Below are 54,033 nucleotides of genomic sequence, written 5' to 3' on the forward strand. Positions count from 1 at the left end.
ATCACCGAGCTGGCCGAGCGGCTGCAGCTCAGCCTCTCCCCCTGCCACCGCCGGGTCCGCGCCCTGGAGAAATCCGGCACCATCGCCGGCTACCGCGCGCACGTGAACGCCCAGGCCCTGGGGCTCGGCTTCGACTGCCTGGTGTTCGTGACGATGCGCGAGTCCGACGGCGCCACCGTGGCCGCGTTCGAAGAGGCCGTCGCCGAGGTCGAGAACGTCGTTCAGGCGCAACGGCTTTTCGGTGACCCGGACTACCTGCTGCGCGTGGTCGCCCGCGACCTGCCCGCGTTCCAGCAGCTCTACGACAAGCGGCTCGCGACGCTGCCCGGCGTTCAGCGCATCAGCTCGACGCTGGTGATGAAGAACGTCGTGGAGGACCGGCCGCTGCCGATGTGAACGGGCCACGACGGCGGACGAACGGGCACAATGGACACCCGCGCCCCGTCGGCTCCGGTATTCTGGCACTGTGCACAGTGGACAAATCAGCAGCTTGGGTCTGCTTCTCTCGGGCGTCGCGAGCGTCGTCGCTCCGGGCAACGTCGCCGACACCCTTCGGATCACCGCCGCGGACCCGCGCGGCACCACGGAAATCCGCGCCGGGCTCGGCGGCACCTACGCGGCCCTCGGCGGCTGGGCGCTCGCCAGCAAGCAGCCGGCCGCGGACGTCGCCGTCGGCGCCACCTGGCTGGGCGCCGCCGCCGTCCGGCTCGGCTCGCTCGCCCTCGACCGGCCGAAGACCGACGCGAGTTACTGGGCGTTCCTCGGTCTGGAGGTCGGGCTCGGTTCCCTCGCGCTGCTGTCCGCTCGCTCGCGCCGGCGGGCCCGGCGCCCGAACCCGGGTCAGCCGAGCCAGGCGTAGTCGATGATCGCCTCGAAGTCGAGCCCGCGCAGGGTTCCGTAGCCCGGTCCCCAGCCGGGACCCAGGCGCGAGGTGAGGAACGCGTCGGCGACGACCGTCGGCGCGTGCCGCACCAGTAGCGCGGCCTACACGGCGAGCGCGAGGCGTGTGACGAGTGCTCACCTGGCCCTCGACGACGATCTGGGACCTCGTCCCCGCGATGCTCGTCATCGGCGTCGGCAACGGCCTCTCCCGACGACGCAGCAGACGTCGGCGACCCCGGGTGTCGCCGTGTTCGGCAGCGTGTTCTCCGCGCTGAGCACCGGGCCGCTCGGTTTCGGCAGCGCGTTCGCGGTGGTGTTCGGAATCTTCGCGGTGTTGCGCCTGTCCGTCGCCGTGGTTGCGCGGAAACTGCCTGACCCCCGCTGAAAGGCGCCGACCAGAACTACGCCGTAACCCCCACCAGCCGGAGCGCGAACCGGCTGTACTGCCACACCAGCGCGTCCTCGGATTGTTCGCCGTCGGCGCGGTACCAGACGGCGACGCCCATGCCCAGGTCGAGGACCGCGTACGAGGCCAGCCGAACGGAGTCCACCTGGAACACACCCGCGTCCACACCGGACTGGACGACCGCGCGGAAGCAGGCCTCGTACTCGGCGCGCAGGGCGAGCACGCGGGTGAGGTGCGGCTCGGCAAGGCTGCGGATCTCGCGGGTGCCGACGAAGGCCTCCAGCCGGTGCCGGGCGTGGTAGCGGACGTGGGCCTCGGTGGCGCGGCGGAGGCGCTCGACAGGGTCGGCGACACCGCCCACTGCGGCGCGGTGCGCGGTGAGCAGGTCCTCCATGGTCGTGACCATGATCGCCACCAGCAGGTCCTGCTTGGCGGCGACGTGTTTGTACAGGCTGGGGCCGCGGATCCCCACGGCCGCCCCGATGTCACCCATGGTGGTGCTCTCGAACCCCTTGCGGGTGAACAGCTCGAGCGCGGCCTCACGGATGTGGCCGGATCGGTCCACGCGACCTCCCTTCGGCTAACACAGGATAGCCGACGCGCCGCCACCAGGGTGACTGGCGCCACCGGACTGTGACACAGCACAAGAACCCGCCTATAGTCAGCGGCTAATAGTCATTAGCCGATGGGAGAGCGCCGTGGCCGTCGACCTCGCGCCCGGGCCGGAGGTCGCCGACCTCGCCGAGCGCACCGCGAAGTTCATCCGCGACGTGGTGATCCCCGTCGAAGAAGAGCACAAGGGCGTGGTGCATTCCGACGACGTCCGCCGGCAGCTGCAGCAGGCCGCCAAAGACGCGGGGGTCTTCGCCCCGCACGTGAGCGACGAGTACGGCGGTCACGGTCTCGACATGCGCGGCCGTGCCGCCGTGTTCGAGGAGGCCGGTTACTCGCTGCTCGGCCCGCTCGCGCTGAACATCGCCGCGCCCGACGAGGGCAACATGCACATGCTCGAGGCGATCGCGAGCGACGAACAGAAAGAGCGCTACCTGCGGCCGCTCGCGACCGGCGAGATCCGCTCCTGCTTCGCGATGACGGAGCCCGCGCCGGGCGCCGGGTCCGACCCGGGCGCCCTGGCGACGCTGGCGGAACGCGTCGAGGACGGCTGGCGCATCACCGGCCGCAAGTGGTTCATCACCGGGGCCGAGGGCGCCGGGTTCACGATCTGCATGGCCCGCACGTCCGGCGAACCCGGCCACACCGGCGGCGCGACGATGTTCCTCGTCGACGCGGACACCCCGGGCATGAAGGTGGTCCGGCACATCGACACCCTCGACGAGAGCCTCTTCGGCGGCCACATCGAGCTCGACTTCGACGGCTGCGTCGTGCCCGAAGACGCGGTCCTCGGCGAGGTCGACGAAGGCTTCCGCTACGCGCAGGTCCGCCTCGGCCCGGCGCGGATGACCCACTGCATGCGCTGGCTCGGCATCGCCCGCCGCGCGCAGGACATCGCCGTCGCCCGCGCGGCCGAGCGCGAGCTGTTCGGCTCCCGGCTCGGCGACCTGGGCATGGTGCAGCAGATGATCGCCGACAACGAGATCGACATCGCGGCCTCGCGCGGCCTCATCCTGCAAGCGTGCTGGGAGCTCGATCGCGGCGGGCACGCGTCGCAGGAGACGGCGATCGCGAAGACGTTCTGCGCCGAGGCGATCTGGCGCGTGGTCGACCGCGCGGTGCAGATCTGCGGCTCGCTCGGCATCTCCGGCGACGTGCTGCTCGGCCGGTTCCTGCGGGAGGTCCGCCCGTTCCGCATCTACGACGGCCCGTCGGAAACCCACCGCTGGGCGATCGCACGCCGCGTGCTGCGCCGCCAGTCGAAGGCCGCGCGATGACGTCCACAGTGGACGGTCTGGACCTGAAGGCGCTCGAGGCGTTCTTCGCCGCCGAGGTCCCCGGCTTCGGCGGGCACCTCAGTGCGGAAATGTTGCAGGGCGGCCGATCCAACCTCACCTACGTGCTCACCGACGGCCGCGGCCGCTGGGTGCTGCGCCGGCCGCCGCTGGGCGGGCTCACGCCCTCGGCCCACGACATGGGCCGCGAATACCGCGTCGTGGCGGCGCTGCGCGACAGCGACGTGCCCGTCGCCCGCGCGGTGGTGCTGGGCGGCGAAGACGTGCTCGGCGTGCCGTTCTCGGTGGTGGAGCACGTCGACGGCGTCGTCATCCGGACCACGGAACAGCTGAACGCGCTGGCCGACGACGACATCCGGCGCTGTGCGGAAGGCCTCGTCGATGTGCTGGCCCGCCTGCACGCCGTCGACCCGCACGCCGTCGGGCTCGGCGACTTCGGCCGGCCCGAGGGCTACCTGGGTCGCCAGGTCCGCCGCTGGCACGACCAGTGGGCACGAGTCCGGACCCGCCCGTTGCCCGACATCGAGGCGCTGCACGCGCGCCTTGAAGAGACCTGCCCGGCCAAGAGCGGCGCGTCGATCGTGCACGGCGACTACCGCATCGACAACATCATCCTCGCCCCGGACGACCCGGCAATGGCCCGCGCGGTCGTGGACTGGGAGATGGCGACGCTGGGCGATCCGCTCGCGGACCTCGGCCTGCACCTGGTCTACTCGGACCCCGCGTTCGCGCCCGTGCTCGCCGGCGCCGCCGCGTCGACGAGCGATCGGCTGCCCGCGGTCGGTGACCTCGCACAGCGCTACGCCGAGATCAGCGGCCGCGACCTGGGCCGGCTCGACTTCTACCTCGCGCTGGGCTACTTCAAGATCGCCGTGATCGCCGAAGGCATCCACGCGCGCTACCGGCAGGGGCTCACGCGCGGCTCCGGCTTCGAGTCCGTCGGCGGCGCCGTCGCCCCGCTTGCCGCCGCCGGGCTGCGCGCCGCCGCGCGGATCGGGCAGGTGTGACCGTGACCGGAGTGCTCGACCTGTTCCGCCTCGACGGCAAGGTCGCCGTCGTCACCGGCGCCAGCTCGGGGCTGGGTGCGGGGTTCACCCGCGCGCTGGCCGAAGCCGGCGCCGACGTCGTCCTCGCCGCCCGCCGGACCGACCGCCTGGCCGAGGTCGCCGAAAGCGTCCGCGACCTGGGCCGCCGCGCCGCCGTGGTGGCCGCCGACGTCGCCGACCCCGCTGCCTGCGACGCCCTGGTGCAGGCCGCGCTCGCCGAGTTCGGGCGCATCGACGTGCTCGTGAACAACGCCGGCGTCGGCACCGCCGTCCCGGCTCTGCGCGAGACGCCCGAGGAGTTCCGCCGGGTCGTCGACGTGAACCTCAACGGCGTCTACTGGGCCTCGCAGGCGTGCGGGCGCGTGATGGCGGCCGGGTCGAGCATCGTGAACATCAGCAGCGTGCTCGCGCTCATCAAGTCCTACGCGCCGCAGGCGGCCTACTCGGCGAGCAAGGCCGGCGTCCTCGGGCTGACCCGCGACCTCGCGCAGCAGTGGTCGGGCCGCCGCGGCATCCGCGTCAACGCCATCGCGCCGGGCTACTTCGCCAGCGAGATGACCGAGGACATCCCCGAAGACGTGCTCCTGCCGTTCGTGAAGCAGCACAGCCCGCTCGGGCGGCTGGGCAAGCAGCACGAGCTGGACGCCGCCGTCGTGTTCCTGGCCGGCGACGCGTCGTCCTACATCACCGGCACGACCCTCGCGGTGGACGGGGGCATGTCCGGCCACTGAGCTCAGTTCGCGGCCCGCCGCCGGGCGAGGACGTCACGGGTGGCGGCGACGAAGGCGTGGCAGACGGGATCGGTTTCGTCGGCGTGCCAGGCCAGGGCGAGGCGGCTGGGCGGCAACCCGGTCAGGGGCACGTAGGCGACGCCCGCGCGCGGAAAGTAAGTCTCGGCCACCGCCGCGGTCAACGTGATCGCGCGACCGGCGGCGACCGCTTGCAGCTCTTCGTCGACGTCGCCGACCTCGACCAGCCGTGGCTTGAGCGCGGCCGGCCGCACGCTTCCCCCGGACCAGAACTCGGCCCACACCGGGTCGGCCGTGCGCCGGACCGCGACGGGGTCGCCGAGCAGCTCGGTCACGTCCACTCTGTCGCGCCCGGCGAGCCGGTGCCGCGACGGCAGCCCGGCGACGCGGGGCTCGGTTCCCAGGACCAGCAGGCGCAGCCCGTGGGAACGGAACGGCGGGCGGACGAACGCGAGCGACGTCGTGCGGTCGCGCAGCCCGGCCGAGGGGTCTTCCCAGCCGTGGCGCTTGAGCTCGACCTCGACGCCGGGGCTGCGCTCCCGGAAGCGGTCGATGATCTCGGCGGTCAGGTCGCCGGCCGCGACGCCGTAGAAGCCGACCGGCAGCACCCGCCCGTACGCCGACTGCCGGGCCTCGCGTTCCGCTTCGCCCAGGAGCCCCAGGATCTCGCGGGCGTGTTCGACGAACCGCGCCCCGGCGTCCGTGCACGCGACCGAGCGGGTGGTCCGGCGGAACAACGCGACGCCGAGGTGCCGCTCGATGGCCTTGACCCGCGCGGACAACGCCGGTTGCGACACGTGCAGGTGCTCCGCGGCGCGGGAGAAGTTGAGCGTGTCCGCCACCGCGACCACGTAGCGCAGGTGCCGGGCTTCAAGATCCATAACTCGAAAGTACTCAATCCGCCGCGGCGGGTCTTTCCCCTCACGGCGTTCGGGGACCTAACCTCGAGGGTGTTCGCGATGGGAGGACGGACCCGGACGGTCGGCCCTCGCCGGAGGAGGAGGCCTGATGTCGGTGTCGGACGAGGTGGAGACCACCGCCGTGCCGTTGCGCGCGTGGCCGGTCGCGACCGTGTTCGCGCGCCTGGCGCTGGCCGCCGGCTTCCTCTCCGCGGTGGCCGACCGCTTCGGTCTCTGGGGCTCGTTGCACACCGGCAACGTGGCGTGGGGTGGCTTCGCGGCCTTCACGGCGTACACACACAGGCTCGTGCCCTATCTGCCCGACGGCCTGGCCGGTGTCGCCGCGTGGGCGGCGACCGTCGCGGAGCTCACTTTGGGTCTCACGCTGCTCGCCGGGGTCGCCGTGCGGTGGTCGGCCTGGGCGGCGACAGCCCTGCAGCTCGTGTTCGCGTTGTCCATGATGGTGTTCCTCGGCTGGGAAGCGCCGCTGAGCGCCTCGGTCTTCAGCGCTTGCGCCGCGGCTTTGCTCCTGGCCCTCGCGCCCGTCCGCACGTTCGCGTTCAGCTTCGACCGGCTCTTCGCGACCGCATCCGAAAAGAGGTAACCCGTGACTCTCCTCGACGACGACATGCGCCGCGTGGTGGCCGACGCGAAGCTGTCCTTTGTGGCCACCGTCCGCCCCGACGGCGCGCCGAACCTCTCGCCCAAGGGTTCCGTGAGTGTGTACGACGACGAGCACCTGGCGTTCATGGACATGGCCTCTCCGGGCACCGTCGAGAACCTGCGGAACGATCCGCGAGTCGAGGTGAATTCGATCGACTTCTTCCGCCGCCGCGGCTACCGCTTCCGGGGCACCGCCGAGATCCTCCCGCCGGGCGACCCCGTGCACACGTGGCTCGCCGACTGGCTGCTGGCGGCCAACGGCCCGGGCTACCCGTTCCACCACGCCGTGCTCATCCACGTCGACGAGGTCCACCCGGTCCTCTCTCCCGCCTACACCTTCGGCGGTGCGACCGAGGAGGCGCTCGTCCCGGAGTGGAAAGCCCGCTACAACGCCGAGTACCCCGAATGATGCGGGCAGCCGGGATCGACCGCTTCGGCGGCGACGTCCGCCCCCTCGACCTCGACGCGCCGGCGAGCCCGGGGCCGGACGAGGTCGTGGTCTGCCGTCGCAGGTGTCGCGCTCGGTGGTGGCGGTGATGCCGTCGAGGTAGGCGGCCACGAGCAGGTCCTTGCCTGGGAATAGCTGGTAGAGCGTCCGCTTGGACACTCCGGCGCGGTCGGCCACCTCGGCGATGCCGGTGGTGTTGATGCCCTGGCGGTAGAACAGGTCGGTCGCCGCCGCCAGGATCCGCGATCGCGGACTGGTCGCCTCCGGTGTGCATGTCACCGCCTCTCGCCCAGGTACCGATCGGTACCTCCACCGGCACGCCGGTCCTTTTGCTGCAGCACTTCCGCGGCGGTCTCGACAACTGGGACCCGCTGCTGATCGACGGCCTGGCCACCGACCGCCCCGTGATCCTGCTGGACAGCGTCGGCGTCTCCGGCTCGGCCGGCGAAGTCCCGGTGACCTTCGAGGCCATGGCCGACTTCGCCGCCGACGTCGTGCGCGTCCTCGGCCTGGCGCTGGTCGACGTGGTCGGCTTCTCCATCGGCGGCGCCGTGGCCCAGGCCTTGACGTTCCGGCACCCCGAACTCGTGCGCCGCCTGGTGCTGCTCGGCACCATCCCGCCGGCCGGCGACATGAGCGAGGCCGAGGCGAAGGTGCTCGATGTCGTCATGCACCCCGACCTGACCCTGGACGACTACCTCTACCTTTTCTTCGGCCGCAGCGCCGCAGCCAAGCAGGCCGGCCGCGAGTTCTGGCAGCGTCGCCACCAGCGCACGACCGACTACGACCCCGAGGCCACCCCCGCCGTGGGCGAGCGCCAGCAGCAGGCCGTGGTGAGCTGGGCCCAGTGGCCCGAAGCCGACCGTGACGCCGCCCTGCAGGCCGTCACCCAGCCCACCCTGGTCGTCAACGGCGACCACGACATCATGCTGCCGACGGTCAACTCGCACCTCCTGGCGAAGCACATCCTGAACTCCCAGCTGATCATCTACCCGGACTCGGGCCACGCGTCGCAGTTCCAGTGCCCGAAGGCGTTCCTGGCTCACCTGCGCCAGTTCCTCGACGCGGAGGTCGTGTTCAGCTGACCCACTGTCCGGACCGGACGGACCGTCACCGTCGGGCCGGACGGCCCGGCCGGTCAGGATCCGCGACCGTCCCCGGCGTGCCGTGGCGGTCGCGCTCCGCTGGGCTGTGACGGCGGGCACCGGAATACCGTGAACGGGCGGCCGCCCAGCCCCTACACTGTGCGCGTGTCTGCGCAGGTGATCGCCGGGCGTTATCGGCTGGAGGAGCGCCTCGGCGCCGGCGGGATGGGTGTCGTCTGGCGGGCGACGGATCTCGAATTGCGGCGGACGGTCGCGCTCAAGCGGTCGCTCGACGGCGACGGCGGGCAGATCCGGCGTGAGGCACGATTGGGCGCCTCGCTGCACCACCAGTACGTCGTGGCGGTGTTCGACTCTGTTGTCGACGGCGACGACCGGTGGCTCGTGATGGAGTACCTGCCGGCCCGAAGCCTGGAAGAGGTCGTCCGCAGCGACGGCGTCCTGAAACCGGAGCGGGCCGCGGCCGTCGGGGCGCAGATCGCGTCCGCGCTCGTCGCGATGCACGCGCGCGACATGGTGCACCGCGACATCACGCCCGGCAACGTCCTGGTCACCGACGACGGCACGGCCAAGCTCGCCGACCTCGGCATCTCCCGCTGGGACGAGGTCACGCTCACCGGCAGCGCCAGCGTCGGCGGCACCGCGGGTTACCTCGCGCCGGAGGTGGCGAACGGGTACGCCGCCGGCCCCGCCGCGGACGTTTTCTCGCTCGGCGCGACGCTGTTCGCCGCCGTCGAGGGCGTTTCCCCGTGGGGCAGCGGGGAAAACGGGCCGTTCGGGCAGCTGCGGCGCGCGGCGGAAGGCAAGGTGCAGTCCGCGCGCAACGCCGGCTCGCTCGCCCTCACGCTGGCGGTGATGCTCGACCGGCAGCCCGCGAACCGGCCCACCGCCGCAGAGGTCGAGGCCCTCCTCAGCGGCGCCCCGACCGCACAGCTGCCCCGCCGACGCCGCCCGCGACGGCTGAAGCTCGTCGCCGCCGGCGTGCTCGGCGCCGTCGTCCTTCTGGTGGCCGGTTTCCTCGTCTTCACGCGCAGCGAGGCGCCGCCCGCGAACGCGACGTCCGACCTCGTCGGCGACCCCCGCACCGCCGACCCGTGCTCGCTGCTGACGGTGAACTCGCTGGCCCCGTACGGCAAGGTGTTCCTCGAACCCAACCTCGGCACGTTCGCCCGCTGCGACCTCGACACCACCCTGGCCGACGGCAGCACGATCGTCACCAGCCTGGAGCTGACCGCGCCGGAGGAGTACCCGCAGGTGCCGCCGGTCCGCGGCCGCCTCGGCGACATCCAGCGCCCGAACGCCGACCCCGGCCGGTGCCGCCGCTACTTCGTCCTGCCCGACCTGCGGCTCATCACCGTCAGCACCGTCCGCGCCGACGGCGGCGACTCCCCTCAGCTGTGCGCCATGTCCGACGCCGTGGTCGGCGACGCCTACGCACGCGTGGTCCGCGGCCCCATCGCCCGCCGCGCCCAGCCGTTCCCGCCGGCATCCCTGGCGCGCGTCGACGCCTGCACCCTCGTCGACGACGCGACTCTCCGCCGCGTCGCCGGCCCCGATTACCCGACCGACCGGTACTTCGCGAACTGGGCGTGTTCCTGGGGCGAGGACGCGGAGTCCGTGGACCTGTACTACGACCGTCAATGGCCCCTGGCCACCGACCCGCCCGACGGCCAGACTCCTACCACCGTCGGCGGACGCCGCGCGTACGTCGATCCGCACGACGACGACGACGACGGCGACGTTTGCGACGTCACCGTCGTCTACCGCACCTACACGCCGGCCCTGCCGACGGTGAAGGGCACGCCGGCCCAACGCGACGAGGTCGTCCTCGTGGAGCTCACGGACGAGGCCGACAAGGGGAAGCTCGACGTCATCTGCGCCACCGCGAAGTCGATCGCCGCGGTGGTCGCCGCGCGGCTGCCGTCAGCGTGAGGCCGCGCGCTCAAGAAATGCGTCGCGAGGTGCTGCGGGAGCCGCGGATACTCCGGCGGTGACCGATTCCGCGCTGCTACGACCCCGCGCCCTGAGGCCCGGAGATCTCGTCGTCATCGCCGCGCTGTCCGGGCCGCTGCAAGCCGGCTACGAGCCCGACCTCGACCAGGCGGTGGTCGTGCTCGAGCGGATGGGATTCCGCGTGCGCAGGGCACCGTTGCTCGAAGCGGGACGGCACCGGTGGTGGAGCGCGGCCGCGCCGGCGGAGATCGCCGCGGAGTTCAACGCTCTCCTGCGTGATCCCGAGGTGCGCGCGATCATCGCACACGACGGCGGCCAGACGGTGCTCGGTTACCTCGACCTGATCGACTTCGCCGCGATCACCGCCGACCCCAAGCCCATCCTCGGCTACAGCGACATCTCGCTGCTGCATCTCGTGCTCTACGCACGCACGGGCCTGGTCGGGTTCCACGCCGACCTGGCCACCCCCGGGCTCGGCGGGCACTGGCAAGCCGCCCCCGAACAGCGGAGGGCCGAGCTGGAGAAGCTCCATTCGAAGGTGCTGACCAGCACGGAAGCGATCGGTCCGCTGCCCGCCACCCCGTCCTGGGAGTGCTGGCGCGCCGGACGGGCCGAAGGCCGGCTGATCGGCGGGGTGATCAACCGCATCGTGCTGGCGCAGGCGACGCCTTTCGCGCTTCCGCTGGGCCGGTTCGACGGCGCGGTGCTGTTCTGGGAAGAGATGGGCGGCCTGGCGTCGTACGTGTGGAGTTATCTCCAGGTCCTGCGACACAGCGGCATCCTGGACCGGATCTCGGGCATGGTCGTGGGGGTCCCGCACGCGATCGACGGCCTCGCCGCGCCCCCGGAATCCCCGACGCTGCCCGAGATCGTCCTCGCCGACCGCGACATCCCGGTCCTGGGCAACGTCGAGTTCGGGCACGCCGGCCCGAACCTGCCGATGCCGGTCGGCCTTCGCGTCGGCCTCGACGCGCGGCAGCGGGCGTTGTCCTTGCTCGAACCGGCGGTATGCGCGTAGCTCAGGAGCCCAGCCGTGTGGTCAACTCCGCCACACCGTCACCACTGAGATCGGGCAGGAACACCGCACGGCCCGCCATCACCATCACCAGCGACAGCAGCGGCCGGCAGCCTCGGGCCCCGCGCCTTCGGCGAAGTCGGCGTCCGTCGCCCGCAGAGTCAGCCCCGCGGCCACAGTCTTGCTGTTCACCGCGAAGTTCTTCGTGGCGAAGAACCGGGCGACCGCGAGCAGTCCCTCGGCGTCCGGCTCGTGCTTCAGCCCCAGCGGCCGGCGAATGTCCTCGGCGTGAACGATCACCTCACCCAACCCCGCCGGAGACGGGCTTCACCGGCGTGGCGATGGGACCGACCCGGCGAAACCGCTCAAGCGTCTCCTCCGGCGTACTCCCCCGGAACTCCTCGAGCCGCCGCCGGTTGTGCACATCCCCGTCGAGCCGGGCCCCGATCATGTTGCGAAACCAGGCCCACCGCGACAGCGTCGCGGCCGCCCCGAGGTGGGCGACGACCTCCTCGACATCCCACTCGGCGCACAACGTCTCCGCCCGCCACTGTTGCGGCTCGAGCGCGCGCAGGTCTTCGACGAGCGCGGCCAGCTCACGCGCCTGGAACTCCGGCAGGTCGTCCACGCCAGTGACAATAGCCGCCTCACCCGCACCGCGAGGGCTGTCCGGCGATCATCGGTGCGAGCGTCCGGATGTCGATGGGTACGCTGGATCCACGTGCCGGAGGAGGTTGCGGTCTGCATGGGTGATGGGCATGCGCCCGGACGGTCCGAGCAGGAGGACAGGCTCGGCGCCGAGTGGGAGACGCACCGGCCCGCGGTCTTCGGCGTGGCCTACCGGCTGCTGGGGAGCGTGGCCGATGCCGAGGACGTGGCCCAGGACGTGTGGCTGCGCGCGGCCGGATCCGACCTGCACGAGGTCGACGACCTTCGGGCCTGGTTGGTCACGGTCGCCGCACGACGGTCGTACGACATCCTCAAGAGCGCTCGCTCCCGCCGGGAATCCTATGTCGGGCCGTGGCTGCCGGAACCGCTGCTGACCGGGCCGGACGCCTCGGAACGGGTGCTCGTCGACGAGTCCGTGAGCACGGCGATGCTGCTGATCATGGAGGAGCTGAGCCCACCGGAGCGGGTCGCCTTCGTCCTGCACGACATCTTCGGTTTCGAGTTCGCCCGGATCGCGGAAGTGCTCGACGTGTCCGTACCAGCGGCCCGGCAGCTCGCCTCGCGGGCACGGCGCCGGGTGACCAAAGCGAAGCAGTCCCCTTCCCCGGCGCCGAAAGCGGAGCGCGAACGGCTGCTGGCGACCTTCCGCGCCGCCTACGAATCCGGCGACCTGGCCGGCCTGGTGCGGCTCCTGCACCCGGACGCCGTCTACGTCACCGACGGCGGCGGCAAGATCTCCGCGGCACGCAAGCTCATCCACGGTGGTGAGCGGGTGGCCGAGGTGATGGTGCGAGTGGGTCGCCAGTGGCGTCCGGACCACATCGACTTCGTCGAGGTCGGCGGCGAACCCGCCCTCGTGTTCCGCCGGCAGGGCCGCGTTTTCTCCGTCGACACGGTGCAGATCACCGACGGTCTGATCACCGCGTACCGCAGGGTCATGAACCCGGACAAACTTTCTCAGGTCTGAGCTGTCACACCTGCCGAGGCTGCCTCGTCTCCCTGCCGAGAACGCACGACGCGCCCGGAGGGCGCGGCTCGGACCACACGAAGGAATCGAAGGAACTGTGACGAACACGCAGCGCGTCCGCATCGACAAGCAGCACCCGGCCGCCTACAAGGCCCTCATCGCCCTGTCGGCGGAGGCGGACAACGGCGCCGTCGCGGCCGGGCTCGACCCGCTCCTGGTCGAGCTGGTGAGGATCCGCACCTCCCAGATCAACGGCTGCGCGTTCTGCCTGCGCATGCACACCCGTGACGCCCTCAAGAAGGGCGAAAACCCCGACCGGATCGCGGTGCTGCCCGCGTGGGAAGAGACCGAGTACTTCTCGGCGACGGACCGCGCCGCCCTCCGCCTGACCGAGGCGATCACCCGCGTACCGGACGGACACGTCAGCGACGAGGACTACAGCGCCGCCGCGGCCGAACTCACCGAAGACCAGATCTCGGCCGTCTCCTGGCTGGTCACGGTGATGAACGCCTTCAACCGCGTCGCCATCACCAGCCGCTACCAAGTCGCCGGCTGACCTCGCCCCGCCAGTCTGCCGGGCGCCGGCGGGCCGGCGGCCTCGGAGGAGGCCGCGGCCCTGGCGGCGGTGGCAGCGGGTTCGGTTCTGCTGCCGGGTGACGCGGGATACGACGACGGACGCCCTGTGTTCAACCTGCATCACGAACTGGTGCCCGCGGTGATCGTGCCGGCCCAGAGCACGGCCGATGCGCAGGCCGTCGCTTTCGCGGCGGAGGACCACCGGCCGGTTCTGGTTGAGCGAATGGCCGACGCGCTGCGGGCGTGGGCCGATTGGCACCCGGGCACCCCGGAAACCATGATTTCGTCGTTCGCCGTGCTGCGGCTGCGACCGATGCCCGAACCGCTACGCGGCGCATTCACGATGTCCTTGCGGTTGGCCTACAACGGCACGGCCCAGGACGGCGAGCGCATGGTGGCTCCACTGCGGACAGTGAGCCCCGGCAATCCTCGACACCGTAAGAGACACCGTACAGCTCAAGTGGTCGGTCGCCGAGCTACTCGACGGCATGCGGCCCTGACAAAGCGACCGGCGGCTGGTGAACAACCTCGCGCCGATAGCGGCGCCCGACGCCGCCGCGATCTACGAACCGGAACGCTACGCGCGCCTGGCGGCCGCCAAGTTGACCCACGACCCGGCCACCATGTTCCAGATCAACCACAACGTCGTGCCGGCCACCTGAACACGCAGATCCGCGCACTCATCCGGCCGGGTCCACAGTGGACGTCACGGCGGGCGGCACCGGAGCCGGAACGTCCCCGAACGACGCAACGAAAGTCAGCAGAACATGCCTCGACAGCTCGATCTGGCCCGGCGGCACGTCCACCTCGCGTGACGTGACAGCCACCTTTCGCGGAGAGTGGGAGGCCCAGCACCCCCACGGGACGGTGATCTACCGCAATCTGACAGCCGACCCGCTCCCCCACCTCACCGACGACGTGTTCATCGCCGGGAACGAGGACCCCCTGCGTGCCACACTGGCCCGCGAGCTCGAACAGGCCGACGTCGCCTGATCACCGCCCCGATGTACAACCTCACGGTCCCCAGCACGCTCAAGGCCTGGATCGACTTCATCCCCGAGCTCACCTTCGCCATGAAGCGGGCATGGGGACCGGAAGCCGTTCGCCGGTACGAAGCGTCTCGGGCCCGAGCACACGAGGACGCCGTCACCAAGGCCAAGGAGTTGGCGGCTCGCTTCGCCTGAGCCGCCCCGCCGACGACGTCCGAGCCGACGAGTGCTGAGCCACACCGGGCCGGCCGGGTACCGTGCGGCAGTGACCACGCTCGACGACCGCGGCGGTGCGCCGCTCAGGCGGCTGCACTGCGCGCCGCACCCGGGGCGGGAGTACCTGCCCATCGAGCTCGCCCTGCGCGACATGCGGGCCGCGCACGGGCGCGACCCCGAGACGGGTGACGGGTCCGGCACGCGGTCGTGGGTCGGGGTCTGCCTGGGCATGATCGTGCTCGACACGTTGTCGGGGACGTCCGCGCCGGCGGGGCAGCGATTCAAGCGGCTGCTGATCGAACACGGCGTGGACCACGACGACGCGGTGGTGCTGTGGATCATCCGCAACTCGCTGCTGCACGGCTACGGCCTGCCACGTCCGGCCGACGTGCGGCACCGGCGCGTGGAGGTGACCGGCGAGACCGACGCGTTCGCACTCGACACCGGCGACGCACGACTGGTGCGGCTGAGCGCACCGGTGTTCTGCAGCCACCTTGTGGAACGGGTGGCGGCGTCGGTGCCGCACCGGTGGGACACGAGCCTCATCCACACGCACGACGCGCCCGCGGACGTTCGCTACGTGCCGTCCCCCGACCGCGGCGACCACATCGGGTAGGGGACTCCTGCTCGCGGATCCGCCGGCCCCGCCCGCAGCGGTTTTCAGAGCGAGCCGGTCGCCGCTTGCAGGCCGAGGCTCGTGGCCGCGACGGCGATCCACAGGACGCCGCCGAGCAGGAGCGGGCGCGGGCCGGCGCGGCGCATGTCCGCCAGGCGCAGGGAAAGCCCGATGCCCGCCAGTGCGGTGGTGATGAGGAACGTGCCCAATGTGGACAGTGCGGGGTGCCAGGAGGCGGGCACGACGCCGAGGGTGTCGAGCGCCGCGGCGGCGATGAAGCCCACCAGGAACAGCGGGACGATGCGCCGCCACGGCATGGTGCGGATGCTGAATCCGGCCCCGCCCGCGTTCTGGCGGGCTTCGCGGCGGGCGGTGAGGAACGCGAGCACGATCACGATGGGGATGAGCGTGAGCGTGCGGGTCAGCTTGACGACGATGCCGTACGAGCCGGCGTCGCCGCCGTAGGCGAAGGAGGCGGCGACGACCGAGGAGGTGTCGTTGATGGCCGTGCCCGCCCACAGGCCGAAGCTGTGCGAGCTCATGCCGAGCAGGTGGCCCAGCGGCGGGAACAGCAGCACGGCGGCGATGTTGAAGGTGAAGATCGTGCCGATGGCGTAGGCGACGTCCGTCTGCTTCGGCTTGATGACGGCGGTGGTGGCGGCGATCGCGGACGCGCCGCAGATGCCCGTGCCCACGCCGATCAGCGTGCGTGTGTCGCGATCGATGCCGAGCCGGCGGCCCAGCAGCCAGGCCCCGCCGAGGGCCACGGTGAGCGTGCCGAGCATAACGGGCAGCGACTGCACCCCGACGCGGACCACTTCCTGCAGCGACAGCCCGGTCCCGAGCACGACGATCGACAGCTGGAGCACCGGTTTCGAGGCCACGCCGTAGCCCGGCGCCCACCGCTGCTCGCGCAGCCCCGGCACGACCGCCGCGGCCAGCGCGCCGAGCAGGATGCCGAACACGGGTCCGCCGACGATCGGGACCAGCGAGCCCAGCGCGGTCGCGACTCCGGCGACGAGAAGCGCCACCAGCAGTCCCGGAACGGCTTCGGCGACGCGGTCCCGCGCCGGGTGCCGGTCGGCGACCCGGTCCTGGGTGGCGGTCACCGGGCGCCCGCTCGTTCGCGTGTCCCCATCGACATTCCCCTCCCGAGTCCGCCCGTGCCCAAATGTACGTACATTGAACGTAGATTATGTCCGCACATTTGGCTACCGGTAGTGTCGGGCGAGACAGCCCGGAGGAGGCCATGGCCCCACGAACGCTGAGCCGCTCCGGCTCCGAACCGCTCTGGCGCCAGCTCCAGCGCGAGCTGCTGACCAGGCTCGATGCCGGTGAGTTCACCGAACAGTTCCCGGGTGAGCTCGCGCTGGCCGAGGAGTACGGTGTCAGCCGCCACACGGTGCGCCAGGCCCTGCGCCAGCTCCGCGCCGACGGGGTGGTCGTCGCCGAGCGCGGTCGTCAGCCGCGGGTCGCCCCGCCGGCCGAGATCGCGCAGCCGCTGGGCGCGCTCTACAGCCTGTTCACGTCCGTCGAGGCGGCCGGCCTCGCGCAGCACAGCATCGTCCGCACGTTCGACGTCCGCGCCGACGCACTCGTCGCCGAGCGCCTCGACCTCGAAGCCTCGACGCCGCTGGTCTATCTGGAGCGCCTCCGCCTGGCGGGCGACGAGCCGCTGGCGATGGACCGCGTGTGGCTGCCCGCCGACGTCGCGAAACCGTTGCTGCAGGCCGACTTCACGCACACCAGCCTCTACGGCGAGCTCGCCCGCCGCACCGGCATCCGCCTCGACCAAGGCCGCGAAGAGGTGCACGCCGTCATCCCCACCGCCGCCGAACGCACCCAGCTCGCCTGCGCCCACGACGTCGCGGCCTTCGCCATCAACCGCCTGAGCCACTCCCAGGGCCGCCCGATGGAGTGGCGCCACACCCTCGTCCGCGGCGACCGCTACGCGTTGACGGCCGAGTTCTCCGCCGCCGGGTACCGGCTGGTCAGCCAGTCCTGACGCGCCACGCGGCCGCGAACCGCACCAAGTCGGAGATCACTCGCGCGTCACTCACGGGTCATCGAGTTCTTCCGGAACCGCGCGGGCGAGGTGCCCACCGCGGCGCGGAACGCCTCCACGAACGCCGATTCGGACCGGTAGCCGACCTCCCCCGCGATGCGCACCACGAATCGGTCGGAGTTCGCCAGCAGGTCGGCGGCGATCATCATGCGGACGGTGGTGAGCAGCGTCGACACGGTGCCCCCGGTGCGCGCCGTGAACCGCCGCACGAACGTGGCACGCGACATCGAGGCCGCCGCGGCCATGCGCTCGATGGTCCACGGTTCGCGGGGCCGTTCGACGACGCCGGCGATCACCTCACCCAGCACGTCGTCACCCATCGCGGTCCCCAGCGCGGGCATCCTGAGGCGTTGCTCGGGGCGGCTGCGCAGCGCCATCGCGAGCAGCGCGTCGCACACCGAGGACACGATGGCGCTCGTTCCCGGGCCGTCGAAGGCGGCTTCCGCGCGCAGGACCTCGGCCAGGGCCAGCGCCGAAGCGTTGAGCGTGACGTGCAGCAGGGACGGCAGCAGGCGGAACAGCAGCATTCCGGCGGCTGTGTCGAAGTGGAAGTGGCCGCAGAACAGGTCGTGGTCGGGCTCGGCGCCGACGGTGCGGCGAGTGGTGAACGCGGCGCCCTGTTCGTCTTCGAACGGCAGCTCCCGGCCTGAGGTCACTCTGACGTGGTGGGCGTCGCCGTGCGGGAGGACGAGCAGATGCCCGGGGGCGAGGTCGACGACGGCCGCCGCCGTGGTCACGGTGCACCTGCCTTCGAGCGCGACGTAGAACGGCATTTGCCAGGGTGCCGCCGCTTCGTGGTCCACGGAGAACCTGCCGGCCATCAGGCACCGCACGTCGATGCTGCTCTCCGGGTGCACGAGCCGGATGAGCCGGCTCAGCGCGTCCATGAGCCGATTCCGGTGAAACGTGAGCCGTTCACGCGTGGTCCCCTCCTTCGGTGCGGGCAATCATCCAAGGGCCTCGAACGTGAACGCCACCGGATCAGAGGTGGCGCAAGCGTAGTCTGCGAAGCGCAGGTTCGACGCGCTTCGCTCAGTGTCCACGCAACAGATTCACGAGGTATTCGGGAACGTCGCGAGAAACGGAGACAAAGCCATGCCGACGATCACCACCGACGACGGTGTCGAGATCTTCTTCAAGGACTGGGGCACCGGCCAGCCGATCGTGTTCAGCCACGGTTGGCCGCTGTCGGCGGACGACTGGGACAACCAGATGTTGTTCTTCCTGCAGCAGGGCTATCGCGTCATCGCCCACGACCGGCGCGGTCACGGCCGCTCGTCGCAGGTCGCCGACGGACACGACCTCGACCACTACGCCGACGACCTCGCCGCGGTCACCGCGCACCTCGACCTGCACGACGCGATCCACGTCGGGCACTCCACCGGCGGCGGCGAGGTCGTGCGCTACCTGGCCCGCCACGGCGAGGCCCGCGTCGCCAAGGCCGCGATCCTGTCCGCCATCCCGCCGCTGATGCTGCAGACCGACTCGAACCCGGGCGGCCTGCCCAAGAGCGCCTTCGACGACCTGCAGGCGCAGCTGTTGGCCAACCGTTCGGTGTTCTACCGTGCGGTGGCCTCGGGCCCGTTCTACGGCTACAACCGGTCCGGCGCCGAACCCGACGAGGCGATCATCCAGAACTGGTGGCGCCAGGGCATGATGGGTAGCGCGCTGGCCCACTACGACGGCATCGTCGCGTTCTCCCAGACCGACCAGACCGAGGACCTGAAGAAGATCACCGTCCCCGTCTTCGTCGGCCACGGTGACGACGACCAGGTCGTCCCCTACGCCGACGCCGCCCTGCTGTCGTCGAAGCTCCTGCAGAACGCCACGTTGAAAATCTACCCGGGCTTCCCGCACGGCATGCCGACCACCAAGGCCGAGACGATCAACGCGGACCTGCTGGAGTTCTTCCGCTCCTGACCGGCGCGCCCTGCTCTACCTCGCCCCCGCAGCGGGCGAGGTAGAGCGACTCGTCCGGACTGCCGTTTCCTGTGTGGACAGTCCGTCGGCAGCTCGCCGGGTCACCGCACGGTGAGCCGCGTGAGGCTTGCCGTCGGGTTCCCGGTGACGTGGACGGCGACGTAGCGCGCCGTGCCGGTGAGGGCGACCGTCGTGGTGCGGCGCGCGGTGGGCGTTCGCGCTGCGGTGTAGGTGCGGCCGTCGATGCTCGTCTCGACCGTGAAGGCGGGTAGGCGGCCGCCGGTCCAGGTCAGTTCGGCCGTGGTGACGTCGTGGGCCGCTCCTAGGTCGACGACGAGGCGGCCGTTCGGGCCCGGGCGCCACGAGGTGCGCGGATCGTCGTCGACGGCGGCGGCAGGGGTGGTCATGCCCGGTGGGAGGGGTTCGGCGGGGAAGGTGACCGCGCCCAAAGCCAGGTCCGGCAAGGGGTACGGGCGGGTCCGGTGGGCGGTGACCGTCACCGGGTGCCGGGCGGGGAGGACCACGGGCCGCCATGGTTCGCCCGTCGGCTGCACCGAAAGAACCACGGTGCGGTCGGCGGTCAGCCGGAGAGTGGCGGCGTCGACGACGGTCGCGCGCACGCCGGCGGGCAGGGCGTGGCCCACGCCGCGCACGGTGAAGCGCGCCGGTTCGACGCGGGCTTCGGCGGGCGACGCCGACACCGACCACGAAGTGCCGGTCGCGGTGACGACCTGCGAGCCCTGGTACAGCGCCGCAGCTCCGCCCGAGGCGGGCAGGGTCAGGGTTCCCGACGTCGCTGCGCCGGAGAGATTGAACAGCACGAGGTGCCCGTCGAGCACGGAAACCCGCAATGCCGCGTCACTCGCCGTCGGACGGGGCGCGCGCACCGCGGCGTCCAGCTCGCGCGGGTCCGGGTGGCATTCGACGTGCAGGGGCGCGGAATCGCCGTCGGACAGCACGATCCGGTCGCCGGTGACGGTGGCCGGGTGCGGTGAGCCGGACACGACGAACCCGGCTCGGCCGTCGACGTCGAGCCAACCGCCGGTCGTGCTGACGGCGGGCAGCGGGTAGGTGCCGGCCGCGGTCCACGTGGTGCCGTCGGCCGAGGTTTCCACGCGATAGCGACGGCCGGCGGCGGCCTCCCAGGCCACGCAAACGCGGTCGAACCGTTGTGGCGCACCGAAATCGAGCGCGAGCCAGCTGTCGGCGCGCGGGCGGTCGGCGACGGAGACAGCCCAGCGCGTGGTCGCGTCGCCGTCGTTCGCGTACTTCGCCTCCTTGCCCGGCGAAGCCGAAGAGGCCGAAGCCGCGGCCGCGCGGGCGAGGTCGGGGCCCGGCGCCCCGTCGCGGACTTCGAACGACCACACCGAATATCCGTACGCCGGGTCCGGCTGCACGCCGAGGATCCGCACGTACCGGGCCGTCACCGCGGAGAAAGTCACGTCGTCGGTGCGCCCGCCGCCGGACGGCGGCGCCGGCGCGACGGGGACGGTCACCACGCCTTCGGCGGTGCGGTAGGTCCGCTCGCCGGTCAGCCCCGGCACGCCGGGCATGGCGAGGTTGTACACCGACACCACACCCTCGCCGGCGCCCAGACCGGTGCTGGAGTACACCGCCGCGCCCGTCGGCAGGGTCGCGAAACCGGCGTAGCCGTGGTCGAACTTCCACACCGCGGCGCTCGCGTCGAAGCCGTCGCGAACCTTCGCCCACGTCGTCGCGTGCCGGTCCCGCACGGCCAGCGCGGTGGACGGCAGCAACATGGGCGTGGCCCCGCTGACGGCGAACAGCCAGTCGTCGTGGTGCGGCTGCCACGCGAACTTCGTGAACCCCGGTTTGCTCACCGCCGCTGCCCACGCGGCGGGGCTGCGGTGCGCGAGCAGGCCGGGCCCGTCGCCGAAATCCGCGACGCCGACGGCGTGCGCGTCGAATTCCGCCTGGCTCACCGGACGCACCGGGCCACCGTGGTCCGCGCGCCATTCGTGCAGCAGGTAGCTGATCGCGATCTCCGCGCGTGCCTCCGGCTCGTACTTGGGCTCGCCCGAGAACTTCGTGACGCGATCAGCGGGCGCGTAGGCCTGGTACGGCTCCAGCCGTTCGGCCAGCTGCGCCTCGGCGCGCGCGGCGTAGCGGTCGCCGAGCACCTGCGCGCGGAACGCCAGCGGGATGACGTCGCGGCCGTACAGGTGCTCGCGGTCGGCGACCATCGGCATCAGGGGTTCGCCGGCGTCGCTGGCCATCAGCAGCATCGTGCGCCACAGCAGCTCGCCGTTGGGCTGCGCGGTGAGCACCTCCGGCAGCGGCTGCCCGGCCAGCAGGAAGTGCATCGCGTTGCGGCCGGAGGTCCGCCAGAGCTCTTCCTGGTAGTGCGGGCCGAAGGAACCGTGGTTCTCCACCAGGAACGTGTCGTAGAGGTTCTCCGCCGTGTTGGCGGAGATGGGCACACCGTCCACCACGCGCGGGTTGGCCAGGTCCGCGGCGGGCAGCGCGGTCTCGTTGCGGCTCCACCGCCCGAACCACTCGCGCCACTGCACGGCGCGGGGATCCGTTGCGGCCCAGGCCATCCCCGGGGCGAGGGCCTGGGCGTACACGCCCATCTCCTCCAGCTTGGTGTCGCCGACGTGCCCGCCGGCCAGCCCGTTCGGCGTCCAGTCGCCGGACAGCGGGTCGTTGCCGGTACCGAGCCCGGCGGTGTACGCGGCCTGCCCGGTCGCGATCTCGTCCAGGTTCGCGCGCGTGGCAGCGTCGAGGTCGTGCCACAGCAACCGGCCGGCCAGCTGGAAATAGGACTGGAACGTGGTGTCGAAGAACAGCCGGCGGCCCCACTCGGTGCCGCCGGTGATGAGGTTGCTCGCCGCGAAGTGCCGGATGGTGTCGACGGTGTGCCGGTGCAGTACCTCGCGCTCGACGCCCGTGACCGCAGCGTCGTACCCGTCTCGCGTGAGCAGGACCGCGTTGCCCAGGACCACGGCGAACGTGAAGTCCTTCGCCGGGTAGACGCCGGCCGCCGGGTCGAACTGCTGCTCGGCCCAGCGGGTGTGGCGCAGCAGCACGCGCAGGTAGGTCGCGGCGACGTCGTCGGGCGCTTCCCCACCGCGGGCCGGGGCGTCGGCCCGCGCCGCCGGGGTCACCAGGCCCGCGCTCACCAGCGCGAGCCCGCCCGCGCCGAGTCCCTGAAGCACCGCGCGCCGCCTCAGCGCCATGTCCGCCCCCTCGTTGACAACCTTGTCATCACGTCGGCGCCGATTCTGCTTGCCGAGGCGACCGGCAGGCAACGCCGGACGGGAAACCCGTCCGATTCAGGACAACTCAGCCGGCGTCGGACCCGTTCGCGGTGCGCCCCAGCCGCAGAGCGGAAACGAGGAAGAAGATGCCGCCCAGGGTGGCGTAGCCGGCGAGGGTGGTGAGGGACGCACTGTCCTTTGTGGCCTGCAGGGCGAACGAAGCGCCGGCCAAGACGGAGATGCCGCCGCTGAAGATCACGGGCCACTGGCCGCCCAGGGTGCGGCGCAGGAGGCCGACCGCGAGCTGCACGAGGCCGGCCACGATCGCCCAGGCGCCCCAGACGCCGAGGACGGCGGGGATGCCCGACGAGGCCGCCACGGCCAGGCCCACGGCGGCGAGCAGGCTGATCACCACGTTCACATACAGGCCGGTGACCGGCTTGCTCCCCTTCGCCGAACGGGCGTCGACGACGGCCGCGGCCACGTCGAACAGCGGGTAGAGCACGAGCAGTGTGGTGCTGACCGGACCGAGGCTCGCCCCGGTCACGAACAGCAGCGCGGCCCAGACCACAGCGAACGCGAAACGGATGAAGTACAGCCGCCGCAAGGGTTTCGCGATGCCCACGGGGGCCGGAGCGGTACTGGTGCTCATGGAGTTCTCCTTCGTCGCGGGACTGTGCCCGGCCAGGTAGACAGATCGTTCTATCTTGTGGTGAGGACTATGGCAGCCGCGAAGCCGAGTCGTCAAGACCGACCGTTCTATCTGCTACCGTGGAACCATCGACGAGAGGTGGGCGGCGAAGTGTCCGAAGCACGAGCCCGGCTGCTCGCTTCGGCGACGCGGCTGTTCTATTCGGAGGGTCTCCACTCGGTCGGCATCGACCGGGTCATCGCCGACGCGGGCGTCACGCGCGCCACGCTCTACCGGCACTTCCCGAGCAAGGACGACCTGCTGGTCGCGTACCTGACGGCGGCCGACCAGGCGATCCGCGCCGACATCGAGACCGCTCGCGCCGGCAGGGCCTCCGGGGCCGACGCCGTCCGCGCGGTCGCCGAGTCGATCGCCGACGGCATCCGCACGCCCGGATTCCGCGGCTGCGCGTTCCTCAACGCCGTCGCGGAGTACCCCGATCCCGCGCACCCCGTCCACCAGGCCGTTCTCACTCACCGGCAGTGGTTCCTGGAGGTCGTCACCGAGCTGCTCGCGCAGGCCGGCGAGACGGCGCCCGAGCCGGCCGCGAGGCACTTCGTCATGCTGCGCGACGGCGCCATGGCCGCCGGCTGCCTCACCGATCCGGCACCGGTCTGCGAAACCTTCCGCCTCGGCGTCGAGGGAATCCTGAAGTACCGGGACACTCCGGTCGTGACCCCGAAGAAGACCGGCCGGGCGTCGTAGGTTCGATCCATTTCGCCTGGTCGCGCGCCGCCACCCTCGACCTCCGGCGCGCGCGGCGGTGAGCGCCGCCACTATTGAATGAACATTCATTGACCTTCGGGCGCTCCCGTGTCCCGTCTTATTAAATGAACATTCATTAGCGGAGGCAGTCATGACCAGCACCCTCGCCCCCGCCCACTGGACCCCCGACCGCATCGGCGACCTGCGCGACCGCGTCGCGCTCGTGACCGGCGGCAACAGCGGCATCGGCCGCGAGACCGCCCGCGTGCTGACCCACCACGGCGCTCGCGTCCTCCTGGCCGGCCGCAGCCAGGAGAAGCTCGACGAAGCCGTCGCCACCCTGCGCAACGACCAGCCCACCGCGCGGCTGGACACCGTCGTGCTGCGTGCCGGACCTGAGCCCCACCGAACGCCACGTCGAGGGCCCCGCCGGCCCCCTCCGGCTGCGCGTGTTCACACCGCCCGAGCCACGCGCGGTCCTCTACCGCATCCACGGCGGCGGCTGGGCCGCCGGAGCACCGGAGGACGACGACCTCGTCAACGACCGCCTCGCCCGTGCGACCGGCGCGATCGTGGTCAGCCCGGAATACCGGCTGGCGCCCGAGGCCACCGTCCCCGAGCAGATCGAAGAGACCGTCGCCGTCGCCCGCCGGCTCGCCCGGCACGCGGCCGCGGAGTTCGGCACCGGCCGGCTGCTGATCGGCGGCATCTCCGCCGGCGCGCACCTCGCCGCAGCGACGCTGCTGGCCCTGCGCGACGCCGGTGACCCCGCGTTCGGCGCGTTCGGGGGCGCTAACCTCGACTGCGGCATCTACGACCTGGGCCTGTCCCCCAGCGCCGCCGCGGCCACCGAAGACAGCCTCGTGCTCACCCGGTCCTGGATCGACGGCCTGCCCGACCTCGCCCTCCCGCGCCACACGCCGGAGCAACGGCGCGCCCCGCAGCTGTCCCCGGCTCTGGCCGACCTCGCCGGTTTCCCGCCCACCCTGCTGACCGTCGGCGATCTCGACCCACTTCGCGACGACGCGATCCTGCTCGCCTCCCGGCTGCGTCTCGCCGGCCGCGACGCGCGGCTGGAGATCTGGCCCAAAGCCCCGCACGCATTCACCAACATGGCCACCCCGCTGGGAGACCTCGCCCTCGACAGCGCCATCGCGTGGATCAACGACCTCCTCGAGCCACCGCGCACGGCGCCCGACCCCGCGGCGGTCGTGCACCGGTTCGTCACCGAGGTCGTCAACGGCGGCGACCTCGACGTCGTCGACGAACTCTGGCACGACGACCTCGCGTGGCACGCCGGCAGCGCCGGCGACCTCCACGGCCTCGAGGCCTACAAGGCGTCCCTGCGCGCCGCGATCGGCGATGCCTTCACCGGCATGCACCTGACCGTGCACGACACCCTCGTCGACGGCGACACAGTCGTGCTCCGGTTCACCAACAGCGGCACCCACACCGGGCCGTTCCTCGGTGTCGCCGCCACCGGCCGTCACGCGAGCTGGTTCGGCATCGGCATCTACACCGTGCGGGCGGGCAAGATCGCCGAGGCGTGGTTCGGCGAGGACATGCTCGGCCTGCTGCGGCAGCTCCGCGCGAATGAACATTCATTAGGATGACGGCATGGCCCGGACCCGAGACCCCGAGAGCAAGCAGCGGCAGCTGCTGGACGGCGCGCTCGCCGAGTTCGCCGAGCACGGCATCGGCGGCGCCCGCGTGGAGCGCATCGCCACCCGCGCCGGGGTCAGCGCCGGGCTCGTGTATTCCTTCTACGACGGCAAAGAAGGGCTGTACGAGGCGGTCTACGACGCCATCGTGGAGCAGGTCGTCTCCGGGATCCCCCTCGACGCGGACGACCTGCCCGAATACGCGGGCCAGCTCTACGACGCGGGACTGCGGTACCCGGACGTGATGCGCTTCATCACCTGGTACCAGCTCGAACGCGGCGGCGTCCGGCCCGTCGTCGCCAAGTCCATGACCGACAAAACCGCCGCGATCGAGGACGCGCAGCGCCGCGGCGCCGTGACCGCTCAGCGAACGCCCGGCGAGCTGCTCGCCCTCGTGCTGACTATCGCGAACATGTGGCAGAACCAGGGCGAAGACGTCGGCGGCCTCGTCCCCGAACCCGAACGCCGCCGCCTCGTCACCGACACCGTCCGGCAGCTGGTGGACCCGGCTCACTGACGGCGGTCCGTCCGCTGTCCATCCACTGTGGAGCGGATTCCGCGCCTCGCACCGCCGCGACGGCACGCGCGCACCGCTTCACCCGAATCGGAGGAGCCCGCGGCCCCCGGACGTGTTTCGGTGACGGCAATCGCCCCGGGGGGCGGGCGCGAGACCTGCGGAGGGCTCATGACCGGAGACACGCGGCCCCGGGTCGTCGCGGGCAGGCTGTGGGCCGGCGGCGGCGCGACGGCAGTGGTCGCGGCACTGGCCGCCATCGTGGTGGTGCTCGTCGCGCGCGGCCTGTTCGACGTGCCCGTGCTGGCCCCTGAAGGCGAGGGCGCTTGGGGCGGTGTCGGCACGGTGGCCTACGCGGTCGGCGCCGCCGTCGTCGCCCTCGCGGCGACGGGACTGCTCCACCTGCTTTTGATCAGCACGCCACGCGCGAAGTCGTTCTTCGTTTCGATCATGCTGCTCGTCACCGCGATCGCCGTCGTCATCCCGCTGGGCCTCGACGCGGACCGCGGCGCCCGGTTCGCGACGGCCGCGGGGAACCTCCTCATCGGTCTCGTGATCACGAGCACGCTGTCCGGCGTCGCCGGCGCGGCGGTCCGGGCGGGCCGGGCGGTGCGGTGAGCTCAGCCCGGCGGCACCGGGGAACCGATCCCGGCGCCGGAATTCACCTCCGCCGGGTGATGCCGCGAGGGGCGGTCGCTGGGAACGCTTCCGGTGACCGTTTACGGCAGCTCTCGCGGGCGGAGCCCGCGGCCGGGGCAGGCCGGGGGACACGGCCGGGAGCCGCTCGACCCTGTTTGGCGGTCCGTTGTGGACGGACCTCCCGGTCGTGCGGGTGTCGAGCATCGGAGGCGTGATGGCACTGGCTCAATCGGACTACCCGTTCCTGGACGTGATCTGGACCATGCTGGTGTTCTTCGGCTGGGTGGTCTGGTTCTGGATGCTCATCGTGATCTTCGGCGACCTCTTCCACCGCTCGGACGTCTCGGGCTGGGGCAAGGCCGGCTGGACCGTGTTCGTCCTGGTGCTGCCGTTCATCGGCGTGCTGATCTATCTCATCGCGCAGGGCAAGCACATGGGCGAACGCCGCCGGGCCGAGGCGTCGTCCAACCAGAAGCAGTTCGACGACTACGTTCGCTCGGTGGCCGGCAACGGCGACAAGGGCGCCGCCGGCCAGATCGCCGAAGCGAAGAAGCTTCTCGACACCGGCGCCATCAACGCGCAGGAGTACGAATCCCTGAAGGCCAAGGCACTCGCTCGGTGAGCGCGGGCCGGCCAGGCCCCGCCGGCAGGCCGAGGCCGGCGGGGCCGCTCCTGCTCTCCGCCGCGACCGGGTGACCGGCCAGGCCGGTTTCCGGTAAGGAGCAGGCGGAGGTGGGCATGGCCGAGCAGGGGGGCGACCGAAACGCCGGGCGGCGACGCGCGGCGGGCATCTACGGGGTGATCGTCACCGCGGCCATCCTGACCGCCGTGGGCGGGCAGCTCTCCACCCTGTCGCTGGCCGTCGCGGTCGTGGTCACGCTGCTCGTCTACTGGACGGCCGAGGAATACGCGGAGCTGCTGGGCGAGGAAGTCGAGGACGGCAAACTGCCGAGCCGGGCACGGATCGCCGCGGAGCTGCGGGCCACGTGGCCCATGGTGACGGCCTCTTTCGGCCCGATCGCCGCGCTGCTGCTGGCCCGGCTCGCCGGCGCCTCACCCGTGGCCGCGGCCAACACCGGGCTGGCGGTGGCCGTGGTGGTCCTGACCTACCACGCGTGGTCCGCGGCGCGGGTGGCCCGGCTGCGCGGCGCGGCGCTGATCGTGACGACCTGCGCGGCCGGGCTGCTCGGCGTCGTCATGATCCTGTTGAAGAACCTGATTCTCGTCCACCTGCATTGAACGGCACCCAGTCGGCGCCCGTCTCCTCGCGGAACGCCGCCACAGCGGCGCCGACAGTGGGGTAGAAACGAGTGGGGTCCAAGGTACGGGTCAGCTCGTACCGGTCGATCTTGCGCCGCACCGGGTCCTTGACTTCGGCCATGACCAGGTTGATGTCGCGGGCGTTGAGCTCGTCGTCGAGGTCACGAAGCATGTCGGCCGCGGTCGTGTCCAGGTCGGTCACCGGCTCGGCGGCCACGAGAATCCAGCTGGGGGCGGGACTTTCCGAGGCCAGCCGGCGGATCTCGCCGCGGAAGGTCCTGGCGTTGGCGAACATCAGCGGCGCGTCGAACCGGAAGATCACCAGGCCCGGAAGCCGCAGTGCGTGCGGGTAGGACCGGACGTCGTGGAACCCGCGCAGACCCCCGACCTGCCCGAGGATCGTGTGGTAAGGCAGCCACGCGTGCCGGAACACGTTCAGGATCGACAGTCCCACGGCGATCGCGATGCCGGGCAGCACGCCGAGCAGGGCAACGCCGGCCAGCGCGGCGACCGAAAGCAGGAACTCGGTCTTGCGCTGCCGCCACAGCCGCACCGTCCCGGGCACGTCGGACAGCGACAGCGCGGCGGCGATGACGATCGCGGCCAGTACCGGCTGTGGCAGGTTCCGGAACAGGCCGGGCGCCGCCACGATCATCACTGTGATCAGCACAGCGCCGACGACGCCCGTCAGCTGGGTGCGCGCCCCCGCCTGCTGCGCGACCGCGGTCCGCGAGCTGCTGGTGCTGACCGGAAACCCTTGGAAGAGCCCTGCCGCCAGGTTCGCCACCCCGATGCCCGTCATCTCCTGGTTGCCGTGGACCTCCTGCCCGGTGCGGGCGGCGAAGGCCGAAGCCGTGGAGATCGTGTCCGCCAGCGACACCACCGCGATGCCCACCGCGCCGGCCAACAGCGGCGCGAGATCGGCCAACCCCACGTGCGGGAACGTCAGCGGAGGAAACCCGGCCGGAAGAACGCCGACCACCTGCACGCCGTGCTCGGCCAGGTCGAGCAGCGGAACCGCGATGAGCGCGAGCACGACGACGACCAGGACCGCGGGGACTTTGCGCACCCATCGCTGCAGCACCAAGATCACCGCGAGCGCGCCGAGGCCCACCGCCGCGGCCGCGCCGACCACCTCGCCGCCCGCGATTTGCCGGGCCACCGCGCCGATTTCGGCGATGAGCCCCTCCGCGTCGACGCTGAACCCGCACAGCTTCGGCAGCTGGCCCACCACGATGGTCAGAGCCAGCCCGTTGAGATACCCGATCATCGTGGGCTTCGAGATGAGGTCGGCGATGAACCCGAGTTTCGCGACCGAGGCGACGATCATGATCACCGCCACCATGATCGCCAGCATCGACGCCAGTGCGACGGCCCGCGCCGGGTCGGACTCCGCCGCCACGAGCGGCAGAATGGTCGCCGCGATCATCGGCCCGAGCGAGGAGTCGGGCCCCAGCACGAGGATCCGTGACGGCCCGAACACCGCGGAACCCAGCAGGCACAGGATCGACGTGTACAGACCGGTGATCGCGGGCAACCCGGCGAGCTCCGCGTACGCCATGCCTTGCGGCACCAGGAGCGTCGTGAGGACGACACCCGCCACCACGTCCTTGACCAGCCACTGGCGCCGGTAGGTCCGCACCACCCGCAGACCGGGGATCCATTGGACCATGGCGCCGATCCCTTCTGTCGACAGCCGGTGCCTGCGATGGTAATCAAGCCACCGGTACCGGTCCTCGCCTCAGAAGGAGGAGCCAGCGCGCGGATTCCGTCCACTGTGGAGATCGTCCGCCGACGACGGTCAGTCCGTGACGCCGGCCGCGTCCAGCAGGGTCCGCGCGGTGGCGAGGGCCAGGCCGCGCAGGTCGTCGGCGCCGACACCGGCGAGGCTGCCGGCCCCGGTCGTAGAGGACGGCGAGCTGGCGGGTGAGGAAGTCGGGGTCGGTGGCGACGCCCCGCTCGGCTTCGGCGCGGAAGAAGCTCTCCAGGTGCTCCTTCTTGAGATGGGCGGCCGCGACGCTCGCGGGGTGGGCGGGGTCTTTCAGTTCGAGCTGCGTCACGAGGTAGGCGCAACCCCGGTAGTCGGGTGACTTCGCGAAGGCTTCCAGCTGCCCGAAGACGTGCAGCAGCCGCGCGCGGGGGCTGGAGCTGAAACCCGGCGGGGGCAACAGGAAGGCCGCGTCGTCGTCGATGCGGCGTTGCAGCGCGGCTTCGAGCAGGGCGTCTTTGCTGTCGAACAGCTCGTACATCGACTTCTTGGAGATTCCCGCCCGCCGGCACAGCGCGTTGGCACAGACGGCGACGCCGTCGCGGTAGAAGAGCTCGATCGCGGCACGCAGGAGCCGCTCGCGCTGGGACTCCCGGACGACCCGACCTTTGCGTCGGGTGCGGCGGTTTCGGTGTTCGTCCTCGGTGAGCCGGCCGGGGCGTCGGGCTTGCTGCCGCTCGCGCTGATCCCGACGGCGGCCGTGCCCCTCGCCATCGCGCTGCACGTCGTGTCGCTCAGACGCCTGGCTGCCGCACCTCGCGACGCCGGGATGGTCGGCGCCGCAACCGCTTGACCGGCGCGCACGTCGGAGTCACACCGCGTGCCCGCAGTGGGGACACGCGGTGTGAGCTCCCAGGCTGGGGGCCAGCACGTCGGCGGCCGACACGACGAGCAGGCCGTGCTCGGCGGCAAACGACGCCAGTTCCTCCGGTCCGGCCAGGTCGCCCGCCTCCCGTTGCGACACGATGCCGCTGAGCACCGCGGCTTCCCGCTTGCCCGCGAGCCGCACCAGGGCGAGGGCGGCCTCGCCGCGCCCGGCGCGGTGCTGGGTGTTTTCGCGGGCCGTCCGGATGGGCACGACGTGGCCGGGCCGGGTGAAGTCGGCCGGCGTGGCCGCGGGATCGGCCAGTAGCCGGATGGTGCGAGCCCGGTCGGCCGCGGAGATGCCGGTCGTCCCGCCGGCGCGGGCGTCGACCGTGACGGCGAAGGCTTCTCCTCCGCACGAGGGCGCCCCCGGGTGCATCAGTGGGAGCCCGAGGCGGTCGCACTCCTCGTCCGGCAGGGCGACGCAGACGAACCCGTCGGTGTAGCGCACGGACACCGATACCAGGTGCGGCGTGGCGTCCTGAGCGGCGAACACGAGGTCGCCGTGCGTGCCCGCCACCACCACCGGCCGGCCGGCCGCGATCGCAGCCGCGGCCCGCTCGGCGCTCACCGTGTCGAACCGGCTGCCTGCTGAGGAAAGCTGCTGTGTCATCGTCGTCTTCCTTCGTGGGCTCCGGCGATGGAGAGTCGGCCCTCTCCGCCGCCGGACCCGGGTCGCTCAGCCGGCGGCGGGCTTCGAGGCGATGCGGTGGAAACCACCGCGGTCGAACAGCAGCGGCTCGGCGCCGTCCTGCGCGTCCGGCGAGCTCATCTCCAGCACCCGGCCGAGGACGAGGTGATGGTCACCCGCCTCGTGCTCGGCGTCGATGTCGCAGTCGAGCCACACGAGGCTCCCGGCGAGGACGGGGTTTCCGGTCGCGGTTTCGGTGTGCGCGACCCCGCTCCACCGGTCGACGCCCTTGCGGGCGAACGCGGAGGCGACCTCCCGGTGGCCGTGGCCCAGCACGGACACGGCGAACCGGCCGACGTCGCGGATCAGCGGATAGGTGCTCGAGGTCCGGGCGACGCCGATCAGGATCAGCGGCGGGTCAAGGGAAACGCTGTGGAACGACTGGCACGTGAACCCGAGACGCTGCCCGTCGTCCGCGGTCGCACCGACCACCACGACACCGGAGGCGTAACGCCCCACGGCGTCGCGATACGCGCGGGAATCACCGACGCTCGTCAACTGTCGCGTCACGGGATCCGCACCCCCTCGGCCAGGCGGGCGAGCTGCCCGATCGTGCGGGCGTAGCGCGCGGCCGCCTCGTCGGCGAGAGCGTCCAGCGCGTCCATCGACGAGGTCTCGAAGTACCACCCGGCTCCCGGAACCACGGCGCCGACCTCGGTCAGCAGCGGCGCGAGGTGGCTGTCGACGCCCATCGAGGGGCGGGGCTCCCCCCGGTCATCACGGGGATCGCCGTCACCCCGGCCAGCGCGCCCGCCGCGTAGCGGTCCAGGAAGGCCTTGACCAACCCGGTGTAGGTGGCCTTGTAGGTCGGGCTCGCGATCACCACGAGATCACTGCCGGCGACGCGCTCGGTCAACGCCGACATCACCTCCGAAGGCCACGCGAAGATTTCGGCGGAATGGTCCCCGGCCGCCGGTTCAGGAAAAACAAGTTTGACGTCCGCGGACGCGCCGCAGATGATGGGTGCACACCAGCGAACGAAGGGACAGGTCATGACGAACACGCGGAAGCGAGGGACGCAGCGCCGGAATCCGGCCGCCGCGATCGTCGCCGTGCACTCGTCGGGCCGGAAACCATTCGGCTGCACTGTCAACGGCATTACCGACGGCTCCCCACCTCCGAGGTGACACGTCATCAGGTCGAGGGAGCCGCCCATCGGGAAACCGATCCGGGCGGCTTTCTCTGTTTCGCGCTGTCGATTTACCGGTGAGCTTCCGGAGAGAGCGCGGCGGTCTCCAAAGCCGTTCGCCGAAGGTTCGACTCCTTCCACCGGTGCTTCACGCCGCCTTTCCGGTGGCGTGTTCCTTGACATTTTCACAGTGGAATTTTTCACGCCACGGACTCGCGGCGTCGCGCGGTCGTGGTGAACTCGGCGGACACGTCGGTCTTCCAAACCGAAGCAGAGGGTTCGATGCCCTCCGGCCGCTCGCAGCAGTAGTTCGCCTCTTCAGCTCACCAGGCAGAGCACCCGTCTCGTAAACGGAAGGACCGGGTTCGAGTCCCGGAAGAGGCTCGTGACGACGGAGGCGCGGCCTCCGCCCGCACCCGAGGTGGAGCACAGCGGTCTGTGCAGCGCCGACGATGAAGCGCCGGACCAGCTTCGACTCCTGGCATCTCGACCCGCGCGGCACCCGTTGCCGCGCAGAGGGATCAGCCTCGCGATCGCGCGGGTCTCCCTCGCTTTTCCGGATCGCTGGCTCAACGGCAGAGCAGCCGACTCTTACTCGGCGGGTTCGGGGTTCGACTCCCCGGCGATCCACTTTCGCGACGTCCCCGGCGCGAGGGCCGCTAGCTCAACCGCGCAGAGCAGCCGACTTTTACTCGGCAGGTTCAGGGTTCGATTCCCTGGCGGCCCACTCTTTCCCCTGAGGCGCAACAGGCTGCGCACCCGACTGTTACTCGGGAGGTACCAGGTTCGAGTCCTGGCGGGGGAGCTCGCCGCGCCCGGCGTCCCCTGTGGACCCGGGCACGACCGCCGGGAGACGCGCCGGAGCGCAGACGATCCTTGCAAGATCGCCGCGGTGGGTTCGACACCCACGTCTTCCACTCCGCACAATCCACGCGGCCCCGCGCGCGTGGCTCAGCGGAAGAGCGCCCCGTTCACACCGGGGAGGTCCCGGGTTCGACCTCCGGCACGCACACACCGCCACCGCTGGCTCCCGGTGGCAACGTCCCGTAGCGCAGCGGAAGAACGCCCCGCTCACACCGGGGAGGCTCCGGGTTCGACCCCCGCCGGGACGACCACGGCCGATGCCGGAGAACCCCCGCGTCGCGGCCCCGGCGCGGCCGGTACGAGTCCGGCCGCGAACCGGCCTTCCGGGAGTACGCTGCTGACCAACGACCGTGTTCGTTCCGGCGCAAGCTGGGCCGGGACTCGGCTACGCGGTCTTCGGACGGAGGCGACCATGTCGTTGTTCCACACCGCATCCAAATGGGCCAACGCCACCGCGCGCAAGGCGAGGGGATCCCTTCCCCTCGCCGGCAAACGCCGAGGCGCACCCGACCTCGGCACGATGATCTTCCACGGCAGCTCGGTCACGGCGGTTCCGCCCGACGCCTGGGCACCGATTGTGCGCTACACCGGCCAGAGCCTCTCCGTGACCAACCTCAGCGACGTGCCCATGGTCATCGGAACCGTCGACGACGCCGGAACCTTCACGACCGGCGTGATGGTGCTGCCCCAGGAGTCAATCGACGTCTCTCTCCTCACCGACCCGAACGCCGCGGCCTACGCCGTCCGGATCGCTCCCGGCGCCGCGTCGATCACCGGCGCGTCCCTGAAGTGGCACGAAGGGCCGAGCAACTCGTAAGCAGCAGTGACCACGGGTCGGGACCGACGCGCCGGAATCTCAGCACTGCTCACCCCACAGCGGCAAGGACGCGCTGCACGTCCTCCACACTGCCATGACCAACGCACGCGAAGGCGTCTTCGTGCTCTACACCGGTGGTCGGACGGCGTTGCGCTACCACACCCAGCTTTGCCGCTTTGTCGACGTTTCGGCGGCGGCCGGCGTCGAACCCGCACCCCGTCCCGGCATAACGTTCTACAAAACCTCGTCGACGGCGACCCGGTCCGCGACGCGTTCGTCTCCCCACTACTGCTGCGGTGCGACGGCACAGCCGAATCGGCGCCGCACGAAGTCGAAGCCTTCGGTCCGGTCAGCAGGCTCATGCCCCTACGAGGGAGCCGAGCCGGCGGTCGCGCTCGCCGCGCGCGGGACCGGCAGCCTCGCGGGCTCGATCGTCAGCGACGACCCCGTGTTCGCCCGCGAGGTCGTGCTGGGCGCCGCCCCCTGGCACGGCCGGCTGCTGGTGCTGAACAAGACGAACGCGGAAGAGTCCACCGGACACGGTTGTCCCTTACTCCACACCGTCCACGGCGGCCCGGGCCGCGCCGGCGGCGAAGAACTCTGCTGGCCACGTTCGACGCCTGAAATCCGGCCGCCGTCACCGAAACGTTGCGGCGCGGTCAGTCCTGTCGGAGTTCTCGTTCGAACCAGTGGTGGGCATAGGACTCGTCGTTGAACGCGTCGACTTCGACGAACCCCGCGGTTTCGTAGAGGCGCCGGGCTTCGACGAGCGCTTTGTTCGTCTCCAGCCGCAACGTGTGCATGCCCCGCGAGGATGCCTGCTGCGCCAGGGAATCGAGCAGTCGCCGGCCCAGACCCAGCCCCCGGACCGTCGGCGAGACCCACATGCGTTTGATCTCGGCGATCCCGGTGTCGGCGTGGAGTTTCAGGGCGCCGCAGCCCACCGGGGAGTTCGGCAGGGCCGCGACGAGCAGCAGGCCCGAGGGCAGCGTCATCTCGTCGTCGCCGGCCGAGATGCTCTTCGCGGGGTCGAAGCCCGCATCGAAGCGGTGGCCGAGCTCGTCGAAGTAGGACCGGAGGCAGTACCGGGCGTCGGGGCCGCGCGGGTCGGTGATCTCGATGCGGACGAGCGATGCCGTGACCAGCTTCTCGACGTCGGCCATCGCGCTCACCAGGCGTTCTCGCTGCGCGACGGTCAGCGGTTCCAGCATCGACCCGGCCAGCTCGTCCGACGCGTGGTCGAGCAGGTCGCGCTCGGCGAGGCCGGCGGCGGTGAGCTTCACGGTGCGCACCCGCCCGTCGTGGTCACCGGGATTCGTGGTCACCAGTCCCTGCGACTCCAGCAGCCGAAGCTGGCGGCTCACGTAACCGGAGTCCAGCCCCAGGCGCCCGCGCAAGACCCGGATTTCCGACCCGTCCGGCCCGATCTCCCACAACAGCCGCGAAAGCCCGAGCGAACGCTCGCGCGACAAGTACGCGTCCTCCAGCGCCCCCACCCGCTGCGTGACGACGCGGTTGAACCGCCGGACCGCTCCGACCTGCTCCTCCATTCTCTGACCATAGTCAGAGAATTCCGCGGGACGCAAGTTCTCACCGCCGGTGCAGGCCGGCGCCGAGGTACTCCAGCCCCGAGCCGACCAGCAGGGTCGCGGCCCTGGCCCGAAGCAAGGGGATCAGGGCCTCGGGTTACACCCGGCGGCCGCGACTCTGAATGTCCACATCGGACAACCACCCTCACCAGCACACAACCGAACAAAAGCAAGCCCTGGTCCCATCCCCTGAGAACCCTTGTGCCCGCCCGGACCGGCTCCTATGGTCCGTCAGACGTCTGACGTCTGAGGAGGCAGCGGATGGTGGCGAACCGTGTCGACGGCCCGGCCGGCCGAACCGAGCGTGACGGACCGGTGGACTCCCAGGACGACCTCGACCGGCGGGCAGACCGGCGCCACCGGTGGGTGGTCCGCGGCGGGCAGTGGGGCGTCGGCGTGCTGATCATCGTGCTGTGGCAGCTGGCCGGTCAGGTGTTCGGGTCGTTCACGGTGAGCAGTCCGTGGCTGATCGTGCAGCGCATCGTCGAGCTGGTCACCGGGGGCACGCTGTGGCCGGACCTGGGGACCACGCTGGCGGAGACCTTTGCCGGGCTGGCGATCGGCATGGTCATCGGCGTGGCGCTGGGCGTGCTGATCGCGCCGTCGAAAACCGTCGGACGCTGGTTCTACCCGTACATCATGGCGCTCTACAGCCTGCCGCGCGTGGCGCTCGCGCCGCTGTTCATCGTGTGGTTCGGGATCGGCCTGGAGTCGAAGATCTTCATGGTCGTGACCATGGTCGTGTTCGTCGCCTTCTACAACGCCTACCAGGGCATGCGCGGCATCGAGCCGGACCTGCTGGAGATGACGCGCAGCTTCCGCGCGCCGTGGAGCGCCCGGCTGCGCTGGGCCATCCTCCCCTCGATCGCGCCCTGGATCCTGACCAGCCTGCGGCTGTCGATCGCGCTGGCGCTGATCGGCGCGGTGATCGCCGAGCTCGTCGGCGCGAGCCAAGGCCTGGGCTACTACATGGGGTACGCCGCCAACGTGCTCGACACCACCGGAGTCTTCGCGGGCCTGGTGATCATCACCGTGATCGCCATGCTCGCCGAACAGCTCGTCGCGCTCGTCGAGCGACGGGTCCTGCGTCACCGCGCCACCCGCTGAGGTCCCCTCCGAGACAGATGAGGACACACCGATGACCACCCTCTCCCGCATCACGGCCACCGTGGCCGCGCTCGCACTGGCCGCGACCGCCACCGCGTGCGGCAGTTCGTCGGCCGGCAGCGGCGGCGACACCAAGACGATCCGGGTCGAGCTGTTCTGCAGCGGCCTGGCACCCATCGCCGCCGAGCTCGCGCAGAACAGCGGGATCGCGGCTCAGAAGGGCATCACCATCGAGCCGATGTGCGTCACCAGCGGCTCCACGGCCACCAACGCGCTCATCGGCGGCAGCGCCGACGTGTTCATGGGCGACATCGGGCACGTCGTGCTGGCGCAGAAGAAGGGCGTGAAGATGCGCGCCTACGCCGTGGCCAACGACCGCTTCTCCTACCTCATGGTCGCCCGCAACGACATCGCCTCGGTCAAGGACCTCGCCGGCAAGAAGGTGGCCGTGACCGCGCCGGGCACGCTGTCGGACACGGAAATGCAGAAGGCGGCGCTGGACGCCGGGCTGAACCCGAAGAAGGATCTGACCGTCGTCAGCGGCGGGGCCGGCGCGACGATGCAGGCCGAGCTCAACGGCGGCCAGGTCGTGGCCGGGATGACGAGCCAGCCCGACACGCTGCAGCTGCTGCGGACCGGAAAGTTCAAGGTCCTGTGGCAGGAGCCGGACTACCACTACGTCGACATCGTGGCGATGGCCGACCAGGACTGGGTTTCCGGGCACCAGGACCTCATGAAGACCTTCCTCGCCGCGATGGACGAGGCGTCCGCGCAGGCCAAGGCCAACCCGGACCAGGCGGCGACCTGGATGAAGAAGCAGGGCTACAAGATCAGCGACGCCGACCTCAAGACGATCGTCACCGAGGCCATCAAGAGTGTGCCCGACGGCCTCAAGGCCCAGGACGCGGTCGTGAAGTCCTCGACGGATCTGTTGGTGCGCACCGGGTTCCTCACCAACCCGGTCCCGTCCACTCAGGACATCTTCGACTACAGCCTGCTGCCCGCGAAGTAGCCGGGAGGACCACGATGACCGCGAAACCCGAGGCCCTGGCGCCCTCGGCCGGGCCCGCCAAGTCGACTCCGAAGCTCAGCCTGCGCGAGGTCGGGCTCAGCTACCGCACTTCGAAGGGCCGGTTCGTCGCGCTCGACGACGTGACCCTCGACCTCGCGCCCGGTGAGTTCGTGGCGCTGGTCGGGCCCAGCGGCTGCGGGAAGTCCACACTGCTCAAGCTGATCGCGGGCCTGCTGCCCACCACCACGGGCGAGATCCGGCTCGACGGCGCACCGGTGCCCGAAGGCGTGCCGGAAGGCGTGGGCCTGGTTTTCCAGTCCGACGCGCTGTTCCCCTGGCGCACCGTCGCGGACAACATCCGCTTCCCGTTGGCGTTGAAGGGAGTCTCCGCCGAAGAGCAACGCGCGGAGGTGCGCCGGCTGGTCGAGCTGGTCGGGCTCACGTCGTTCGAGCAGAGTTACCCCAACCAGCTCTCCGGCGGCATGCGTAAGCGCGTCGGCATCGCCCGCGCGCTGGCGTACGACCCGGACGTCTACCTGATGGACGAACCGTTCGGGCCGCTGGACGCGCAGATGCGGATCCGCCTCGGCGGCGAATTCCTCTCGATCTGGGAGAACCTCGGCAAGAGCGTGGTCTTCGTGACCCACGACGTCGAGGAGGCCGTGGCGATGGCCGACCGCGTGCTCGTGATGAGCCGCGGTCCCGGCACGATCAAGGAGGAGTTCCGCATCTCCCTGGACCGGCCGCGGCACTTCCAGGAAGTCCGGTTCGAACCCGAGTTCCAGCGCCTGCAGCGGGCGATCTGGCGAAGCCTGGCCGAGGAGTTCGACGAGTGATCATCGACTGCCACAACCACGTGCTGGCCACCGCACTGCCACCCGGTCACGACCGGTTCGTGCGCGAGATGCGCGCGCCCGGGCACCGGCGGGCGGGCCGGCTGCCCGCCTACCGGCCGGCCACCGACGAGGACTGGGTCGGTCTGGAAGGCGACCTGGACCCGATCGACCCGGGCACGCTCGTCGACGACCATGTGAGCGCGGGCGTGGACCGCGCGACCGTGCTGGCCGTCGCGCCCTCGACCTACACCGCCTACGGCGAACGCGGGACCATCGACCTCGGCCGCGTGACCGATGTGGACGGTCCGCTGGAAGTGGCCAAGAGCAACGACTACATCGCCTCGCTCACCCGGCGCCACCCCGAGCTCATCGGCATGAGCGCCGTGAACCCGAAGTTCCGCGGCGTCGAGTGGGCCCGCGACGAGCTGACCCGCGCCGTCGGCGAGCTGGGCCTGCAAGGGCTGAAGCTCTACCCCATGTACGACCACTACGCCCCCGCCGACCGCGACCTCGCCTTCCCGATCTACGAACGCGCGGTCGAGCTCGGCATCGGCGTGATGGTCCACATGGGGACGTCCTCGGCCAAGGACACCGTGCTCGACTACGGCCGGCCCGGCGCGCTCGACGAGGTCGCCCGGCAATTCCCCGACCTGCCCTTGCTGGTGTGCCACGCCGGGTTCCCCTGGGTAGACGAGTGCCTCGCCATGGTGGCCCGCCACGACAACACCTACCTCGACATCAGCATGTTCGCCACGAAGTCCACGCAGCGCCAGCTCTACGAGTTCCTCCTGCGCGCGCGGCAGCTGGGCTGCCCGCTGTCGCGGATCTGCTGGGGCACCGACTACCCCGGCGGCGGCAAACCGGCCGTCCTGCTGCCGAAGCTCACCCTCGTCAACGACGTCGCCGACCCCGGCGCGCCGATCTCGCGCCTGGACGTGGCGAACATGGTGGGCGGGAACTGGGCGCGCTTCGCCGGGCTGACCGACTGGAGCGAGCAGGAGACGCTGGAGCAGCTTGAGGCGTGGGAACCTCGGTGGCGCGACTCGTGACAGCTCGTGATCACCCGTCTGCCTGGCCCAGGGTGGGTTCAGGACCCGGCGCGAGGTCATTACGCTCGGAGGGTGCCGATCGACTGTGCGTGTCGGCAGCGTTGCCGTACGACGGGCCGTGAGGCCGCCCCGGGGAGGACAACCGATGGTCATGCGTGAGCCGGAGCTGACACCCGTGTCGATCCAGACGGTCGCCGCGGACTCCTACCGGCAGGCCAAGGAGCGGATGCGTGAGGCCATCACGCGCTACGCCGCCGAGGGCCGCTACCGCCTGCCGTCGGAGGAAGAGCTCAGCACCGCGCTCGGGGTCAGCCGCGCGACGCTGCGCTCGGTGCTGCAGTCGCTGCAGAAGGAAGGCCGCATCCGTCGCCTGCACGGCAGCGGCACCTTCATCAACCGCCACACGATCGGCCTCGCCGCCAATCTCGCCGAGGCCAGCCCCTTCGTCGACCTGCTCACCCAGGCCGGCTACCAACCCGCCGTCCGCACGCTCGACCAGCACCTCATCGCCCTCGACGACGAGCTCGCCACTTCCCTGGAACTCCCCGCCGGCCAGCGCGCGCTCCGCATCGAACGCGTCTTCGACGCCGACGGCAAACCCGCGGTCCACAGCGTCGACCACGTCCCCGCCACCTTGCTCGGCGAACACCCCGAAGACAGCGACCCGCGCCGCTCCACCTTCGAGTTCGTCGAAACCGACACCGGCACGCCCGTCTGCTACTCGGTGGCCGAGATCCGCCCCGTGCTCCCGCCCGCCGCGATCGCCACGGCCCTCGGCCTCCCCCGCACCCGCCCCGTCCTTCGCCTGCGCCACACCCACATCCGGGCCGACGAGCTCCCGGTGGCGGTCACGGTGGTGCACGTCAACGACGACTACCTGCGGTTTTCGGTGATCAGGACGTATCTGGACCAGTGAGGCGGCCGCTTCCACGGCTGGGCGCTCCAGGGCAAACGCATACGGCAACCGACTCGAATCACATATTGCCGGTGCAGAACTGCACGATACGACCACCGCCGCCCTGCGTGGTGTTGCCCGGGTCGTAGTACTCGGCGTGGATATCTCCGTTGGCGGTGTTCCACCACATCCGAACGATCCCCGGTGCCGCTCGACGCCTTGGCATCCCAGCGAAAGACGCGCGGTCGGCGTTCACATCGCTTGCCGGAAACAGCTTCGGTGGAACACCAGCGGTGCGGCGTCCCCGGCGTGAGCCGCCGAGTGCAGCCGCAGCAGGACGAGGGTGTGGTCGCCGGCCTCGAGCGCGCGTTCGATGGTGGTGTCGAACCAGGCGACGCCGTCGTCGAGGGTGAGGGCGCCTTGGGCGGTGGTGGTGCAGGGGAGGCCGGTGAAGCGGCTGTCGGCCGGGCCGGCGAGCTGGCGTGCGACGGTGCCGTGGTGGCCGGCGAGGACGGTGACGCCCAGGTGGGGCGCGCGCCGCAGGGCGGGCTACGTCCGAGACGCGGTGGCGACCGAGAAGGAGACCAGCGGAGGCTCGAGCGAGACCGAGGTGAAGGAGCTCGCCGCGAGTCCCACCGGGCGGCCGCCGACCGACGCGGCGATCGCCACCACGCCGGTCGGGAAGGCGCCGAACGCGGCGCGCAGCAGGGCGGGGTCGAGCGCGGGCTCACCAGGCACTGGACTCGACCGAGATCACGGGCACCAGTTCGTTGCCGAGGGTTTCGAGGAAGCTCACGACTTCGGCGGCCACGGAGCGGTGCTGCCGGTCGTTGAGCACGTCGTGGTGGGCGCCGCGGACGACGGACAGGCGGGCGCGCGGTGCGGATTTCACCGTGCGGGCCAGGGTTTCGCGGTCGGCGAGCGGGTCTTCGTCGCCGATGAGCACGAGTTGGGGCAGCGGAGGGGCCGACCGGTAGGCGGCGCGCAGCAGCGCTTCGGGCACGGGGGTGGCCAAGGCGCCGCGCTCGTCGATCGACTGGGCCGAGAGCACCCCGCGGTGGGCCGGGCAGCTCATGCGGACGTCGAGCTCGTCGTCCCAGCCACCGGTCCACCCCCGCCGGGCCGGGCAGGCCGGCGAGGACGAGCGCATCGGGCCACCACGGTTCCGTGCCGGCGCCCGATCCGGCCAGCGCCGCCAGGGCCACGGCGCCGGAGTCCGCGCCGGCCAGCACCAGCGGGCGGTCGGCGAGGTCGGCCGTCGCCGCGGTGAGTTGGTCGGCGAAGCGGGCCAGGTTCAGGTCCGCAGCGTCGACGACCCGGACGCGGTAGGCGTCGGCGGCAAGCCGCGTACCGAAGCGCGTGTAAGCGGCGCGCGTTTCGCCTCGGCCGGGCACGACGAGCACCGTGCCCCTCGTGCGCAGCTCCGCCGGGGCGGGGAATTCTCGATACAGGCTCACCGGCCGGCTCCTTCCAGTTGGCGCTGCCAGCCCAGCGCGGGCGCGATCTCGGTGGCGATGGTCTCGAGCGCCCGGACTGCCGCGTCGTGGTCCGGGATCGCGGGGTTGAACTGCGTGATCAGATCGGTCGCCACGGGCAGCACCCGCTCCCGCTCGAACGCCGCGACGATCTCGTCGGGATGGCCGTAGAACGCGTGGAACCGCCGCAACGACTCCTCGAGTCCCACGCCCACCGGGAAAACCCCGCGCGAGCCGAACCGAAGGGCCGCGCGGTGGACGTCGTCGCCGATCTGCGCCAGCGCGGTCCGCCGGTCGGACGAGGGGAACACCAGACGCGACAACCCGATGCGCGGGGTGCGAGGCTCGCGCCAGGCCGCCAGGTACGCGTCCGCCCACGGCCGCTGCACCTCGTCCGTCGGTTCGTCGTAGCCGTACGCCGCCCGGTTGAGCAGGAGGTTCGAGCCTTCGCGGGCCGCGTGTTCGGCGCCGCCGGAGCTGAACACGCCCTGCCACAAGCGATCCCCGAAACCGGACGCCGGTGGCTGGATCGTGAACCCCGGCGTGCCGACCTCTTCGCCGGCGAGCGCGGCCCGCAGCACGGCCAGGCCTTCGGTGGTCAGCTCGCGTTTGCGGGTGACGTCGCGGCCGAACGCGGCGTACTCCGTCTCACTCGCCCCGCTGCCCACGCCGACCTCGACGCGGCCGCCGGACAGCGTGTCGACGACGGAGATGTCCTCGGCCAGCCGCACTGGATCTTCCAGCGGCAGCACGGTGATCGCCGTGCCGAGCCGGATGCGGGTGGTGCGTGCGGCGGCGTGGGCGAGGAACGTCCACGGCGACGACAGCCCACCGCCGGCCGGTGGCACGTGGTGCTGCGCCACCCAGCCGACGTCGAAGCCCAGCTCGTCGGCGACGACGAAGAGCTCCTGGGCGTTGCGGTAGACCTCGGCCAGGTCGGTGCCGCGGCCCTGCACGTGGGTGAGGAAACCGAGCCTCATCGCACGCCCGCGGCGACCGGCCCCGAACGCTCGGCGGTGTGGCGGTTCACGGGGATCGGAAGGCCGAGGTTGCCGCGCAGCGTGGCGGCTTCGTACTCGGTGCGGAACAGTCCGCGCTTCTGCAGCAGCGGCACCACGCCTTCGACGAAGTAGGTCAGGTCCTCGTCGTTGCGGAACGCGAGGTTGATGCCGTCGAACGTACCGGCCGCGAACCACTGCTCGATCGTGTCCGCGACGGTTTCCGGCGCGCCCACGAACGGCGATTCCCGGCGCTCGCTGAAGGTTTCCACGACCTGGCGCAGCGAGAGCTTCTGTGTTCGGGCCCGTTCGATGATCTTCGCCGCACCCGTGCGCCCACCGCGCTCGGCGAGGTGCGCGACGTCGGGGAAGGGCGCGTCGAGGTCGTAGCTGCTGAAGTCGTGGGCGCCGAACGCGCGCCCGAGCAGCGCGAGGCTGGCGCCGAAGTCGTTGTCCTCCTCGGAAATCCGCGCCGCGCGCGCCCGCGCCAGCTCGTCCGTGCCGCGCACGACCGGGCCGCCGTGGATGAAGATCTTGATGTGGTCGGGGTCGCGGCCCGCGGCAGCGGTGCGCCGTTTGATGTCGGTGTAGTACTCCCGCGCCTGCTCGATCGGGCCACCCGGCGCGTAGATACCTTCGGCCACTTGGGCGGCGAGGTCGCGGCCCTCCTCCGACACACCGGCCTGGAAGATCACCGGCTGCCCCTGCGGCGACCGCGACAGGTTCAGCGCCCCGGCCACGCGGAAGTGCTCGCCAACGTGCTCGAGCGCGTGCAGCTTGGCCGGGTCGAGGAACACGTCACGCTCGACGTCGGCCGGGAAGGCGTCGTCCTCGTAGGAGTCCCACAGCCCTTGCGCCACGCGCACCGACTCCAGCGCGCGGCCGTAGCGGGTGGTGTAGTCGAGGTGTTCTTCGAGCCCGTAGTTGCGGCTGGTGCCGGTGTCGAAGCTGGTGACGACGTTCCACCCCGCGCGCCCGCCGCTGATGTGGTCGAGTGACCCGAAGCGGCGCGCGAGGTTGAACGGCGAGTTGTAGGTGGAGCTTGCCGTGCCGACGAGCCCGACGTGCCGCGTGTGCGCGGCCACGGCCGAGAGCAGGGTCAGCGGTTCGAGCCGGTTGAGGTAGTGGGCCGGGTAGCCGGCGTTGATGAACTGCTGTCCACGATGAACAGCGCGTCGAACAACGCGTGCTCGGCCGCCTGGGCCTGGCGGATGTAGTAGCCGATGTCGACCGACGCGTTCTTCGCGACGCTGGGGTCTTTCCACAGGCCGTGCTGGCCGGGGCCGCCGACGCCGTAGGGGTGCAGGGCGAGGTGGATCTTGCGGCATGGGAAACGTCCTTCCGTGGTGATCAGGTGTGCAGCAGTGCGCGCAGCGCCTCGCGCTCCGCACGGCCGGCCGACGCGGTGTGCAGCGTCGGCGCCGAGCTCACGAGCAGGCGCGTGTACGGGTGGCGCGGGGCGGCGACGACCTCGCGGGCCGTGCCGAGCTCCACGAGCTCGCCGCGGTAGAGGACCGCGACGCGGTCGGCGACCCCGGCGACCGAGCCGAGATCGTAGGAGATGAACACGAGTGCGACGCCCGCGGCCCGCAGTTCCTTGAGGATCTCCAGGATCTGCACGCGGTTCGCGGCGTCCAGCGCGCTCACCGGCTCGTCGAGGAACACGAGCTTCGGTTCGGTGATCAGGGCCCGGGCCACCGCGACGCGCTGGCGCTGCCCGCCGGACAGCTCGCCGGGCAGCCGCGTGAGCAGCTCCTCGTCGAGCCGGACCCGCTCGAGGTAGGTGCGGGCCCGCGCCTGCGCCTCGGCCCGGGGCACGCCGCCCACCAGCAGCGGTTCGATCAGCGAGTCCGCTGTGGACAGTTCGGGATCGAGGCTGCGCAACGGGTCCTGGAACAAGTACTGCACCACGCCGCGCCGGCGCAGCGCCCGCCATTGCCGGGCACCGTAGCCGGTCACGTCCGTGCCGTCGAGCACGATCCGTCCCGCCGACGGGCGCACCAGCCCCAGCACCGCGCGGGCCAGCGTCGACTTGGCCCGACCCGGTTTCGCCGATGACCCCGACGAGGGCAACGAGGCTCACGCCATGAAACCATCCACAATGACCGGCAGCCGCCGATCCTCATCAGGAAAACGCAAAATCACCACGCGAGGAGCCTGCCTCGGACCCCGGCGGCGGCCGCGATCCGAACCGCTCGGTCAAGCTTCCGCTCACCGCCGAGCCATGCCAGGCCGGTTTGACCAGCGCGGTTTCCGGGCATTGTCCTGGCACGATCGACCAAGGAGGCTCGATGGCCGGGAACACCCACTGGCACGTCATCCCGCGCACCGCCGCGCTCTGCTGGCTCACCATGGTCGCCGGGGTTTTGCTGCTCGGCTCCAGCATCCTCACGCTCGCCACGGACGACACGCGGGTCCCCGTGCTGGAGATCATCGTGTCGGTCGCGGGGGCGGCGCTGATCGTCTTCGCGGTGGCAGGCCTGGTGAAGCCGCAGCTCAGGCGCCGCTGACGGCGCCGACAACGGCCGATGTCGCGGGGCCCGGCGGGCCAGAGCCGGGTGACCCGGATATCGCACAGCACCAACGGGAACGCCCTCGGTACGCCGAGGGCGCAGAACCTCGCGCCTGACCGACCCGAATCGTTTCGGTCCGGTTGCTCAGCTCCAACGTGAGATTGCCGAAGAGACAACCCGAGGCCGTGCCGCAGCTGCGCTGGCCGGCCCACTGCTGTTCGACGACGGCGAGCGCGAGGGCCTCTTTGAATTCGAAGAAGTGGTAGAAGCTGCCTTTCACCACACCCGCGTCCTTGCACACGTCGGCAAGGCTTCCGCGGGCGACGATTTCACCGTCGGAGTTTGCGCCTAGGTGCTGAGTGGTTTTAGGTCCTGGCAATGACGCTGCCGTCGGAGTATTCCTGAAGGTGGACAACCGGTCTACTACTTGAGCGAATCTGCCGAGGTCAAGATGGACTACCAAGCGGTCATCACCCGGGTTCTCGACGCCTGGAAGGACGGCGTCGACTCGCACCGGCCCGGCCGGGTCGCGGCCTGCTTCACCGAAGACGCCCTGTTCCAGGGTGCGCACCCGGCTATTCCCTAGGCCGGAAAGGTGTCGAGGAGTACTACGCGGAACAGCCTGTCGGATTGACGGTTCGTTACGAGATCAGGGAAATCCGGCCCCTCGCCCAGGACGTGCTTTCCGCCTACGTCGATCCGGTGTTCACCCGCCCGGACGGCACCGAGCTTCGATTTCACTTGACCGTGATTCTGCTCCAGCAGGCCGAAAACGACTGGTTGATCAGCCACTACCATGTGTCCGAGCTCGTGGAATGACCGTCGCGATTTCCGTCTGACATCCAGCGGCCCGGGCGTCGAAAGACGCCGGGGCAGCTGTGGTTTCTCGGAAATACGTCGGGTTCCGGTGCATTGGATCGGTCCCTTGTGGATTTCCGTCCGAGGTGGACGGCGCTGCCCCGGGGCCGCGGACGGTGGGTGTCCGCGGACGCGGTGGCGGGGTCGGTCAGTGGCCGGCGCTCTGGCCGCCGTTGACGTTGAGGATCTCGCCGGTGACGAACGCGGCGTTTTCCAGGTACAGCACGCCTTCGACGATGTCGCCGACTTCGCCCATGCGGCCCAGCGGGTGCAGGCCGGCACGCTCGGCGTAGGTCTCGGGCGGGTTCAGCGCGGTCTTGTGAAATCCCGGGGCGACCGCGTTGACGCGGATCCCGCGCCCGGCGTACTCCACCGCCAGGGACTTCGTCGCCGCCTGCAGGCCGCCCTTGGTCAGCATCGACACCGGCGCCGGCACCACCGACACCGGGTGGTCCACGAAACTGGTCGTGATCTGCACGATGTGCCCGCTACCCTGCTCGAGCATGTGCGGCAGCACCTTGCTGGTGATATTGAACCAGCCGGCCAGGTTCACCGACACCAGCCACTGGAAATCCTCGGCGGTGAACTCGGTGAACGGCTTCGCCGCGAACACACCCGCGTTGTTGATCAGGGTGTCGATCCGCCCGAACCGCTCCATCGCCGCGGCCACCACCCGGTCCGACGTCTCCGGGTCGGTGATGTCACCCGCCACCGACACCACGCCGGCGTCACCGGACTCCTCGACCGAGCGCGCCGTGGCGACCACCGCGTAACCCAGCTTGCGGTACCCCGCCACGATCCCCGCGCCGAACCCCTGCGACGCGCCGGTGACCACGGCCACCTTCTGCGCGCTGCTGCTGCTCATCATTTCCGTCCTCGTTAGTAGACCGGTTGTCTACGACCAGGACTACGCCGCCCTCGCAGGCGCTGCCAGAAGACAAAACCACCCACCACCAAGGCGGAAACTCTTACCGCAGAAGGAGCGCAGCAGCCGGCCGGCGACCCGGATCCAGTCCGGGTGGCCGGCCCGTGTCGACGCCTCGTCAGCCCTGACTGGCCGCCGCCGTCACCTGCTCGGCGCTTTCGCCGTCGACCGTCTCCTTCGTGACCTTCGCGGCGTGCAGCAGGGCCTTGTCGACCTCGATGACCCAGCGCTCCTCGAACAGCGCGACGATGCCCGAGCTGTCCGGTGGCAGCGTGTCCTCCACCTCGGCCTTGATCGCCTTCTTCTCCGAGTGCGACAGCAGCCCGCCGACGCCACCGCCGAGCCCGGCGCCGACCAGTGCGCCGGCGAGCAGGGTTGGCGGGAAGATCAGGCCGACGACCGCGCCGCCGACGGCGCCCCACGTGGCGCCCTTGCGGGTGGTGTGGAAGTCGTCGTCGACGTGGATCTTGCCGTCGGCGCGACGGCTGACGAGGATCAGGCCCTTGACCTTGATCACGTCCTCGTGGGCCAGCTGCTTGAGCGCGGCCCAGTCTCCACTGGCCGCGTCGGGGTCCGAGTAGGCGGCGATGTACAGGTCGACGGGCGCGTCCTTGTTCGAGGCCATGACCGGTCTCCTCCCGAGCGTCTCGGGCGCGAGCATGCCGTCACGCGGCGGCCCGGCACCTCACCCGCGCCGGGTGGTGTCACAAGGGCGCCGGCGAAACCGGTTTCGCCTCCCGTTGTTCGGCGGCGTAGGCCTCGGCTTCGGCGTTCGCGTTGTAGTCGGCGGTCTCGCGTTGCAGCCGCCGGCGCACCGCGGGCTGCTGCGCCAGCGCGATCGCGAAGACGGTCAGCAGCACCCACATCGCGACGCAGCTCAGCACGATCGCGATTGCCGGCAGCAGGACCGCGCCCAGCCGCTCCGTCAGCGCCCGCGCGGCGAGCACGCGCCAGACCAGCATGAAGTTGACGAGGTACCCGACCACGGACGCCACGCCGAGCGCGATCAGGAACTGCTTGAGCGTGCCCGTTTTGCGCCGCTTCAACAGGGGTTCGTCGCGGTTCGGCAGGGCGATCGAAAGTACGTTGCCCACGCCGAGCCACAGCAGGATGAAACACACCACCAGCGTGCACGCGCGCGCGAACGCCCCGAACTCCCCGGCGCGCCAGGCCAGCAGGGCGCTGAGTGCGAAGCCGATCGGCGCGACGATGCACGCCAGGGCCAGGTTCTTGATCACCAGCACGTGCCACAGGCGCGCCCCGGTGTCCAGCGCCGCCCGCACACGCATGGCGTCGAAACTCATCGCGTTGACGCAGACGGCGCCGCCCATCACATATGAGATCGTCCACAACCCCAGGTACGGCAGCCATTTCTGGTCCTCGTCCCACCGGAACAGCCGCAGGTACCCCAGGTACAGCAGGCCCAGGCCGAACGCAACCCCCAGCGCCTTGACGGATTTGCGCGGCTTGCGCGTGAGCACGTACCTGATCTCTCCGGCGAGCCCGTGCGCGAGCGCCGGACCGTGGCGGCTCACGGCGTTGGTGCCGTGCAGCGGCACGTGCCCGTCGACGGTCACCGCGCCCGGCTCGTCCTCCCCCGCCCTGATGCGCGCCAGCCGCGCCTCCAGCACGGCCCGCGCCGCGTCGGTCAACGCCATCCGCGCGATCGCGACCGCGGCCACCCCGTCGCGCTCCGCCTGCGCCGCGTCCTCGTGTGTCACGGTCTGGTGCGCCACGCCCTCCGCGGGGTCTTCGGGCGGCTCGGCGTCGACGTGGTTCTGCCGCAGCCGCGCCCATTCCGGCGACAGCCGCGCGGGATCGACGTCGCGGCGCATCTCCCGCCGCTGCTCGGCCGAGGCCGCGTGCGCCCTGCCGATCATGCGGCGCACGTCGTCCTCGTCTTTCCACTTCGCGGCCATCGCGTTCTTCTCGGCCGCCGCCGCGCGCTGGACCAGCTCCACGAGATCGTCGACCGCTGCCATACCCCAATCGTAGGAGCGGCGAACAGGGCAGTACAGAGGCGCTTTTCCAGCCTTACACTGGACCGATCGCGGAGGTGGGACGATGAGCGCACAGGAACAGCAGGCACTGGATTCCCTCCACGAGATCGACAATGTCCTCACGATCGACATCGTGATGCCCCAAGCCGAGTGGGACGCCGTGCGCACCGAAGAGCCGGCGGGGGGGGGCGCTGCAACTTCGACTGGACCGGCGGCAGCCGCTTCACCTGGCGAAAGGCCACCTCGGTCGAACTATCCGGCACGAAGTTCCCTGCCCGGACGTCATTCCCCGACGTCGGTGTCAAGAAGAAGTCGTTCTGCGGTTCGTTCAGCAACGACAAACCGTGCCTGCACATCGACTTCGGGAAGTTCCGCGACGCCAACAAGCCCTTGATCACGAACCTCATCGGGTCCAGGTACCTGACACTCAACAACTCCGTGCAGGATTCCGCTTTCGTGCGGCAGCCGCTCGACTACAAGCTGTTCGAGCTCGCCGGGCTGCCGCATTCCCGCTGCAATTTCGCACGCGTCCGCGTGAACGGCACCCTCGTCGGCCAGGGCACCGGCGCCCTCGGCCCCGGCGTCTTCGTGAACGCAGAACCGATCATACCCCGCTATATCGAGCGTAATTTCGGGAACATGAAAGGGAATCTCTACGAGCTGGAACACAAGGACGACTTCACCGACGCGCGGTTCGACTTCATCGGCGTGGAGGACCTTTCGGAGTTCGACACCAAAGCCGACCTGCGCCTGGCCATCGACCACCTCGCCGCCCACGGGCTGAGCGGGGCCGCCGAGGTGTTCGACCTCGACCAGTTCGTCAAGCTCTACGCGATGGAGTTCTTCCTCAAGCACTGGGACGGCTACACGGGCAACACGAACAACACCTACGCCTACAACGACGTCGAGGCCGTCGCCTCACCTGGTCTGGGCAACGTGAAGTTCAAGCTCATCCCGTGGGGCGTCGACCAGACCTTCCAGCCCACACGGCACTTCACGGTCCGCACCAGCGGACTGCTGGCCAAGCTCGTCCACAACGACGCCGGCCGCCGCGAACAGTTGATGGACCAGATCCGCACCTACCGCGACACGGCCTTCGGCCGCAAAACCCAGCAGGAAGTGCGGACCCCGCTCCTCGACCGCATGGGCGCCGTCCTGACGAGCCTGGGCGTACCCGACATGCCGGCCCAGCTCATCACCGTCCGCAAGCAACTGCGCCTCGCCACCTCCGCCGCCTACCTCTGCGCGGGCCTGCCCGGCCCGACGGCGCCTACGTCCGCGAAGACACGACCAACGAGTGCCTCCACGCGAGCACCGAACCCATCCCCGCCGCGCCCGGCGCGCCCCCGAACTTCGAGGTCGTCCACCGCCCCCGCCCGGCCAACGTCGAAGACGCCGACCTGTGGTCCTTCGGCCCCCTCGGCGCCGGCACCTCGCCGGTCGCCAAAGCCACCGGCCGCCCCCTCCACGCGAGCGCCATGACCACACCCCTGGGTCACCGACTGCTCTACACGTGCGCCGCCGACAACTCCAACCACGCCGACGAGTTCACCCTCACCCCGATCGACCCGGTCGCCAACCCGACCAGCTTCAGCGGCTTCTTCACCCTCACCAGCGTCCGCACCGGCCAGGGTGTGACCTTCGGCGCCGATCCGACGCCGAGCGGGAGTCAGAGGGTGTTTCAGGACCCGGCGCCGTCGAGGCTGTACTTCACCTGAGCGGGACTTCACGACTGACCAGGCTTCAGACATTTGGTGCGCGCGCGGTTCATCACCCGCCGACGGCATCGACACCGGCGTGCTGTTCTGCATCCCGACGGGACGGGTCTCCCCGACGTCGAGATGGCTTCCGGCCAGTGCCGTCCAGAATGGACCACCGTCGGACGCCGGGCCGGAGATCATCGCGGACGCCGCCGACTACGTCGACACCCGCGCGGTGTTCCGCCAGTTCTGCTGCCCGTCGTGCTGGACGGCCCTGTACTCGGGCGCGTTCCGGCGGACAACCCGCACACGCCGACGGCACTCGGCCCCTCGGCCTGGGCTTTTTGCTTGCCCGCCGGACTCGAACCAGGAGCCCTCCTGGTGTTCATGCCGGGTTCACGACCACGGCCGGACGAGGTCACCACCGGCCGCGAGAGTGGGCGGGCTTCGTTCCGGTAAGAAAGGACCCGCCCATGAGACTGCGCAGATCGTTGGTGGCGCTGACGCTGACCGCCGCTGCCACGACGGTGCTGCCGACGTCGGCGTTCGCGGACACAGCCCTCGACGTGACCGGCAGCGAACAGCTCGCTCCCGGCGTTCGCCTCGAGACCTTCACGACCGCTTCGGCGAGTGCCGCGACCATCCAGGGTGAGCTGCTGACCGTCGACCTGCGCAACCCGCACGTCTCCGTGGACCTGCTGCACCCGCAGTCGGTGGCGCAGGCCGCGACGGTGTCGCAGATGGCGAACGCGCAGGCAGCGGTGGCCGGCGTCAACGGCGACTTCTTCAACAACACCGAGGCCCAGCACCCCGGCGTCGCCTTCACCGACTCCTCCGACGGCCCCGAGATCGCCGATCGGCGCGTCCTCAAGGCCGCCGTCCCCAACGGGCAGCGGTTCGGGCCCGGGATGCCGCCCGGAGTCACGACCGAAGCCGTGCTCGGCGTCGGCGTCGACCGGGTGGCCCGGCTGGGCACGGCGCACCTGGAGGGCAGCGTCCGCATCAAGTCGGCCACCTACTCGCTCGGCGGGCTGAACCAGTACGCGATCCCCGTCGGCGGCATCGGCGCCTACACCAGCGCGTGGGGCGCGACCTCCCGCGCCCGCTCGGTCTGCGGCACCGACACCAACCGTGGCGCCGCGTGCAGCACGGACACCACCGAGGTGACACTCGATCACGACCGGGTCGTCTCGGTCGGCGACACCGCCGGCGCCGGCGCCATCGCGCGGGACGAGACCGTGCTGGTCGGTCGCGAAGCCGGCGCGGACACGCTGCGGACGCTCAAGGTCGGCCAGCACGTCACCGTGCACTACGCCCTGTCGACCGGGCGCGGCATCCCGTTCCGCTTCGCGATCGGCGGGTTCCCGATCCTGCGCGACGGCACCGTGGTCCCCGGCCAGGACGCCAAGACCGCCGCGGTCCGCACCGGCGCCGGCTTCAGCGCCGACGGCAACACGCTGTTCCTCCTCGCGGTGCAGGCGAAACCCGGCACCAGCGGCGGCATGACCACACCCGAGGTCGCCCAGCTCCTGCAGCAAACCGGCGCCGCCAACGCCGTGAACCTCGACGGCGGCGGCTCGACCTCACTCGTGGCCCGCGACCCCGGCGCTCACACCGTCACGGTCCGCAACCACCCGACCGACGCCGCGGGCGAGCGCTCGGTCGCCAACGGGATCGGGGTCTTCGTCCGCTGAGACCCTCAGGGCGTGGTCTGTCCCGTCCTTGCCTCGTCGCCGTGGAAGCCGGCCTCCGCTTTCCACGGCGGCGAGCAGCCCAGGTTTCGTCGACCTGCGAGGATTCTCGAGCTGCGCTCGTCACGCGAGGCGAGGAGATTGTGACGACGGACACGGTTGTCGATGTCGGAACCGCGGCACCGGCTCCGTCCCAGGGACACGAGCGGCCACGAAGGCCGCGCGACACGGGAGGCAACCATGACGATCCGCCGATTCGACCACACCGGCTTCGTGGTCGAGGACCTCGCGGCCGCGGTCGCGTTCTTCGTCGAACTGGGGATGGAGCTGGAGGGTGAGACCAAGGTCGAGGGCGCATGGGTGAACCAGCTCGTCGGCCTGGACGACGTCCGGGCGGACCTCGCCTTCCTGCGGACCCCGGACGGCCACGGCCGGATCGAGCTGTCGAGGTTCCGCTCGCCGGTGTCCACCGCGACCGCGCCGAGCGCACCGGTGAACGTCCCGGGCATCCCTCGCCTCACCTTCGTCATCGACTCCGTCGACGACACCCTCGACCGCCTGCGCGCCCACGGCGCCGAGCTCGTGGGCGAGGTCGCGCGGTACGAGGACTACTGCCGGTACTGCTACGTCCGCGGTCCCGCCGGCGTGATCATCGGGCTGGTCGAGGAGCTCGGCTGACGCGCCAAAATTCCGCGAGCGGAAGTCGGTGTTGCCGCTGAAGCTGCCCGGGGTGTTGCCGGATACGTTGCACAGCCCGAAACCATGGGGTGCGAACGCATCCTCTCCCTCGCGCTGCTCCGCGCGCCCCGAGCAGCGCCGCGATCCTCGGCGCCTCAGCGCCTCAGCGGTCTTGAACCGCACCTCGACGTGACCGGTGCGATCAGCGTGAAAGGTGGGGGGTTGTACCCCAGCACCAGCCGCCGTTCCTCCGCCCGGACCGTGACGCCGGAGGGCCGGCCCTCGCGCAGCGGCAACCCATCCGCCGAGGCCATGAACGAGGTCCCCAAGGTCGTGTTCTCCCGCACCCTCGAGACCGCCGACGACTGGCCCGAGACCCGCATCGCCGGCGGTGACACGGCGGAAGAGATCGCCAAGCTCAAGGCCGAGCCCGGAAAAGACCTCGTCGCCGCCGGAGGCACCGAGTTCCTGCACTCGCTGATCAAGCTCGGTGTGGTCGACGAATACCGCCTGTGGGTGCTCCCCGCCGTCACGGGCAAGGGCGAGGCGCTGTTCCCGAAATTGGACGAGGCCGTGAAACTGCGCCTGGTGAAAAGCACGGCGTTCCCGTCCGGGGTCCTCGAACTGTGTTACGCGCCGGCCGACAAGTAAGGCGGGTCTCGGCGACCCTAGACTTCTTTGCCCTTTTCCCGCGAAGCCTGCACACGCGCGATCCGCTGGGAAGTCCGGCGGAGGTGCTTGGCCATGATCTCGCGCGCCTTCTCCGCGTCCCGCGCGGCTATCGCCTCCACGAA

64 protein-coding genes, 7 tRNA genes and 4 pseudogenes (2 of these 75 only partly in view) are annotated in these 54,033 nt (G+C 70.9%); 48 read left to right on the forward strand and 27 right to left on the reverse strand.

Annotation, left to right across the window (positions count from 1 at the left end; genetic code table 11):
• Together AB0383_RS23310 and AB0383_RS23315 are read left to right on the forward strand one after the other, a co-directional pair.
• Positions 1–396: the 3' portion of an Lrp/AsnC family transcriptional regulator gene (locus tag AB0383_RS23310; protein WP_366188513.1), read on the forward strand. The gene continues 57 nt to the left of window position 1, outside the view; only the last 396 of its 453 coding nucleotides appear in the window; the start codon falls outside the window, past its left edge; the stop codon is at positions 394–396.
• Positions 397–490: 94 nt separating this feature from the next.
• The gene (locus AB0383_RS23315) at positions 491–859 is read left to right on the forward strand and encodes a hypothetical protein (protein WP_366188514.1); all 369 of its coding nucleotides are present in this window, start codon (positions 491–493) and stop codon (positions 857–859) included.
• On the opposite strand, the gene AB0383_RS23320 is transcribed toward AB0383_RS23315, so the two are convergent.
• Entirely contained in the window at positions 841–972 is a 132-nt protein-coding gene (locus tag AB0383_RS23320; protein WP_366188515.1) for a hypothetical protein, read from the reverse strand. The genes AB0383_RS23315 and AB0383_RS23320 overlap by 19 nt on opposite strands.
• A gap of 157 nt (positions 973–1,129) precedes the next feature.
• Here AB0383_RS23320 and AB0383_RS23325 point away from each other — a divergent pair, with 157 nt between their 5' ends.
• On the forward strand, positions 1,130–1,267 hold the full coding sequence (locus tag AB0383_RS23325; RefSeq protein WP_366188516.1) for a hypothetical protein: 138 nt from the start codon (positions 1,130–1,132) through the stop codon (positions 1,265–1,267).
• A 16-nt stretch (positions 1,268–1,283) separates the two neighbouring features.
• Here the strand turns inward: AB0383_RS23325 and AB0383_RS23330 are convergent, their stop codons facing one another.
• Positions 1,284–1,853, reverse strand: a complete 570-nt coding sequence (locus tag AB0383_RS23330) for a TetR/AcrR family transcriptional regulator (RefSeq protein WP_364184948.1) — start codon at positions 1,851–1,853, stop codon at positions 1,284–1,286.
• A gap of 133 nt (positions 1,854–1,986) precedes the next feature.
• On the opposite strand from AB0383_RS23330, the gene AB0383_RS23335 reads away from it, so the two are divergent.
• From AB0383_RS23335 to AB0383_RS23345, 3 genes are read left to right on the forward strand one after another with little or no spacing between them, the layout of a single operon-like run.
• Positions 1,987–3,177, forward strand: a complete 1,191-nt coding sequence (locus AB0383_RS23335; RefSeq protein ID WP_366188517.1) for an acyl-CoA dehydrogenase family protein — start codon at positions 1,987–1,989, stop codon at positions 3,175–3,177.
• Entirely contained in the window at positions 3,174–4,202 is a 1,029-nt protein-coding gene (locus AB0383_RS23340; RefSeq protein WP_364184944.1) for a phosphotransferase family protein, read from the forward strand. Before AB0383_RS23335 ends, AB0383_RS23340 begins: the two co-directional genes overlap by 4 nt.
• Positions 4,203–4,204: 2 nt before the next feature.
• Positions 4,205–4,972: a glucose 1-dehydrogenase gene (locus tag AB0383_RS23345; RefSeq protein WP_366188518.1), complete on the forward strand. Its 768-nt coding sequence runs from the start codon at positions 4,205–4,207 to the stop codon at positions 4,970–4,972.
• Positions 4,973–4,974: 2 nt separating this feature from the next.
• Here the strand turns inward: AB0383_RS23345 and AB0383_RS23350 are convergent, their stop codons facing one another.
• Positions 4,975–5,871 carry a LysR substrate-binding domain-containing protein gene (locus AB0383_RS23350; protein WP_366188519.1) on the reverse strand — a complete coding sequence of 299 codons (897 nt, stop codon included), beginning with the start codon at positions 5,869–5,871 and terminating at the stop codon, positions 4,975–4,977.
• 127 nt (positions 5,872–5,998) lie between these two features.
• On the opposite strand from AB0383_RS23350, the gene AB0383_RS23355 reads away from it, so the two are divergent.
• Positions 5,999–6,493, forward strand: coding sequence for a hypothetical protein (locus tag AB0383_RS23355; protein WP_364184938.1), 495 nt, complete (start codon positions 5,999–6,001; stop codon positions 6,491–6,493).
• Positions 6,494–6,496: 3 nt separating this feature from the next.
• Complete coding sequence (locus tag AB0383_RS23360; RefSeq protein ID WP_364184936.1) at positions 6,497–6,961, forward strand: pyridoxamine 5'-phosphate oxidase family protein; 465 nt, start codon at positions 6,497–6,499, stop codon at positions 6,959–6,961.
• 201 nt (positions 6,962–7,162) lie between these two features.
• On the opposite strand, the pseudogene AB0383_RS23365 reads toward AB0383_RS23360, so the two are convergent.
• Positions 7,163–7,279: pseudogene (locus tag AB0383_RS23365) on the reverse strand (TetR family transcriptional regulator); the annotation flags it as partial.
• Between AB0383_RS23365 and AB0383_RS23370 the strand changes: the two are divergent.
• From AB0383_RS23370 to AB0383_RS23380, 3 genes are all read left to right on the forward strand, one after another.
• The gene (locus AB0383_RS23370; RefSeq protein ID WP_366188520.1) at positions 7,273–8,085 is read left to right on the forward strand and encodes an alpha/beta hydrolase; all 813 of its coding nucleotides are present in this window, start codon (positions 7,273–7,275) and stop codon (positions 8,083–8,085) included. The pseudogene AB0383_RS23365 and the gene AB0383_RS23370 overlap by 7 nt on opposite strands.
• 165 nt (positions 8,086–8,250) lie before the next feature.
• Complete coding sequence (locus AB0383_RS23375) at positions 8,251–10,035, forward strand: serine/threonine-protein kinase (RefSeq protein ID WP_366188521.1); 1,785 nt, start codon at positions 8,251–8,253, stop codon at positions 10,033–10,035.
• 58 nt (positions 10,036–10,093) lie between these two features.
• On the forward strand, positions 10,094–11,074 hold the full coding sequence (locus tag AB0383_RS23380; RefSeq protein ID WP_364184930.1) for an LD-carboxypeptidase: 981 nt from the start codon (positions 10,094–10,096) through the stop codon (positions 11,072–11,074).
• Between the two features lie 84 nt (positions 11,075–11,158).
• Here AB0383_RS23380 and AB0383_RS23385 read toward each other — a convergent pair whose 3' ends face one another.
• Together AB0383_RS23385 and AB0383_RS23390 are read right to left on the reverse strand one after the other, a co-directional pair.
• Complete coding sequence (locus AB0383_RS23385) at positions 11,159–11,371, reverse strand: hypothetical protein (RefSeq protein ID WP_364184929.1); 213 nt, start codon at positions 11,369–11,371, stop codon at positions 11,159–11,161.
• 1 nt (position 11,372) lies between these two features.
• Positions 11,373–11,699, reverse strand: a complete 327-nt coding sequence (locus AB0383_RS23390) for a maleylpyruvate isomerase family mycothiol-dependent enzyme (RefSeq protein WP_366188522.1) — start codon at positions 11,697–11,699, stop codon at positions 11,373–11,375.
• A gap of 117 nt (positions 11,700–11,816) precedes the next feature.
• Here AB0383_RS23390 and sigJ point away from each other — a divergent pair, with 117 nt between their 5' ends.
• The 6 genes from sigJ to AB0383_RS23420 all read left to right on the forward strand — a co-directional run bounded on the left by sigJ (position 11,817) and on the right by AB0383_RS23420 (position 15,104).
• Entirely contained in the window at positions 11,817–12,707 is an 891-nt protein-coding gene (sigJ, locus tag AB0383_RS23395) for an RNA polymerase sigma factor SigJ (protein ID WP_364184927.1), read from the forward strand.
• 97 nt (positions 12,708–12,804) lie between these two features.
• Positions 12,805–13,263, forward strand: coding sequence for a carboxymuconolactone decarboxylase family protein (locus AB0383_RS23400; protein ID WP_366188523.1), 459 nt, complete (start codon positions 12,805–12,807; stop codon positions 13,261–13,263).
• Between the two features lie 538 nt (positions 13,264–13,801).
• On the forward strand, positions 13,802–13,945 hold the full coding sequence (locus AB0383_RS23405) for a hypothetical protein (RefSeq protein ID WP_366188524.1): 144 nt from the start codon (positions 13,802–13,804) through the stop codon (positions 13,943–13,945).
• Between the two features lie 154 nt (positions 13,946–14,099).
• Complete coding sequence (locus AB0383_RS23410) at positions 14,100–14,276, forward strand: hypothetical protein (protein ID WP_366188525.1); 177 nt, start codon at positions 14,100–14,102, stop codon at positions 14,274–14,276.
• Between the two features lie 11 nt (positions 14,277–14,287).
• Positions 14,288–14,467, forward strand: coding sequence for a hypothetical protein (locus tag AB0383_RS23415; protein WP_366188526.1), 180 nt, complete (start codon positions 14,288–14,290; stop codon positions 14,465–14,467).
• Positions 14,468–14,537: 70 nt separating this feature from the next.
• Positions 14,538–15,104 carry a hypothetical protein gene (locus AB0383_RS23420; protein WP_366188527.1) on the forward strand — a complete coding sequence of 189 codons (567 nt, stop codon included), beginning with the start codon at positions 14,538–14,540 and terminating at the stop codon, positions 15,102–15,104.
• Between the two features lie 44 nt (positions 15,105–15,148).
• Here the strand turns inward: AB0383_RS23420 and AB0383_RS23425 are convergent, their stop codons facing one another.
• Positions 15,149–16,213, reverse strand: a complete 1,065-nt coding sequence (locus AB0383_RS23425; RefSeq protein WP_366188528.1) for a putative sulfate exporter family transporter — start codon at positions 16,211–16,213, stop codon at positions 15,149–15,151.
• A 140-nt stretch (positions 16,214–16,353) separates the two neighbouring features.
• Here AB0383_RS23425 and AB0383_RS23430 point away from each other — a divergent pair, with 140 nt between their 5' ends.
• Positions 16,354–17,109 (forward strand): GntR family transcriptional regulator, encoded by a 756-nt coding sequence (locus AB0383_RS23430; RefSeq protein WP_364184918.1) that lies wholly within the window; start codon positions 16,354–16,356, stop codon positions 17,107–17,109.
• Positions 17,110–17,156: 47 nt separating this feature from the next.
• Here AB0383_RS23430 and AB0383_RS23435 read toward each other — a convergent pair whose 3' ends face one another.
• Complete coding sequence (locus tag AB0383_RS23435) at positions 17,157–18,056, reverse strand: AraC family transcriptional regulator (protein WP_364184916.1); 900 nt, start codon at positions 18,054–18,056, stop codon at positions 17,157–17,159.
• A gap of 208 nt (positions 18,057–18,264) precedes the next feature.
• Here AB0383_RS23435 and AB0383_RS23440 point away from each other — a divergent pair, with 208 nt between their 5' ends.
• Positions 18,265–19,089, forward strand: a complete 825-nt coding sequence (locus tag AB0383_RS23440) for an alpha/beta hydrolase (RefSeq protein ID WP_364184914.1) — start codon at positions 18,265–18,267, stop codon at positions 19,087–19,089.
• A gap of 101 nt (positions 19,090–19,190) precedes the next feature.
• Here the strand turns inward: AB0383_RS23440 and AB0383_RS23445 are convergent, their stop codons facing one another.
• Both AB0383_RS23445 and AB0383_RS23450 read right to left on the reverse strand, forming a co-directional pair.
• Entirely contained in the window at positions 19,191–22,289 is a 3,099-nt protein-coding gene (locus AB0383_RS23445) for a discoidin domain-containing protein (protein WP_366188529.1), read from the reverse strand.
• 106 nt (positions 22,290–22,395) lie between these two features.
• Complete coding sequence (locus AB0383_RS23450) at positions 22,396–22,962, reverse strand: hypothetical protein (RefSeq protein ID WP_364184911.1); 567 nt, start codon at positions 22,960–22,962, stop codon at positions 22,396–22,398.
• A 150-nt stretch (positions 22,963–23,112) separates the two neighbouring features.
• On the opposite strand from AB0383_RS23450, the gene AB0383_RS23455 reads away from it, so the two are divergent.
• The 7 genes and pseudogenes from AB0383_RS23455 (at position 23,113) to AB0383_RS23485 (ending at position 27,759) form a co-directional block, all read left to right on the forward strand.
• Positions 23,113–23,706 (forward strand): TetR/AcrR family transcriptional regulator, encoded by a 594-nt coding sequence (locus AB0383_RS23455; RefSeq protein ID WP_364184909.1) that lies wholly within the window; start codon positions 23,113–23,115, stop codon positions 23,704–23,706.
• A gap of 151 nt (positions 23,707–23,857) precedes the next feature.
• Positions 23,858–24,007 (forward strand): annotated as a pseudogene (locus AB0383_RS23460) (SDR family NAD(P)-dependent oxidoreductase); the annotation flags it as partial.
• Between the two features lie 85 nt (positions 24,008–24,092).
• The gene (locus AB0383_RS23465) at positions 24,093–25,319 is read left to right on the forward strand and encodes an alpha/beta hydrolase fold domain-containing protein (protein ID WP_366188530.1); all 1,227 of its coding nucleotides are present in this window, start codon (positions 24,093–24,095) and stop codon (positions 25,317–25,319) included.
• 4 nt (positions 25,320–25,323) lie between these two features.
• Complete coding sequence (locus AB0383_RS23470; protein WP_364184904.1) at positions 25,324–25,884, forward strand: TetR family transcriptional regulator; 561 nt, start codon at positions 25,324–25,326, stop codon at positions 25,882–25,884.
• A 168-nt stretch (positions 25,885–26,052) separates the two neighbouring features.
• Complete coding sequence (locus AB0383_RS23475; protein ID WP_364184902.1) at positions 26,053–26,499, forward strand: DUF6069 family protein; 447 nt, start codon at positions 26,053–26,055, stop codon at positions 26,497–26,499.
• Between the two features lie 235 nt (positions 26,500–26,734).
• Positions 26,735–27,142 (forward strand): SHOCT domain-containing protein, encoded by a 408-nt coding sequence (locus tag AB0383_RS23480; protein WP_364184900.1) that lies wholly within the window; start codon positions 26,735–26,737, stop codon positions 27,140–27,142.
• 116 nt (positions 27,143–27,258) lie between these two features.
• Entirely contained in the window at positions 27,259–27,759 is a 501-nt protein-coding gene (locus tag AB0383_RS23485; protein WP_364184898.1) for a hypothetical protein, read from the forward strand.
• On the opposite strand, the gene sulP is transcribed toward AB0383_RS23485, so the two are convergent.
• The 6 genes from sulP to AB0383_RS23515 form a co-directional block, all read right to left on the reverse strand.
• Complete coding sequence (sulP, locus tag AB0383_RS23490) at positions 27,716–29,452, reverse strand: sulfate permease (RefSeq protein WP_366188531.1); 1,737 nt, start codon at positions 29,450–29,452, stop codon at positions 27,716–27,718. The genes AB0383_RS23485 and sulP overlap by 44 nt on opposite strands.
• Before the next feature lie 43 nt (positions 29,453–29,495).
• Positions 29,496–30,272 (reverse strand): TetR/AcrR family transcriptional regulator, encoded by a 777-nt coding sequence (locus AB0383_RS23495; RefSeq protein ID WP_366188532.1) that lies wholly within the window; start codon positions 30,270–30,272, stop codon positions 29,496–29,498.
• An 87-nt stretch (positions 30,273–30,359) separates the two neighbouring features.
• Entirely contained in the window at positions 30,360–31,025 is a 666-nt protein-coding gene (locus AB0383_RS23500) for a 3,4-dihydroxy-2-butanone-4-phosphate synthase (protein WP_366188533.1), read from the reverse strand.
• Between the two features lie 66 nt (positions 31,026–31,091).
• Positions 31,092–31,613, reverse strand: coding sequence for a flavin reductase family protein (locus tag AB0383_RS23505; protein ID WP_366188534.1), 522 nt, complete (start codon positions 31,611–31,613; stop codon positions 31,092–31,094).
• Complete coding sequence (locus tag AB0383_RS23510) at positions 31,610–31,795, reverse strand: hypothetical protein (RefSeq protein ID WP_366188535.1); 186 nt, start codon at positions 31,793–31,795, stop codon at positions 31,610–31,612. The genes AB0383_RS23505 and AB0383_RS23510 overlap by 4 nt, the downstream gene beginning before the upstream one ends.
• On the reverse strand, positions 31,762–32,190 hold the full coding sequence (locus AB0383_RS23515; protein WP_366188630.1) for an NAD(P)H-dependent oxidoreductase: 429 nt from the start codon (positions 32,188–32,190) through the stop codon (positions 31,762–31,764). Before AB0383_RS23515 ends, AB0383_RS23510 begins: the two co-directional genes overlap by 34 nt.
• Positions 32,191–32,305: 115 nt before the next feature.
• Here AB0383_RS23515 and AB0383_RS23520 point away from each other — a divergent pair.
• From AB0383_RS23520 to AB0383_RS23560, 9 genes and pseudogenes are all read left to right on the forward strand, one after another.
• A tRNA-Trp gene (locus AB0383_RS23520) sits at positions 32,306–32,378 on the forward strand.
• 79 nt (positions 32,379–32,457) lie between these two features.
• Positions 32,458–32,530 (forward strand) — tRNA-Gly (locus tag AB0383_RS23525).
• Positions 32,531–32,544: 14 nt separating this feature from the next.
• Positions 32,545–32,616: transfer RNA gene (locus tag AB0383_RS23530), tRNA-Thr, on the forward strand.
• A 174-nt stretch (positions 32,617–32,790) separates the two neighbouring features.
• Positions 32,791–32,862, forward strand: a tRNA-Lys gene (locus tag AB0383_RS23535).
• Between the two features lie 23 nt (positions 32,863–32,885).
• Positions 32,886–32,959: transfer RNA gene (locus tag AB0383_RS23540), tRNA-Lys, on the forward strand.
• Between the two features lie 5 nt (positions 32,960–32,964).
• Positions 32,965–33,037, forward strand: a tRNA-Asn gene (locus AB0383_RS23545).
• Between the two features lie 135 nt (positions 33,038–33,172).
• Positions 33,173–33,244: transfer RNA gene (locus AB0383_RS23550), tRNA-Val, on the forward strand.
• A 264-nt stretch (positions 33,245–33,508) separates the two neighbouring features.
• Positions 33,509–33,913, forward strand: a complete 405-nt coding sequence (locus AB0383_RS23555) for a hypothetical protein (protein ID WP_366188536.1) — start codon at positions 33,509–33,511, stop codon at positions 33,911–33,913.
• 246 nt (positions 33,914–34,159) lie between these two features.
• Positions 34,160–34,514, forward strand: a pseudogene (locus tag AB0383_RS23560) (phenylacetic acid degradation bifunctional protein PaaZ); the annotation flags it as partial.
• Positions 34,515–34,572: 58 nt separating this feature from the next.
• Here AB0383_RS23560 and AB0383_RS23565 read toward each other — a convergent pair.
• Complete coding sequence (locus AB0383_RS23565) at positions 34,573–35,463, reverse strand: MarR family winged helix-turn-helix transcriptional regulator (protein ID WP_364176753.1); 891 nt, start codon at positions 35,461–35,463, stop codon at positions 34,573–34,575.
• Between the two features lie 300 nt (positions 35,464–35,763).
• On the opposite strand from AB0383_RS23565, the gene AB0383_RS23570 reads away from it, so the two are divergent.
• The 5 genes from AB0383_RS23570 to AB0383_RS23590 all read left to right on the forward strand — a co-directional run bounded on the left by AB0383_RS23570 (position 35,764) and on the right by AB0383_RS23590 (position 40,422).
• Complete coding sequence (locus AB0383_RS23570) at positions 35,764–36,609, forward strand: ABC transporter permease (protein ID WP_366188537.1); 846 nt, start codon at positions 35,764–35,766, stop codon at positions 36,607–36,609.
• A 31-nt stretch (positions 36,610–36,640) separates the two neighbouring features.
• Complete coding sequence (locus AB0383_RS23575; RefSeq protein ID WP_364176748.1) at positions 36,641–37,621, forward strand: ABC transporter substrate-binding protein; 981 nt, start codon at positions 36,641–36,643, stop codon at positions 37,619–37,621.
• Between the two features lie 14 nt (positions 37,622–37,635).
• Entirely contained in the window at positions 37,636–38,457 is an 822-nt protein-coding gene (locus AB0383_RS23580) for an ABC transporter ATP-binding protein (protein ID WP_364176745.1), read from the forward strand.
• On the forward strand, positions 38,454–39,506 hold the full coding sequence (locus AB0383_RS23585) for an amidohydrolase family protein (RefSeq protein ID WP_366188538.1): 1,053 nt from the start codon (positions 38,454–38,456) through the stop codon (positions 39,504–39,506). The genes AB0383_RS23580 and AB0383_RS23585 overlap by 4 nt, the downstream gene beginning before the upstream one ends.
• 145 nt (positions 39,507–39,651) lie before the next feature.
• Positions 39,652–40,422: a GntR family transcriptional regulator gene (locus tag AB0383_RS23590; protein WP_366188539.1), complete on the forward strand. Its 771-nt coding sequence runs from the start codon at positions 39,652–39,654 to the stop codon at positions 40,420–40,422.
• A 231-nt stretch (positions 40,423–40,653) separates the two neighbouring features.
• On the opposite strand, the pseudogene AB0383_RS23595 reads toward AB0383_RS23590, so the two are convergent.
• From AB0383_RS23595 to AB0383_RS23615, 5 genes and pseudogenes are all read right to left on the reverse strand, one after another.
• Positions 40,654–41,139: pseudogene (locus AB0383_RS23595) on the reverse strand (flavin reductase family protein).
• Positions 41,129–41,551, reverse strand: coding sequence for a hypothetical protein (locus tag AB0383_RS23600; RefSeq protein ID WP_366188540.1), 423 nt, complete (start codon positions 41,549–41,551; stop codon positions 41,129–41,131). The pseudogene AB0383_RS23595 and the gene AB0383_RS23600 overlap by 11 nt, the downstream one beginning before the upstream one ends.
• 303 nt (positions 41,552–41,854) lie before the next feature.
• Positions 41,855–42,856, reverse strand: a complete 1,002-nt coding sequence (locus AB0383_RS23605; protein ID WP_366188541.1) for an LLM class flavin-dependent oxidoreductase — start codon at positions 42,854–42,856, stop codon at positions 41,855–41,857.
• Positions 42,853–43,959: an NtaA/DmoA family FMN-dependent monooxygenase gene (locus AB0383_RS23610; protein WP_366188542.1), complete on the reverse strand. Its 1,107-nt coding sequence runs from the start codon at positions 43,957–43,959 to the stop codon at positions 42,853–42,855. Before AB0383_RS23610 ends, AB0383_RS23605 begins: the two co-directional genes overlap by 4 nt.
• 265 nt (positions 43,960–44,224) lie before the next feature.
• Positions 44,225–44,947, reverse strand: a complete 723-nt coding sequence (locus tag AB0383_RS23615) for an ATP-binding cassette domain-containing protein (RefSeq protein ID WP_366188543.1) — start codon at positions 44,945–44,947, stop codon at positions 44,225–44,227.
• A 218-nt stretch (positions 44,948–45,165) separates the two neighbouring features.
• Here AB0383_RS23615 and AB0383_RS23620 point away from each other — a divergent pair, with 218 nt between their 5' ends.
• A complete protein-coding gene (locus AB0383_RS23620; RefSeq protein ID WP_364176731.1) occupies positions 45,166–45,384 on the forward strand; it encodes a hypothetical protein in 219 nt (72 codons plus the stop codon).
• Here the strand turns inward: AB0383_RS23620 and AB0383_RS23625 are convergent.
• Positions 45,371–45,850, reverse strand: a complete 480-nt coding sequence (locus tag AB0383_RS23625; protein WP_366188631.1) for a TetR/AcrR family transcriptional regulator — start codon at positions 45,848–45,850, stop codon at positions 45,371–45,373. The two genes, AB0383_RS23620 and AB0383_RS23625, sit on opposite strands and share 14 nt — an antisense overlap.
• Here AB0383_RS23625 and AB0383_RS23630 point away from each other — a divergent pair.
• Positions 45,815–45,973 carry a hypothetical protein gene (locus AB0383_RS23630; RefSeq protein WP_366188636.1) on the forward strand — a complete coding sequence of 53 codons (159 nt, stop codon included), beginning with the start codon at positions 45,815–45,817 and terminating at the stop codon, positions 45,971–45,973. The genes AB0383_RS23625 and AB0383_RS23630 overlap by 36 nt on opposite strands.
• 44 nt (positions 45,974–46,017) lie before the next feature.
• The gene (locus tag AB0383_RS23635; RefSeq protein ID WP_366188544.1) at positions 46,018–46,206 is read left to right on the forward strand and encodes a hypothetical protein; all 189 of its coding nucleotides are present in this window, start codon (positions 46,018–46,020) and stop codon (positions 46,204–46,206) included.
• A gap of 187 nt (positions 46,207–46,393) precedes the next feature.
• On the opposite strand, the gene AB0383_RS23640 is transcribed toward AB0383_RS23635, so the two are convergent.
• The 3 genes from AB0383_RS23640 to AB0383_RS23650 form a co-directional block, all read right to left on the reverse strand.
• Positions 46,394–47,110, reverse strand: a complete 717-nt coding sequence (locus tag AB0383_RS23640; RefSeq protein WP_366188545.1) for an SDR family NAD(P)-dependent oxidoreductase — start codon at positions 47,108–47,110, stop codon at positions 46,394–46,396.
• A gap of 178 nt (positions 47,111–47,288) precedes the next feature.
• Entirely contained in the window at positions 47,289–47,795 is a 507-nt protein-coding gene (locus AB0383_RS23645) for a DUF1269 domain-containing protein (protein WP_364176722.1), read from the reverse strand.
• Between the two features lie 79 nt (positions 47,796–47,874).
• Positions 47,875–49,152 carry a hypothetical protein gene (locus AB0383_RS23650; RefSeq protein WP_366188546.1) on the reverse strand — a complete coding sequence of 426 codons (1,278 nt, stop codon included), beginning with the start codon at positions 49,150–49,152 and terminating at the stop codon, positions 47,875–47,877.
• 168 nt (positions 49,153–49,320) lie between these two features.
• Here AB0383_RS23650 and AB0383_RS23655 point away from each other — a divergent pair, with 168 nt between their 5' ends.
• The 5 genes from AB0383_RS23655 to AB0383_RS23675 all read left to right on the forward strand — a co-directional run bounded on the left by AB0383_RS23655 (position 49,321) and on the right by AB0383_RS23675 (position 53,890).
• On the forward strand, positions 49,321–50,652 hold the full coding sequence (locus tag AB0383_RS23655; protein ID WP_366188547.1) for a CotH kinase family protein: 1,332 nt from the start codon (positions 49,321–49,323) through the stop codon (positions 50,650–50,652).
• A complete protein-coding gene (locus AB0383_RS23660) occupies positions 50,649–50,888 on the forward strand; it encodes a hypothetical protein (protein WP_366188548.1) in 240 nt (79 codons plus the stop codon). Before AB0383_RS23655 ends, AB0383_RS23660 begins: the two co-directional genes overlap by 4 nt.
• Positions 50,889–51,343: 455 nt before the next feature.
• Positions 51,344–52,564, forward strand: a complete 1,221-nt coding sequence (locus AB0383_RS23665) for a phosphodiester glycosidase family protein (RefSeq protein WP_366188549.1) — start codon at positions 51,344–51,346, stop codon at positions 52,562–52,564.
• A gap of 237 nt (positions 52,565–52,801) precedes the next feature.
• Positions 52,802–53,239: a VOC family protein gene (locus AB0383_RS23670; protein ID WP_366188550.1), complete on the forward strand. Its 438-nt coding sequence runs from the start codon at positions 52,802–52,804 to the stop codon at positions 53,237–53,239.
• A 222-nt stretch (positions 53,240–53,461) separates the two neighbouring features.
• Positions 53,462–53,890 (forward strand): dihydrofolate reductase family protein, encoded by a 429-nt coding sequence (locus tag AB0383_RS23675; RefSeq protein ID WP_366188551.1) that lies wholly within the window; start codon positions 53,462–53,464, stop codon positions 53,888–53,890.
• 17 nt (positions 53,891–53,907) lie between these two features.
• On the opposite strand, the gene AB0383_RS23680 is transcribed toward AB0383_RS23675, so the two are convergent.
• Positions 53,908–54,033, reverse strand: partial view of a FadR/GntR family transcriptional regulator gene (locus tag AB0383_RS23680; RefSeq protein ID WP_364176701.1) — the final stretch only. The gene runs 654 nt beyond the window's last position; 126 of the gene's 780 nt are visible here — the last part of the coding sequence; its start codon lies beyond the right edge, outside the window; it ends in the stop codon at positions 53,908–53,910.

It is taken from the genome of Amycolatopsis sp. NPDC051373 (assembly GCF_040689465.1).
Lineage (GTDB): Bacteria > Actinomycetota > Actinomycetes > Mycobacteriales > Pseudonocardiaceae > Amycolatopsis.

Excerpts from the sequence above, each read along its gene's own strand:
- AB0383_RS23475 (WP_364184902.1), top strand. The coding sequence starts at position 26,053 with ATGACCGGAGACACGCGGCCCCGGGTCGTCGCGGGCAGGCTGTGGGCC.
- AB0383_RS23600 (WP_366188540.1), bottom strand. The coding sequence starts at position 41,551 with ATGCGCTCGTCCTCGCCGGCCTGCCCGGCCCGGCGGGGGTGGACCGGT.
- AB0383_RS23485 (WP_364184898.1), top strand. The coding sequence starts at position 27,259 with ATGGCCGAGCAGGGGGGCGACCGAAACGCCGGGCGGCGACGCGCGGCG.
- AB0383_RS23510 (WP_366188535.1), bottom strand. The coding sequence starts at position 31,795 with ATGGGCGTCGACAGCCACCTCGCGCCGCTGCTGACCGAGGTCGGCGCC.
- AB0383_RS23605 (WP_366188541.1), bottom strand. The coding sequence starts at position 42,856 with ATGAGGCTCGGTTTCCTCACCCACGTGCAGGGCCGCGGCACCGACCTG.
- AB0383_RS23565 (WP_364176753.1), bottom strand. The coding sequence starts at position 35,463 with ATGGAGGAGCAGGTCGGAGCGGTCCGGCGGTTCAACCGCGTCGTCACG.
- AB0383_RS23350 (WP_366188519.1), bottom strand. The coding sequence starts at position 5,871 with ATGGATCTTGAAGCCCGGCACCTGCGCTACGTGGTCGCGGTGGCGGAC.
- AB0383_RS23355 (WP_364184938.1), top strand. The coding sequence starts at position 5,999 with ATGTCGGTGTCGGACGAGGTGGAGACCACCGCCGTGCCGTTGCGCGCG.
- AB0383_RS23555 (WP_366188536.1), top strand. The coding sequence starts at position 33,509 with ATGTCGTTGTTCCACACCGCATCCAAATGGGCCAACGCCACCGCGCGC.
- AB0383_RS23415 (WP_366188526.1), top strand. The coding sequence starts at position 14,288 with ATGTACAACCTCACGGTCCCCAGCACGCTCAAGGCCTGGATCGACTTC.
- AB0383_RS23645 (WP_364176722.1), bottom strand. The coding sequence starts at position 47,795 with ATGGCCTCGAACAAGGACGCGCCCGTCGACCTGTACATCGCCGCCTAC.
- AB0383_RS23650 (WP_366188546.1), bottom strand. The coding sequence starts at position 49,152 with ATGGCAGCGGTCGACGATCTCGTGGAGCTGGTCCAGCGCGCGGCGGCG.
- sulP (WP_366188531.1), bottom strand. The coding sequence starts at position 29,452 with ATGGTCCAATGGATCCCCGGTCTGCGGGTGGTGCGGACCTACCGGCGC.
- AB0383_RS23580 (WP_364176745.1), top strand. The coding sequence starts at position 37,636 with ATGACCGCGAAACCCGAGGCCCTGGCGCCCTCGGCCGGGCCCGCCAAG.
- AB0383_RS23665 (WP_366188549.1), top strand. The coding sequence starts at position 51,344 with ATGAGACTGCGCAGATCGTTGGTGGCGCTGACGCTGACCGCCGCTGCC.
- AB0383_RS23450 (WP_364184911.1), bottom strand. The coding sequence starts at position 22,962 with ATGAGCACCAGTACCGCTCCGGCCCCCGTGGGCATCGCGAAACCCTTG.
- sigJ (WP_364184927.1), top strand. The coding sequence starts at position 11,817 with ATGGGTGATGGGCATGCGCCCGGACGGTCCGAGCAGGAGGACAGGCTC.
- AB0383_RS23440 (WP_364184914.1), top strand. The coding sequence starts at position 18,265 with ATGCCGACGATCACCACCGACGACGGTGTCGAGATCTTCTTCAAGGAC.
- AB0383_RS23435 (WP_364184916.1), bottom strand. The coding sequence starts at position 18,056 with ATGGACGCGCTGAGCCGGCTCATCCGGCTCGTGCACCCGGAGAGCAGC.
- AB0383_RS23370 (WP_366188520.1), top strand. The coding sequence starts at position 7,273 with ATGTCACCGCCTCTCGCCCAGGTACCGATCGGTACCTCCACCGGCACG.
- AB0383_RS23340 (WP_364184944.1), top strand. The coding sequence starts at position 3,174 with ATGACGTCCACAGTGGACGGTCTGGACCTGAAGGCGCTCGAGGCGTTC.
- AB0383_RS23480 (WP_364184900.1), top strand. The coding sequence starts at position 26,735 with ATGGCACTGGCTCAATCGGACTACCCGTTCCTGGACGTGATCTGGACC.
- AB0383_RS23430 (WP_364184918.1), top strand. The coding sequence starts at position 16,354 with ATGGCCCCACGAACGCTGAGCCGCTCCGGCTCCGAACCGCTCTGGCGC.
- AB0383_RS23670 (WP_366188550.1), top strand. The coding sequence starts at position 52,802 with ATGACGATCCGCCGATTCGACCACACCGGCTTCGTGGTCGAGGACCTC.
- AB0383_RS23470 (WP_364184904.1), top strand. The coding sequence starts at position 25,324 with ATGGCCCGGACCCGAGACCCCGAGAGCAAGCAGCGGCAGCTGCTGGAC.
- AB0383_RS23500 (WP_366188533.1), bottom strand. The coding sequence starts at position 31,025 with ATGACACAGCAGCTTTCCTCAGCAGGCAGCCGGTTCGACACGGTGAGC.
- AB0383_RS23620 (WP_364176731.1), top strand. The coding sequence starts at position 45,166 with ATGGCCGGGAACACCCACTGGCACGTCATCCCGCGCACCGCCGCGCTC.
- AB0383_RS23590 (WP_366188539.1), top strand. The coding sequence starts at position 39,652 with ATGGTCATGCGTGAGCCGGAGCTGACACCCGTGTCGATCCAGACGGTC.
- AB0383_RS23660 (WP_366188548.1), top strand. The coding sequence starts at position 50,649 with ATGACCACACCCCTGGGTCACCGACTGCTCTACACGTGCGCCGCCGAC.
- AB0383_RS23575 (WP_364176748.1), top strand. The coding sequence starts at position 36,641 with ATGACCACCCTCTCCCGCATCACGGCCACCGTGGCCGCGCTCGCACTG.
- AB0383_RS23640 (WP_366188545.1), bottom strand. The coding sequence starts at position 47,110 with ATGAGCAGCAGCAGCGCGCAGAAGGTGGCCGTGGTCACCGGCGCGTCG.
- AB0383_RS23570 (WP_366188537.1), top strand. The coding sequence starts at position 35,764 with ATGGTGGCGAACCGTGTCGACGGCCCGGCCGGCCGAACCGAGCGTGAC.
- AB0383_RS23445 (WP_366188529.1), bottom strand. The coding sequence starts at position 22,289 with ATGGCGCTGAGGCGGCGCGCGGTGCTTCAGGGACTCGGCGCGGGCGGG.